The organism is Paraburkholderia mimosarum LMG 23256 = NBRC 106338, from assembly GCF_000739815.1.
Classification (GTDB): domain Bacteria; phylum Pseudomonadota; class Gammaproteobacteria; order Burkholderiales; family Burkholderiaceae; genus Paraburkholderia; species Paraburkholderia mimosarum.
This window is the reverse complement of the sequence record NZ_BBJJ01000042.1, coordinates 1-56,467: the sequence shown is the minus strand read 5'-3', so window position 1 is coordinate 56,467 and position 56,467 is coordinate 1. Positions and strand designations below refer to the sequence as shown.

Genomic DNA, 56,467 nt, shown 5'->3' with positions numbered 1-56,467 from the left:
AATCACGGCGAGATCGGCGGTTTCGACGGTCGGCATGGGCGGCTTGAGTTTCGCGCGCCGGAACTGCGCCTCCACGAGCCCGCGCGAGGGCGAATGGGTACGCGAAAGAATCCACTGCGTATCACGCAGATCGTTCAGCGTCAGCCCGTGCCGTTTCGCGAGCGGATGGTCGCGCCGCGCGAGCACCACCATATCCTCGGACATCAACCGCTCGTTGGAGAGGCCGCTTGCTGCATCGTTCTCGCGCAGCGCGCCGAGCACGAAGTCCACGTCGCCCGCGCGCAAGCCCGCCACCAGCAGTTCATAGGCGCTTTCGTCCGTGACCACGCGCACGCCCGGATGCTGCGCGCAAAGGCGCGCAATGGCGGCCGGCAGGATCAGCGTGCGGCCGAGCGGTAGTGCGCCTACCGTCACCGAGCCCTGGATATTGCCGTGGAGCGCGGCGATATCGTCGGGCACGTGGCGCAGTTCGTTGAGCGCGCGCCGTACGTGCAGCAGGAAGGTTTCGCCCTCGGCCGTGAGCAGCACACCGCGCGGCCCGCGATGGAACAGCGTGACGCCCGAGCCGCTTTCGAGCACGCGCATGGCGCTGCTCACCGCGGGCTGGCTTATGCCGAATGCATTGGCCGTGCTCGGCATGTGGCGGTGCCGCGCCAGCGCGACGAAAAGCTGCAGCCGGCGCGTATTGAGTAGATACGCGGGCAGCGTGCCCTCGCTCAACGCGCGGCGGCGCGCCTGGCGTGCCGCGCACCACTGCGCGAGCTCTTCGAGTTCGCCGAAAATGCGCGCGCAGCGCTCGAGCACGACGCGGCCTACGGCCGTCGGAAGCATGCCCGAAGGCTTGCGCTCGAAGAGCGGCGCGCCAAGCGCAGTCTCCAGCTCCTGCACCGAGCGCGTGACGGCCGACTGGGCGCGGTAGAGGGCCGAAGCGGCGCGCGTGGCGCTCCCGGTGTCGGCAACGAGGCGAAAGGCGCGCAGATGCGCGAGATTCAGGAGTTCGGGCTGGCTCACGTCTCGATCATGTCGTTTTGGGTGGGAAACGTGCCGTGTCTCATGCGTCAACCGCGGCCTTGACGGCGCTCAGGTGCAGGCGGTCGACCGGGAGATTCAGGCTCTCCTTCGAAAATGTGCGTGTGCTCTTTCATCAGCGCCTCGACGCGCACGCCTTCGCCATTCACGAGCGCGCCCACGATGGCGTGATGCTGGCGGTGGGCATACGAGAGCATCATGAACTGGCGCTCCTGCGCGGTCTTGTCGAACACCACCGTGCCCGGCGCGACGAACGGAAGCTTGTCGTTGAGCGCGAGCGCGGTGCTTACCGCGAGATTGTGCGCCGCTTCCACGATCATTGCGTGGAAACGGCCATTCGTCGCGGCGTAGCGCGTCTCCCCCCTCGCTGTCGAGCGGGCCGGCTGCGAAAATCGCATTGCCTTCGACCTTCGCGCAGCTGCGCCTCGACGAGCCGTTCCCCGGGTGCGAACTTGCCGGAAAGGATGCGCGTGCGTAGCGCCTGCAAAAAAGCTTTGCGGCGCGCGGGCTCGAGAGTTCGGCGATGGGGTGGCGAAGCACCTCGTTTCAGAAGCGCGCTGCGCAACGCAGTCGTTTGACGCGGCCCGACCGTTTGATCGGGTGCCCCCTGTTTCCATCTCCTGTCGCTCGGCCCCCGCTGCCTGACGACGCCCAGGAACCGGGTTATGCTGGCAACCGTCCGTAGTTCGCGGATGGCGAACGCGGCAATGGGCATACGTCGTCCCGGGTTGATCGAACGCCTGAACAGAACGGCATGCAGCAGCAAATCAACGTGAATCACAAGGAGAACAGGATGGTCTACGAGATGGCGCATATCACGGTGAGCGCCGGCAAGAACGCCGAATTCGAGGCAGGCGTGGCGCAGGCGCTGCCGCTGTTTCACCGCGCGCGCGGTTGCCGCGCCGTGGAACTGCAGCGCAGCGTCGAAGAGCCGAATCAGTATGTGCTCGTCGTGCAGTGGGATACCGTCGAGGACCACATGGTGCACTTTCGCGAGTCGGCGGACTTTCAGGCGTGGCGCAGCCTCGTCGGCCCGTACTTCGAAAAGCCGCCCGTGGTCGGGCATACGCAGGTCGTGGTGAAGTAACGCGCTGCGAGCGGCCGTCGTGTGCGTTCTACGACATCTGTACGGCGGTCGACGCGCTGACGCCCGCCGTGCGCGAACTGGCGCTGCCGCGATCACATGATCATGGAGCGGTGTTGCGCAACGCCGCTCCGGCTGACTTCTGTGGATCGCCGTTCTCGATCCCGATTTGCGCACTTTCCGTCGAAGGAAACGTCAGCACCACGGCAAACCCCCCATCGGCGGGAAACGCGAAACCCACGCGCCCGCCGTGCGCTTTCATCACCTCCTGCACGATCGCGAGCCCGAGTCCGGAACCGGTAGTGCGCTCCGCACCTTCCTGACCCAGACGTTCGAACGGGCGCAGCGCCGCTTCCCAATCTTCGCGCGCAATGCCGCGGCCGTTGTCGGTCACGGTCAGCGTGACGGCGTCGCGCAAGGCGCGGATGGTCACGACGATATCGTCGGCCTTGCCATGCAACAGCGCGTTGTGCAGCACGTTCGAGAGCGCTTCCTGCAAGCTCACCGGATCGCCGGCAATCCAGACCTGCGGCGCATTGCTTTCGAACGCCACTTTCACGTCGCGCTCGTCGGCGAGCGGAATCGTGCGGCCCAGCACTTCTCTCGCGAGCTTCGCCAGATCCACCCGCTGCAGCGGCACGACTTCCGTGCGATGGATCACCATCGCGTGATTGAGCAACTGGCCGGTGAGCCGGCCGACGTCCGAGCAAGTCGCGCGCAAGGCTTCGAGCCGCGCGGCCTGGCGCGTGGGATCGGATTCGGTGCTGAGCAACTCGATCTGTGCATCGAGCCGCGCAATCGGGGTGCGCATCTGATGCGCGGCATCGGCGATGAACCGCTGCATCGCAGTCATGCGCTCCGCGAGCCGGCCGATCAGCCCGTTGATGGCGCCTATCAGCGCGTTGATCTCGCTCGGCGTGTCGTGCGCCACGGGCCGCAGATCGGCCGGGTCGCGCGCTGCGATGATTTGCTCGATCTGCGCGAGCGGGCGCAAACCGCGCCGGATCGCAAGGCCGCTCGCGCCAATGGCGAGCACGCTCATCAGCACGATGAGTGTCCACACCTTGAGGCTCATGTCGTTCGTGAGCTGCTGCCGCGCGTGGGTGGTCTGGGCGACCGTCACGACCGCCCAGCCGGGCGGGTGGGCATCGGGCATGTAGCGCGCGATGGTCGCCGTGCGCACGCGCTCGCCCTGATAGTGCCCGTTCGCGAACGCGGGACCTTGCCGCGCGCTCAGGACGCTGGGCGGACCGGGCAGGTCGCCGTAGCCCGCCACCACGACACCGCGTGCGTCGACCACCCGGTAGTAGACGACGTCATAGCGCGAGAGCGAGGAGAGCGCGGCCACCGGCGGATTGAGCGCGAGCACGCCGCCCTGCACGTACAGGTTTTCGGCGACCTGGATCGTTGCGCCCGCAAGCAGTTGATCGTACGCGCGCTCGGATGCGACGCCCGCGTAGTACCGGGCGATGCCCGCGAGCGCCGCCGCGCCCGACGCCACGACCAGCGCGACGAAGAGGAGCGTGCGGCCGAGCAGCGTTTTCGGGAACCAGTCAAAGCGCGGCAATTTGATATCCCATGCCGCGCGCCGTGCGGATTTCCACCGAGCTGCCCTGCAGCTTCTTCCGTACGCGCGTGACGTATTGCTCGACGGCGTTCGCGCTCGGCTCGTTGCCATAGCTGAACAGCTGGTTCAGCAGTTCCTCTTTGGGGAAGATGCGCTGCGGGCGCGTGACCAGGATTTCGAGCAGCGCGAACTCCTGGCGCGAGAGCGAAAGCGGTTTGCCGTCGAGTTCGGCAAGGCGGCTGCTGCGGTCGATCGCAAGGCCGCCGAGCCGCACGACATCGTTCGCGTGCCCGCTGTTGCGGCGCAAGAGCGCCTGCACGCGCGCTTCGAGTTCGCGATAGTCGAACGGCTTGACGAGGTAGTCGTCGGCCCCGAGTCCGAGGCCGCTCACACGGTCGTCGATGGCCGAGCGCGCGGTAAGGAGCAGCACCGGAGTCGCGGAGCCCGCCGCGCGCAGATTGCGCAGGATCGCGAAACCGTCCATGCCGGGGAGCATGACGTCGAGCACGACGAGGTCGAAGCGCTCGATGCCCAGCAGGCTGTTCGCCGTGCCGCCGTGCGCTTCGAGGTCCACCGCGTGCCCGAGGCGCGTGAGGCGGCTCGCGATCGCCGCGCCGATTTCCGCGTCGTCCTCTACCACCAGAATGCGCATGATGCTGTTCCTGCCGAAATCTTCATGGGTCCGATTGCGGGTTTTCCCGAGGTCTGCACTCAACGTTTTCTCAGCATTTTCTCAGACTCGCCCGGTAACCTCGCGAACCATGGAAGATGCAGCGACATGATTACGACACGAACCAAAGGAGACGGCAACATGCGACCGAAGTCGCCACGGCGGCCTTCGCTGCGGCGGCGCGCCCTCGTCGCCGCAGGGCTTGGCGCGGCCGGCATGGGCGCCGCGCTCGCGCCTGTGTGGGTCAACGCTTCGACGCGCACGGTACGCATCTCGAAGGGCTACGGTCTGCTGTATTTGCCGCTGCTCGTCATGGAGAAGGCACGGCTTTTCGAGCGGCACGCCGCCCGCCAGGGGCTGGCGGGGGTGGGCGTGCAATGGGTGCTGCTCGACGGCGGCAATTCCGTCGACGACGCCATGATGGCCGGCACGCTCGACTTCGCGGCCGTGGGCGCGCCAGGCTTCATCGTGCTGTGGGCGCGGGCGCGGGGTATTCCGAACGTCGAGGTGATCGGCATCAGCGGTCTCTCGGCCACCTCGCTCTCGCTCAACACGAACCGGCCGCAGATCGACACGCTGCGCGACTTTACACCCGCCGACCGCATTGCCGTGCCCGGCATCCGCACCTCGCTCTCGGCCGTCGTGCTGCAGATGGTCGCGAGCAAGCTGCTTGGGCCGCAGCACTTCGCGCAACTCGATTCGATCACGGTCGGCATGCCGCATCCGCAGGCCATGCAGTCGCTGATCCGGCGCGAGGGCGGCATCACCGCGCACTTCGCGTCGCCGCCATTCTCGACGCTCGAATTGCAGCAGCGCGGTATTCGCCGCGTGGTCGATTCGGTCGACGTGCTCGGCCCGCTGACACTCGACGTGGTGTTCGCGCCCAAGCGCCTCGTCGACGCCGAGCCGGCGCTGGCGCGCGCGTTCCTTGGCGCGCTCGACGAAGCGAACCGCCTGATCGCGCAGAACCCGCAGGCCGCCGCGCAGATCTACGTCGCCTCATCGGGATTCGGCATCTCGCGCGAGCACGTGGTGCAGACGCTCGCCGCGCCGGAGTCGCGCTTTTCGGTCTGGCCCGAGCAACTGATGGAGTACGTGGACTTTCTTTACATGGTGGGCACGATCAAGGCCAAACCGCGCACGTGGAACGAGATGTTCGTGCCGATGCTCGGGGAGTTCCGCCCGTCGTAGCGAACCCCGCAACCATGGACAACATAACGAAAACCCGTAGGAGAACGTAGTGAACACTGATTCAATGCTTGACCAGCGGCCCGCCGAAGAGCGGCACGTGATGTCGAAGATCGCGCGCCGCCTGATGCCGATCCTCGTCGTGATGTTTCTCATCTCCTTCATCGACCGGCAAAATGTCGGCTTCGCGAAGCTGCAGATGGTGCATAGCCTCAACATGACCGAAGCGGCGTTCGGCCTCGCTTCCTCGCTGTTCTTCATCGGCTATCTGCTGTTCGAGGTGCCGAGCACGCTCGCGCTGCACCGCTACGGCGCGCGCGTCTGGCTCGCGCGCATCATGCTCACCTGGGGCGTGATCACGGTGCTGATGGGCTTCACGACGTCGATGAACGTGTTCTGCGGGCTGCGCTTCGCGCTGGGCGTGGCCGAGGCCGGCTTCTATCCGGGCGTCATTTATTACCTCACGCTGTGGTTTCCGCAAAGCTATCGAGCGCGCGTGCTCGGCATCTTCACGCTCGGCAGCGCGCTCGCGAACATGCTGGGCTCGCTCGTGGGCGGCTGGCTGCTGAGCCTCGATGGCCTGGGCGGCCTCGCGGGCTGGCAGTGGGTGTTCATCGCCACGGGCCTGCCGGCGGTGCTCGTTGGCATTGCCGTCTTCAGGCTGCTGCCTGCGTCCTACCAGGAGGCGCGTTTCCTGAACGAGCGCGAAAAGCAGATCGTGGCGGCCGCGCTCGAACGCGAAAAACCGCAGCACGCTGAGCACGCGCAGCCGTGGAAGGCGCTGCTCGACCCGCGCGTGATGCTTTTCGCCGCGACGTACATGCTGATGTCGACGTCGCTGTACGGCGTGACTTACTGGCTGCCTACGCTCGTGAAATCGTTTGGCGTGTCGAGCAGCACGAACGGTCTCTTGAGCATGCTGCCCTGGGCACTGGCGGTGTTGCTGCTGCTGTGGCTGCCCTCCAGGCTGCGCCGCGCCACGAGCGTGCTGCGCGCCATGGCGATCGTCGCGGCGCTCGGCACGGTGTGTTTCCTGCTGAGCCTTCTGCTGCCTTCCACGCCGCTGCGCTTCATCGCGCTCGTCATGGGCGGAGCCTGCATTCCACTTCTGTATCCGTGCTTCTGGTCGATGCCGCCGCGTTACTTCACCGGCGCGCGTGCAGCGGCGAGCGTCGCGGCGATCAACTCGATCGGCAATCTCGGCGGTTTCTTCGGACAGAACCTGATGCCGTTCGCGGGCAAAGTCACGGGCACGGCATTCGGTCCGATGATCGTGCCGATCGTCTGCCTCGCGGTCCTCGGCCTCGGCTCACTCGTTGCGTGGGGGCGTTCCGGGCGCGCGATGGCGGGCGTGCCCGCTTAGGGGCCGGAAGCGCTGCGATTGTCTGGATGGCGGTAACAGTGAATTCATTGCATGCGCATAGACTTTCGATAGCACGCCCCTAAACTGCTCCTCCATGTGAGCGCCAACGGCGCTCGATCATGAGAGGGATCGATGGAGGAAGTTTTCAAAGGGGCCGCAAATGCGCAGACCGAGGCGAGCTGCGCAGGCGAGCGCTCGCGGCCGTGGCCCCGTTTCGCGGAGCCGTTGCCCAAGGCACTCGTAGCCGTGGCCGCCGCTTGCACAGTCCTCGCCGGTTGTGCTTCGGCTGGCGATGTGGCCGCCGCCGACAAACAGGGTACGTATGTCGTCACGGCTTCTGCAACGGGCGGCCGTCTCGCGTGGGCGCGCGCGCACAAGCGCGCAGTGAGCGAGGCGACCCGTTACTGCGAGGGCCGCGGCATGCAGACGAGCCTCGGGCTGGAGCATACAGAGGGCCTCGAAGCGCTTAAGGAACAATCGTCCGTTATCAACTTCGAGTGCCAGCCGAAGCTTTGACGCGCATGACGCCAAGCCGGAAGGTGCGTCGAGCGTGCGGTGCGCCACTTCGCGTCCCACCGCCACGTCGGCCGCACCATCGCCACTAACTACGGCTGTACTTTCGAGTGGCTTCCGCCGTGACAGGCGTGAAGAGATTGACGAGGTTGCCGTCCGGATCGCGAACGAGCAGCGAGCGATTGCCCCAGGGCTGCGTTGTCGGGCGCTGCACAAGCTCGGTGACCATCGTTTCGAGCTTGCGACAAGCCTCATCGACATCCTTCACGCGAAACTCGACGATGACGGACTGGTTGCGCTCGGGAACGGCGGCGCCCGCACCGAACATGTCCATCGTGCGCCTGCTGCCAATGGCCAGCGTAGCGCTGGCCGTTGAAAGCTCCGCAAACTCATCCGTGTACCAGGTCGCCGTGAGTCCAATTGCTTCGTAAAACTGAACGAGTCGTTTGACGTCGTCAGTAATGATTCGGGTGGAAACGAAATCCATCTTGCCCTCCGTGGGTCATGGCGGTGTCGGTTAAACTGCGCTCGCATCCTACCGAAGGCCTGCTGCCACCGTTTTGTCAGCAGCGAATCCAGCGAGCCCAGCAAAATCCGCACGCCCATGCGCCGAACCGACCGACTATTCCAGATCATCCAGATTCTGCGGCGTTCGAAGCGCCCTGTCACCGCGAGCCGCCTGGCCGAGGAACTGGAGGTGTCCTTGCGGACGGTGTATCGCGACGTCGCTGATCTGATGGCCCAGCGGGTTCCGATTCGCGGCGAGGCGGGGCTGGGCTACGTGCTCGATCGCCAGTACGACATGCCCCCGCTCATGCTCACGCCCGACGAACTCGAAGCGACCGTGCTCGGTGCACAATGGGTTGCCGGGCGCGGCGATCCTGCGCTTTCGAGGGCCGCGCGAGACCTCGTGGCAAAGATCGCGACTGTCGTTCCGGAACAGCTGCGCCCCTTCGTTGCGGAGCCGACGGTGGGTGCGCCGCCGCCTCTCGCGTCCCCAGCCAGCGCGGGCGGGCTGGACTTCACGCAGCTGCGGGAGTGGATTCGCGCGGGCCGCAAGCTGCACATGCGCTACCGCGACGAGGGCGGACGCGTAAGCGAGCGCACGGTATGGCCCGTGCTAATTGGCTACGCCGATACGGTTCGGTTGCTGGCGGCCTGGTGCGAGCAGCGCCAGGCATTTCGTCACTTCAGGACGGACCGGATCATCGAGGCCAGTTTTCTGGACGAGCGGCACGGGCAGCGTCGCGGCGAACTCGTGGCGCGGTGGAAGCGGTACATGAAAAAAGAGCGCGGACTGGATCTGCTCTAGCGCACCGGCTACGGTGCGCTGGCTACGCACGAGCATTGGCTGTTGTTCAGCGCTTGCTGGCCGGGACTGTCCGGTTTGCATGCGGCCGCTCCAGCGCCCGCGCGGCGAGCGGTGTGGACATGACGACGGACGTGCGCGTCTCGCCGTAGAGATTGATCCGCTGGATCAGGCGCTCCAGGTCGGCCACGCTCGTCGCCACCAGGCGAATGACATAGGAGTCCGCGCCCGTGACGTGATGGCATTCGAGGACTTCGCCGATGGTGCCGAGCAGCTTGAGGAACTTCGCCTTCGCCGATTGCTGCACCGTAATGCCGAGCAGGGCCGAGATCGGGTAACCGGCGGCGGCCGGGTTCACACGCGCCGCGTAGCCTTCGATCACCCCGGCTTCTTCCAGACGCCGCACCCGCTCCGTGACTGCCGGCACGGACAGGTGCACCTGGCGCGCAAGCTCGGTGTAGGTCATGCGCCCGTTGTTTTGCAGGTGCATCAGTATTTTCCAGTCCAGATCGTCCGTCATGGCGAAGACTTTAAGGTAAAACGCCCATTCTCCCTTAAAAACCCGCTTTTGCGGCAAAGCCTCGCCGTCTACGATATTCGCCTATACGACAAGGATTGCGGGGAGAGCAACATGTTGTTCGTGAAAGCGGTGGCGATGGGCTTCTGTATCGCAGCGCCAGTCGGAGCCATCGGCATGCTGTGCATCCAGCGCAGCCTGAGCCGGGGCTTCTTCTCAGGGTTCGCTACGGGCATGGGCGCGGCATGCGCCGATGCCGTCTATGGCCTGCTCGGCGCGCTCGGGGTGGCGGGCATCGTGGCGGCCCTGCCGATGCTGACCGTCGTTCTGAAAGCGGCGGGCGGTACGTTTCTCGTGTGGATGGCGTGGACGATCGCACGCGAGGCGCCTGCCGCGCCAGCGGCCGGGCAGGACACGATACGTGTACCGGTCACGCGGGATTTCCTCACCACGTTTGCACTCACGCTCTCAAACCCGCTGACCATTTTCTCTTTCATCGCAGCCTTTGCGGCGCTTGGGCCGTTGAATCCCAGCCAGGGAGCGCCTGCCGCGATGAACTGGTTCACCGTGGTGCCGATGGTAACGGGCGTTTTCGCCGGTTCTGCCGTGTGGTGGCTCTTCCTCAGCGTCGTTACCTCCGCGCTGCGCACGAAGCTGCCTCTCGCGTTCACGCGCGGCATTTCCGTTTTCTCCGCCGTCGCGATTGCCGCGTTCGGTCTTGTTCAGGTGGCTACGGGTTTGAGTCGGCTCGTTTAGCCCTGCGTTTCGAAACGTCCGAGCGCTTGCGCCACTTCCTCGATATAGGCATCGGTCAGCGCGCGATCGGCGAGCGCCTGCCTGAGGCGCAAGACGTATTCGGCGTTGGTGCCGAGCGGGCCTTGTGCCTCGGCGATCTGGCGCGCGACCGTCGAGGGACTCGAATCGGCCTCGTATTGCCGCGGGCAGCCGTTCGCCACGAACGCGAGGGCGTGCTGCGTCTCGCCCGTGACGAGCGTCACCGTGGTCCAGGTGGGCTTGTAGGCGCCCGTGAGCATTTCGCGCGTCCAGAGAATGCGCAGCTCTTCGTCTCGCGCCGCGGCATCGAGTCGCAGCGCCACGCCTTGCGTATGACCGCCCGGCTCCAGCGCGAGCATGCGGCCCGGGCACTGCGGCGTGCCGCGCCCGGCCATCAGGCGGATGCAGAAGCTACGGTGCCAGCCGTGCAGCGTCGCGCTGACGCTCAGGTCGAAACGGGACAGCGGATTCCACATGAGCGAACCGTAGGCGAACACCCAGACGTCCTCGTCAGCGGGCCGCGCGGCCATCGTATCGGCGAGCGACTGGTCGATACGGGCTTGTGTCCACAGGATTTCCGGTGGAAGGAAATTGAAGCTCTCGAGAAATGCACCGGAGCGAATGGCGTCCCTGTTTAACATGGGTTCGGCGTGGTCGTGGAATCTACGAGAGGGAGTATGCCGTCGACGCACGCGTGGATAAAGCCCGCCGAACGAGACGCAGCGTTCGGCTGGGGACGACAATCGATGCGATGTGCCCGCTTCGCGGGCGCGTTGTTCGGCCCCTTTGTAAGTGGCTGACCGCCAGTTGAAAAGGTCGCCGTTGGAGAGCCAGGCGGCCGCGCATCCGTGGCGCGGCCGCGTCAACCCGCTATTCAGTGCCCCAGGCCGCTCGCTGCGATCTGCTGTTCGACGTACTGCGCAAAAAGCGCATGCGTGCGCGTGGTGGGGTGAAGATCGTCGGCGAACATATAGGTCTGGTCGGCGTTGGACGTGACGTAAGTGGCCCGCGAACAGAACAAGGAGGTGTTGTCCGGCGTTTTCGAAGGGTCGCAGGCCTGGGCCGTGTTAGATACAGCAAAGCCGTTTGCCTTGAAGTTCGCGACGAGCTGCGTCACCCACGTATAGGAATCGATCTGGATGACCTTGCCCTGCAGGCCATTCGCTTGCAGCGCGCCGTTCAACGTGCTGTTGAAGAGTTGCGACAGTTGGGTCAGGTTCGCGCCGCCGTCGGCCGAGGCGATCGCCTTGGGCGAGAGACCGACGTTCGGCACGTTGATCACCACGACATGCGTGGCGCCGGCCTGGACGATTTGCCCGACGATCTGCGCGAGCGTCGTCGCGGCGGCCTGGACGACGGTGTTGGCGCCCGGCGGATTGCCGGCGCGCAGCACGTCGTTCGAGCCCGCCCACACGAGCACCAACTGGCCCGAGTTGAAGCTGCCGTGAGCGGTGAGATAGCTCGAAACCTGTTGATTGACCGGCATTTCGATGTTGCCGATCACATCGGAGAGGAAATCGTACTGGTTGGCCGGCGTGGCGACTGTCGCGCCGCCCTCCGCGTAGCCTAAGCCGCCTTGCGCGCTCAGCTTGTGATCGAGGCCGACGGTGTACGCGGCGCCGAGCGTATTCCCATAGTATTGCGCGACATTCTGGGACCAGACCTGGCCAGGGTTGGTCGTGAACCGGCCGCCGCCTACGGCGCTCGCGAGGGGCGCATACGTGCCGACATCGGAAAGGCTGTCGCCGAACGAGACGACTTGCAGCGTGACACCGCCCGGCGGCCCGCTCGTGCTGCTGCCCGAGCTGCTCCCGCCGCCTCCGCCCCCACCACTGCCGCCGCATGCCGTCAGCACGCCGATCAGCGCGGCGAAAATTGCCGCCCGGATCCGGGAATCGATCGTTGCCATTGCGCCCCCTTACTCGCTCGATATGGTTGGCCCGCGCGACTGGATAGGGCGGGCGTAAGTGGGCTAGCAAGAACAATGCGCGCTGATTACAAATTGCTGACGAGGCTCACGGCGCCCCATCGTTCTCGCGTGCAACCAATCATGACCTGCACCGGGCGACCTCATTGGCGCCACGCTGCCTGGAACCGGCGATGCCGCGGCCGGAAAGCGCGGGCATGATGCCGTCGCGACGCACCTTATGCGTTCGACCGAGAGTACGCGCGCAACATCAGTTCGTTGTACGAAGGTTATAGATGTCGAATCGATACTTTCGTGGACGAAGCTCGCGCAGACGCGAGTCAAACGTAGCGCTCGGGAAAGTCCTGCATCGCGAGCCAATGACGGATCAGGCGCGCCTGATCCGCATCGAGCGACTTGAGCACCTGCTCGGCGGGCTCCCGGCGTAGCGCCTCTACCACAGGTGCGAGCGCAGCGTCGCACAGATGCCAGATGCCGAGCGGCTGGTCCGGGCTCGCGACCACGTCCGCTTCGGCAATCATGCCACCCTCGATCACGGGGGCGCGACCCACGTTCAGTTCGTTGAAGTCGGCGCTCACATGAGCGGGCCGGTCGTCGGGCCATGCGCTTCGCGTTTGCCAGAAGGGCTGCATGCTCCAGCGCTGTTCGAGCGCATAGACATCGCGGCTGGTGCGCGCAAAGCGCGTGAACAACTGCTCGATGCGCTGCTGGTGGAAGCGCAGCGCGAGCGGTGCGCGGTCGGGCCGCGCGAGCAGCGTGTGGATCACGGCGGGCGCCTGCAATGCCGACGTGAGCGACTGGAACACGCCATTGCCCGCGAGCGGATCGACAGCCATGGCGGCGTCGCCCACGCGCAGCCAGTTGTGGCCGCCCGTACGGCCGCACAGTGTGGCGGTGCTGCTGCGCGCATAGAGGCGCGCGTCTTTTGCGTCGTCGCCCGAAAAGAAGTCGACAGCAAGCGGCGAGTGGCGCATGCGCTCGCAAAACGCGAGCAATTCGTCGCGTTGCGGCAACTCGGGATTCGCGACGTCGAGTGTCAACTGCCAGTAGCAACGGCCGTCGTTCAATCGCGCCATCCACGCCCAGCCGGCCGGCAGGCTCTCTACCGCAGTGGCCGCCGCGCCGGGGCTGCCCGCCCATGCATTGAGCAGGCTCACGGTCTGCGGTCCGCGCGTGGCATCGCGCAACAAGGGGGCGAGACGGCCGCGTGCTTCGACGAGAAAATCCGCGCGCAGCGTGAGCGGTCCATCCGCACTTTCGATCATGAGGTCGTGACCCGCGGATGTGGACTGCAGCGAGCGCACATTCGCCTCGATGACGTCCACGCCCGCGCTGCAGAGGTCTTCGCGCAATGCCGCGTCGAACACTCTTCGATCTACGAGAAATTCGGCATCCAGGGTCCGCAGCGCGCCGTTCCATAGCGTGGTGCGCACGCACGGCCCTTCGCCGCAGCTGGCCGCGTAATGGAGACCCGCGCGGCGCAGTGCTTCGATTCCGCGCGCAGACAGCGTTTCCGCCGCGTCGAAGCGGCGCCAGTCGCTCACCACCTGCACGCGATAACCCATCCCGACGAGTGCGCGCGCGACGGCGGCACCCGCGGGGCCCGCACCGAGCACGACGATGCTGGCGGCATTCATGATGGGCGCGCTCGCGAACGGCCATCCGTGAGCATGCTCACGAACATGACGCGCGTGACAGCATGAAGGGGAGGAAAGGAATCGTGCAAGCCGTCCTCCTTGAAATCATGGCGCATCGCTTCGCGACCCCGGCGCTGCGCTTGGGATGAGTGAAATCTAATCTGGCATAGATGCCGCGATAAAGCTATCCGGTCAAAGGAGGATGTCTGAGTGGCTAGTGCTGCGTTTCAATGCGCGATGCGTATGAACGATGGTGTCCGGTAATTGCTTTGCGAATAGGCGATGCACGCCGGTCAGGATCATCGGTATTCCTCACAAGGATGATTGCCGCGGGACGCAAAGCGGGGACAGTGCACAAGCTGCCCTTTAGCCAGGCGATGCGCGCAAGGGCGCCGAAGCGCGGGAGCGAACGACCGTCTTGCCATTCGCTCCAATGCAGTTCGAATTGCGGGGCGAAAGGGAGGGTCTTGATGGAGGCGGCGTTCGCATGTTGCATGCCCGTGGTCACACGCATACGTCGATGGCATTGCCATCGTATGGAGAAATAGTCGGGCGAGAGGTCAGCAATCGTCACGGACTCCCAGGGACCACGGCGCGCGAGTTTCGCGAAGGCGCCGTGGCGCGTGCGCGTCGTACGAAGCGCATTTTCACGCCAAGGTTCCTATACTTTCTCTAGCGCGCGCCAGGAAACGCGCCCCCAAAGCGAAACGATAATCGCCGTGGCCGCTCGGGTTCGCTCGCGCGGCGTCAGGAGGGAGACATGGCACAATCCGCATCCGCTGCGCCGGGCCACGGGCACGTTGGCGACTCCGGTCCGCATCGCCCGGCTCTCCCTGCGCTCGCGCTGGCCGCGCTCGGCGTGGTTTATGGGGATATCGGCACCAGCCCGCTCTATACGCTCGCCACGGTATTCGATCCCGGCAACGGGCTTGCGCTCAATGCCTTCAATATCGTCGGCATCATCTCGCTGATCTTCTGGTCGCTAATGATCGTCGTCTCGCTAAAGTACGTCGCGCTCATCCTGCGGGCGAACAATCACGGCGAAGGCGGCATCATGGCGCTGCTCGCGCTCGCCGCTTCGTCGGTTTCCGGGCGGCCCCACCTGCATCGCGCGCTGCTCGTGATCGGCGTGATGGGTGCGGCGCTCTTCTTCGGCGACAGCGTGATCACGCCGGCGATCTCCGTGCTGAGCGCCGTGGAAGGCCTCGAAGTCGCGGAGCCCGCGCTCAAGACCTATGTGATTCCGGTCACGCTCACGGCGCTCATCGTTTTGTTCATCACACAGAAGCATGGCACGGGCGGCATCGGCGCCGTGTTCGGTCCGGTGATGGTGCTCTGGTTCGCCGTGATCGGCGTGGCGGGGGTCGTCAACATCGCCGCCGCGCCGGTCGTGCTGGTCGCACTCGATCCGCTGCAAGGCCTCGCATTCTGCATGCATCATCGCTGGCTCGCTTTCGTCGCGCTGGGCGCGGTCGTGCTTTCGCTCACGGGCGCCGAGGCGCTCTATGCCGACATGGGCCATTTCGGCAAGCGGCCGATACGCCTCACGTGGTTCGGCATCGTGTTTCCTGCGCTCGCGCTCAACTACCTCGGCCAGGGCGCGTTGCTGCTGGCGCATCCCGGCGCAGTGCAAAACCCGTTCTACCGGCTCTTCCCGCAATGGTCCATCCTGCCGATGATCGTGCTCGCGACGATCGCGACCGTCATCGCATCTCAAGCCGTCATTTCGGGCACCTATTCAATGGCCATGCAGGCCATGCAGCTTTCCTTCCTGCCACGCATGAATATCGTGCATACCTCGGAGCGCGAGATCGGGCAGATCTACGTGCCCGGCATCAACTGGATCCTGCTCATTGCCGTCGTCGCCGCGGTGCTCGGCTTCCGCTCTTCCACGGCGCTCGGGTCCGCTTATGGCATTGCCGTGACCGGCACCATGCTCATCACGACGTTTCTCACGTTCTTCGTGGTGCGCTACGCGTGGCATTACAACTGGGCGCTTTGCGTCTTCGCGACAGCGTTTTTCTTCGTGATCGACGCCATGTTTTTCTCGGCCAACATGCTAAAGATCGTGGACGGCGGCTGGTTCCCGCTCGTGATAGGCGCGCTCATGTTCACGGTCATGGCCACCTGGGGACGCGGGTGGGAAATGATGCTCGCCGAGGCGCGAGCGCGCGCCGACAAGAAGCCGCTCAAGCCCTACCTGACGGCGCTGCTCGAGCGTTCGCCCGTGCGCGTGGGCGGCACGGCGATCTTCCTCACGCCGAACGCCAACGCGGTACCGCATGCCCTTGCCAACAACCTGCGGCACAACCGTGTGCTGCACGAACGCGTAGTATTCCTGAGCGTGATGACGAAGGATGTGCCATGGGTAGCCGAGAGCGAGCGCGTGGTGGTCGAACTGCTCTGCCCGGGCTGCTACTACGTCGTCGTCAATTACGGATTCAAGGACGACGTCGACTTGCCGCGCACGCTGGCCGCATACAAGTCTGCGGAACTCGCGTTCGATCTCGACGAAACGTCGTGGTTCCTGAGCCGCGCCGTGGTGGTGCCCACGCGCGGCCATGGCATGTCGTTGTGGCGCGAGCGCCTGTTCGCGGTGATGCTGCACAACGTCGGGAATATCGCCGCATTCTTCAAGCTGCCCGCCAATCGCGTGATCGAGGTGGGCGCGCGCGTCGAGATCTAGCGGTGGCTCGGTGCGCGCCTTTGCCGACGGCCGGTGCGTGATTGCTCCAGTTCGATGTGCACAGCGCAGGATGGGCAATATCGCGGTCGGTCGGTGAGCTCGTTTGGGCTGCCGGCACGGCGTGCGGGTCATGCGGGAATGCGAAATCATATGAAGTGCGTGCGAATCTGGGATTGGCGTCCGCCTCGCGTGTCGCAGTGTCGGAGAGTTGACTCGGCAGCAACGGGTACGTCGGCGAAGCAGATTCCGGCTTGCGCGTTGCGGGGATGTCAGGCGTAGGATGACTGGAATCGAGCGGTAGCACGCGACCGCATCACCCAAGGAGGGCCATCATGAGACGCCTCTATTTCCTCGCTCCCGACACCACGACGGCGCAGGCAATCGTGGACGATCTGCTGCGCGCCCGCATCACCTGGCGCCATATCCACGTGCTCGCCAACCACAGCGTTGGGCTCGAACGCCTGCCCGAGGCGTCGCTCTTGCAGCGCAGCGACGTCGTGCATGCGCTGGAGCGCGGCGTGGCGTTCGGCGGCGCGACCGGTGCGATCGTCGGTCTGGTGGCGCTGATGTTTCCGCCCGCGAATCTCGAGATCGCGGGTGGTGCCGTCGTCGCGCTCACGCTCGCCGGCGCGGTGTTCGGCGCGTGGACGGCCGCCATGATCGGCGTGGACGAACCGAACACGCGGCTTGCGCGCTTTCGCGGGCCGATCGAGGACGGTCAGTTGCTCGTGATGGCCGACGTTCCCGGCTCGCGCGAAGCCGAGATCGAGCAGAACATTGCTCAGCACGTTCCGCGCGCCGACGTGGAAGGTGCGGAACCGACGACGCCGATCTTTCCCTGAATTCGCCCGGGTTTCGCTGGCATCGGCGCGGGGCTCACCGCCCACGCGCCGATGCGGCCGCGCGGGAATCGCGAAGTAATGCGAGTCGAATCTGCGGTGCACCCAATCTGAACCGCGCAGCAATCCGGCCCGTCCCTCTCTGCCCCGGCGCCACGCGCAGTTCGAACCGCCAACCCGCGCGCCCCCCAGCCGCGCTAAAGGCGCCAATTCCCCGCCAAATCCCGCATTTTGACCGGCTCACGCCCGCGACAAGGCAAAATACGGGTTTTGAGCCCGCGCCGGGCTCCAGTCCCCCTGCTGGCCGCCTCCTTCCAGGCATCGATCGGGCCTCGTCGCGAGCCCGGCAGGTCGGCTCGCGTTGCGAGCCCAGGCAAGATATTTGGAGTCGTCTCTATGCCCGAATCGAATCTGTCTTTCTTCGGCCGGCTTTCGGTCGCGCTGGGATCGTTCTTCGCGATCCTCGGCGATGCCGAGCTTGCCGCTAACGTGCGCCGTCTGCGTGAAGGCGGTCCTGCGTCGTTCGCCCCCGCCACGGTCACACCCGCGCCCGCCGCGGCGCCGGTGGCGAAGCCGCAGCCCGCCCCCGCGCCCGCCGTCATCAAGGAAGCGACTCCCGACGCCGCGCTTCAGCTGCTCGGGCTGCTCCAGCGCAACGCGCGTTTCGTCGATTTCGTCGAGGAAGACATCGCCGGTTACAGCGATGCCGATATCGGCGCCGCCGCGCGCATCGTCCACGAAGGCTGCCGCGCCACGCTGCGCGACCATTTCGCGCTCCGCCCGGTGCGCAGCGAGGCCGAAGGCGCGCGCGTGACGCTGCCCGCGGGCTTCGACGCCGCCGCCGTGCGCCTCACGGGCAATGTGGTCGGCGAGGCGCCCTTTAGCGGCAGCCTCACGCACCGCGGCTGGCGTGTCGAGGAAGTCAAGCTGCCCCAGCTCGTCAAGACGCACGACGCGAGCATCATCGCCCCCGCGGAGGTGGAACTGTGAGTGAATCGCGATATTCGATCGGCGTCGACCTCGGTACGACGCATTGCGCGCTGTCTTACGTGGACCTCCTGGCGAGCGACGGCGAAAAGACAGAGCAGGGCGTGCTGAACGTCACCCAGCTCACGGCGCCGGGCACGCTCGAGTCGCCCCACCTGCTGCCTTCGTTTCTCTACCTGCCGCACGCGGGCGAGATGACGCCGGGCGATCTCACGCTGCCGTGGACGTCCGAGCGCGACTACGCCGTCGGCGAACTCGCGCGCAGCCGGGGCGCGGGCACGCCCATACGCCTCGTTTCGAGCGCGAAGAGCTGGCTGTGCCACCCGGGCGTGGACCGCCGCGCGGCGATCCTGCCCAACGACGCGCCGCCAGAAGTGACGCGCGTCTCGCCGCTCGAAAGCTCGGTGCGCTATCTCACGCACCTGCGCGAGGCGTGGGATCACGCGCATCCCGAGGCGCCGTTCGCCGACCAGAACATCACCGTCACGATTCCGGCGTCGTTCGATCCGGCCGCGCGCGAGCTGACGGCCGAGGCGGCGCAGGCGGCCGGCTACGCCAACATGACGCTGCTGGAGGAGCCGCAGGCGGCGCTCTATAGCTGGATCCAGAAGAGCGGCGGCGCCTGGCGCAAGGAAGTGAAGGTCGGCGACATCATCCTCGTGGTCGACGTGGGCGGCGGCACGACCGACCTTTCGCTCATCGCCGTGATCGAGCGCGAAGGGAACCTCGAGCTGCACCGCGTAGCGGTGGGCGAGCACATCCTGCTCGGCGGCGACAACATGGACCTCGCGCTCGCGCACGTCGTCGCGCGCAAGCTCGCGGCCCAGGGCACGCAGGCCGATCCGTGGCAATTGCGCGCGCTGACCTACGCGTGCCGGTCGGCCAAGGAAGCGCTGCTGAGCGACGCGTCCGTCGATACGGTGCCGATCGTCGTGCCGAGCCGCGGCTCCAAGCTCATCGGCGGATCGATCCGCACGGAACTCACGCGAGCCGAGCTCACGCAGATCATCCTCGAAGGCTTCTTCCCGCAGGTGGACGCCACCGCGCGCCCCGCCGCGCGCACGCGCGCGGGCCTCACGCAGCTCGGCCTGCCCTATGCGCAGGATGCGGGCGTCACGCGCCATCTCGCCGCCTTCCTCGGGCGCCAGGTGCAAGCGCTTGCGGAACTCGAAGGCTTTGGCGCATTGCCCGAAGGCGCGACCTTCCTGCATCCCACGGCGATTCTGTTCAACGGCGGCGTGTTCAAGTCGCCGCTGCTTTCGCAACGCGTGCTCGACATCCTCAACGGCTGGCTCGCGGCCGAGGGCGCCGCGCCCGCACGCCTGCTGGGCGGCGCGGACCTCGACCTCGCCGTGGCGCGCGGCGCGGCCTATTACGGCTACGTAAAGCGCGGCAAGGGCGTGCGCATTCGCGGCGGCACGGCGCGCGCGTACTACGTGGCCGTGGAATCGGCCATGCCGGCAGTCCCGGGCATGGAGCCGCCCGTCTCGGCGCTTTGCGTCGCGCCGTTCGGCATGGAAGAGGGCACGGAAGTGCCGCTCCCGCCGCAGGAGTTCGGCCTCGTGGTGGGCGAGCCGGTGCATTTCCGCTTCTTCGGTTCGTCGGTGCGGCGTCAGGATCTGGTGGGCACGATGCTCGACTACTGGTCGCCCGACGAGCTGCAGGAGCTGGAGGAAATCCAGGCCACGCTGCCGACCGAAGGCCGCACCTCCGGCGAGGTCGTGCCGGTGCGGCTGCACGCGCGCGTGACGGAAGCCGGCACGCTCGAACTCGAAGCGATGCCGAGCGGTACGAGCGAGCGCTGGAAGGTCGAATTCGACGTGCGCGGCGGAGCAAGCGCCTGAGTCCGATGAAGCCATACGTCGTCGGCATCGACCTGGGGACGAGCAATACGGTCGTGGCGTACGTGGAGGCTGGCGGCGACGCCATCCGCGTGTTCGACATCGAGCAGCTCACCGGTCCCGGAGAAGTGGGGGCGGAAAAAATGCTGCCTTCCGCGCGCTATCACCCGGCGGCGGGCGAGCTGGCCGAGGGCGATCTGCGCCTGCCGTGGAGCGCGTCTTCCGAGAGCGCCAGCGGCGAGCTCGCGGGCGTCGTGGTCGGCCGCCTCGCGCGCACGCTCGGCGCGCAGGTGCCGGGCCGGCTCGTGGCGAGCGCGAAGAGCTGGCTCTCGCATGCCGCGGTCGATCGCCTCGCGCCGATCCTGCCGTGGGGCGCGCCCGACGACGTCGCCAAGGTGTCGCCGGTCGTCGCGAGCGCGAGCTATCTCGCGCACGTGCGCGCCGCCTGGAACCATCGTTTTCCGCCTGCGCCGCTCGAAGACCAGGACGTGGTGCTGACCGTGCCCGCGTCGTTCGACGACGGCGCGCGCGCGCTCACGCTCGAAGCGGCGCGGCTCGCGAAGCTGCCCGCGCTGCGGCTGCTGGAAGAGCCGCAGGCCGCGTTCTACGACTGGCTGTACCACCATCGCGCGACGCTCGACGCCGAACTGGGCGCGTCGCGCCTCGTGCTCGTGTGCGATGTGGGGGGCGGCACGACCGACCTCACGCTCATCAAGGTCCAGTTCGAGAACGGCGAGCCGCAGCTCACGCGCATAGGCGTGGGCAATCATCTGATGCTGGGCGGCGACAACATGGATCTTGCGCTTGCGCATCTGGCCGAGAGCCGGCTCGTGAATACGCAAAACGCGCAGAACGCGCAAGCACGCCTGAGCGCCGCGAGCCTTTCGCAGCTCGTCGAGCGCTGCCGTGTGGCGAAGGAACTGCTGCTCGACGCGAGCGCGCCGGAGTCCGTGCCCGTCACGCTGCTCGGCACGGGCGCTCGCCTCGTGGGCGGTGCGCGCACCACGCAGCTCGGCCGCGAGGAAGTCGCGCAGATCGTGCTGGACGGCTTTTTCCCGATGGGCGCCGCGAGCGACCTGCCGCGCCGCTCGCGCGCGGCGATCGTCGAGTTCGGCTTGCCCTATGCGGCCGATCCGGCCATCACGCGCCATATCGCGGCGTTCTTGCAGCGCTTTGCCGCGCAGTCGCGCGAGGCGCTGGGCGAGGTTGGCGCACAGGACGCCGCGCCGCCCGTGCCCGACGCGCTGCTGCTCAACGGCGGCGTGTTCCGCGCCCGCTCGCTCGCGCAGCGCCTCGCCGACACGCTCGGCGCCTGGCGCGGCGAGCCGCTCAACGTGCTGCAAAACGATCAACCCGACGTGGCCGTCGCGCGCGGCGCGGTCGCCTACGCGCTCGCGCGCGCGGGCCACGCGCCGCGCATCGGCGGCGGCTCGCCGCGCAGTTACTTTCTCGTCCTCGACGATGCCGCAAGCGACGAGGCGCGCACTACGCCGCGCGGCGTATGCGTCCTGCCGCGCGGCACCGAGGAAGGGCATGAACTGCATCTCGATGACCGCACCTTCGCGCTGCAGCTCGGCCAGCCCGTGCAGTTCCACCTGGCATCGACGGTTGCCGACACCGCGTGGCGGCCGGGTGAGATGGCCGACCTCGCGGCGGGCGACTTCGTGCGCCTGCCGCCGCTCGCGACGGTGGTGCCCGCGTCCGGAGATGCAAGGACGGCGCGCGAGCGCCCCGTCAAGCTCACGACCGCGTTGACCGAAGTCGGCACGCTGGAGATGCACTGCATTGCCACCGACGACGCCTCGCAGCGCTGGCTGCTCGAATTCGCGCTGCGCCGCGCCGAGCACGAAGGCGGCGCGTCGACAGCGGGCGGCGAGTCGCGCCACGCGGGCCTCGACGACGCCATCGAAGCGATCGAACGCGTGTTCGGCGCGCGCTCCGCGAAGGTCGATGCGAAAGAGGTGAAGCGTCTGCGCGCGCATCTCGAAGAGCGGCTCGGGCCGCGCCAGAACTGGGACGGCCCGCTCCTGCGCGAGCTGTTCGGCGCGCTGTGGGAGCGCGCCGGCAAGCGCCGGCGTTCGGCCGATCACGAACGTCTGTGGCTCAACCTGGCCGGGTTCAGCCTGCGCCCGGGGTTCGGCTATCCGCTGGACGAATGGCGCGTCGAACAGCTATGGACGCTCTTCGACGACGGCATCCAGTTCGTCAACGAAGGCCAGGTGTGGTCGGAGTGGTGGACGCTCTGGCGGCGCGCGGCGGGTGGGCTGAACGAAGCGCAGCAGAATGAGGTACTGGAGGCGATGACGTACCTCGAAGAGGCGGCCGGCTCGAAGCGCCACAAGCTGCCCTTCGACCCAGCGAAGCTCGGTTTTCCGGACATGATCCGGCTCTATGCCTCGCTCGAACAGATCGCTGCCGAGCGCAAGGTCGAGATCGGCGAGCGGCTGTTGCAGCGGCTCCAGAAGCCTTCGGAGAATCATCAGACCTGGTGGGCCGTGGGGCGCATCGGCGCGCGCCAGCCGTTCTACGGCAGCGCGCATGGCGTCGTGCCGCCGGAGACGGCCACGCGCTGGCTCGACGCGATACTCGCGCTCGACTGGAAGAAGATCGAACCGGCGATGTTCGCCGCCGCGCAGATCGCGCGCATGACGGGCGACCGCTCGCGCGACCTCGCGCCCGAAGTGCGCGACGCGGTGCTGCGGCGCCTCGAATCCGCGAACGCGCCGCCCACGTGGGTGACGATGGTGCGCGAAGTCGTCGCACTCGATACGGCCGACACGGGCCGCGTGTTCGGCGAAGCGCTGCCGGCGGGGCTGAAGCTGATCGCAGGTTGATCGCAGGCTGATCGCGGCGCGAGCGGCGCCCGACTTCTGCGGGAAGCGCGGCGCGCGTATGATCGAACGCCTGATTCCCATCTGTTTTTCAGCGAGCCCGATCCGCCCATGAATTCTCCTGCCGAAGCCTCCTCGCCGCGCGCGTTGCGCGCACTCTCGCCGATCGAGGCGCGTATCGTCGGCGTGCTGGTCGAAAAGCAGCACACCGTGCCGGACACCTATCCGCTGTCGCTCAACGCGCTCACGCTCGGCTGCAACCAGAAGACGGCGCGCACCCCCGTCATGAACGTGAGCGAAGCCGAGGTGCTGGCCGCGATCGAAGACCTCAAGCTGTTGAGCCTCGTGTTCGAAGGCAGCAGCAGCCGCGTGCCGCGCTTCGAACACAACCTGAACCGCGTGCTCGGCGTGCCGAGCCAGGCCGTGGCGCTCCTCACCGTGCTGTTGTTGCGCGGCGCGCAGACGGCCGCCGAACTGCGCCTGAACTCGTCGCGCCTGCATGGATTCGCCGATGTGTCGTCGGTCGAGGGCTTCCTCGAGGAGCTGGCGGAGCGCGAACCGCCGCTCGTCGTGAAGCTGCCGCGCGCGCCGGGCGAGCGCGAGAGCCGCTGGATGCATCTGCTGTGTGGCGAGGTGAGCGCGGCCAGTTTCGCGGGGGCAGGGGCAGCCGCGCCTGGCGCGCGCGATGAATCCGGCGAGAGCGTCTCGCTCGCGGATTTCGAGGCGGTGCGCGCGGAGCAGCAGCGTCTCGCCGATGAAGTCGCCCGCTTGCAGACGCTCGTCGCACGCATGGCAGCCGAACTCGGCATGTCGCTCGACTGAGCGTCGCGGCTCGTGCTCTCGTTGCCGACGAATCGCTTCAAGAGGACGCTTGCCCGATCCTGCGACGATCGAGGAAATCACGGCGTTCGCAATCGTCTGAAGCGCATGCCGGTGGCGTTGCGCGTGGCACACGTGGCATGAGTACGCTGCGCGCCCAATTCCGCAGCAAGAACGCGAATACCGGCATGCACGGCGCGCATGCGCCGCGTCGTCGTGCAAAGGCCCGACGGCGACGCCTCAGCCTTGCGTGATGAAGGTGTGCACGTGGGTGTTGAAGAGATCGGGGTGCGTGCCGTTCATGCCGTGCGTGGCGCCCTTGATCGTGACGCGCCGGGCAAACGCGATCCATTGTTCCAGCGCTTCGACGTTGTTGCGGAACATGAGCGGGCTGCGCTGACCGTCGATGAGCAGCGTGCGGCACTTGATCTCGCCGGCGGCGCGCGGCGCGTAAGGCGGCAGCGGATCCTGCAGCTGCTTGGGCAGCGTCGTCGCGTTGGCGATGGCCATCTGGCGAAAACCCGCTGAGCTTTTTTTCCAGGCGCCCGGCACGCTCACGGAGTCCACGAACAACTCGAGACCCGCTTCGACTTCGCCGCTGTGGATGAGGTCGGCGGCGCGCGTGCGCAGCGTATTGGTCGCGGGAGGCAGCGCGGCCTCGTCGTCGTCCACGCGCGAGAGCGGGCCGCCCGGGTCCGCGAGCACCAGCGAGCGCACGAGGCGCGGATAGCGCCGGGCGAGATGCCAGGCCACGCAGCCGCCGCGCGAATGACCGACGAGGTGCACCGATTCGAGGCCCAGCGCGGCAATGAAATCGGCCAGCTCGGTGACGTGGCTCTCCCAGCCGAAGTCGCCCTGGATGCAGGCGTCGGCAGCCGGCCAGTAGTGGCTCAGGCTCGGTGCGATGCAGCGGAAATGCTCCGAAAGGCCGTTCAGCTGCGGCATCCAGTAACGATAGTCGCAAAGCGAGCCGTGGACGAACAGCACCGGCTCGCCTTCGCCGCGTTCGAGAAACGGCAGGGCAATGCCCGAGTGAAGCGTGGCGTACGAGAGGTCGGGCGCGGCAAGTAGCGAGGGATCGATGCGTTGGTTCAAGGAGAGGCTCCTGACGTATGAGCGTCACTTTGCCGCAAGCGCACGATTAAGGGAAACTCAATAAACTGAAGGAATCGATAAGATTTTCTGATTCAAAAAGGGGCGTAACGCGGCGCGGCCGGTACGGTTGCGTTGCAAGCTTTCGGGGGTGAAGGCAATCGGGTGCGCGCGCGGTGCTGGCGGCGTTGCGCACGCGATCGAGAGGGTAGCCACGCGCTGCACGCGGCTTCGCTTGTCATCAATCGGCGTCTACGGCGCTTTGCTGCGCAATATGAGCGGGCTTTTTCATGGCCAGCTGCTTCGTGAGCCATTGCGCGAGCATGGCGAGCGCGGCGGCTTCCGCAAACGCTAGCGACGCGCGCTGCACGGGCAACGAGAACGCGAGGGAAAGGCAGAACGCGGCGAAAGAGAAACGCCCGAGCACCATGCCGCGCACGAGCGAGACGACGAAATCGGCGCCGTGCGCGCGCTGCGACGACACGCAAAGAATCGTGCCCAGCAGTGGGAACACGGCGAGCAGCCCGCTCCACGAAGCACCGACACGGCCCGAAGTCGACGTCACCACAAGGGTGAGTGCGGCGCCGGCGCCCATCCGCCCGAGCAGGTCGGCGCGCGTGAGCGGCGCGCCTGCTGCAACAGCCGTGCTGCGCGGGAGGAACGATTGGCCGAGGCACACCGCGGCGAGCGCAACGAAAGCGGATGCCGCGGGCGTTACCGGAAGATGCGCGAGGCCGAATGCGCTGACGAACCACGCGGCAAGGCCGGCCGCGAGCGCGGTGGGCCAGGCATGTGCGCGGCATGTCCACGCATAGGCGAAGTTATAGGCCTCCGAAGCGAGGATGGCCGAGAGCGAGAGGAGCGCGGCGTGCGCGCCGAAGGCGCTGCCGTGGGCGAGCACGAGCAGGAAGAGAATCGGACCCGCAACGACGGGCAGGCCTGCGAGCCATCCTGCAACGGCAGGCCCCCACCATTTGCCCGACATCGAAACGATCAACAGGAAAAGCGGAACGAGCGTGAGCTTGAGCGCAAGCATGGCGGCGGGCAATTTTAAAGGCGAATGGTAGCAGGCGTAATGCTTGAAGCGCTTGAAGCGCTTTAACCGCTTGAAAACATGCGCAAGCCTCAGGGTTCTCACGTCCACGTTAATCCGCATTGCGTCGCAGCAAGTTCGTTCTTAGACTGATTCTCATCCAGGCAATCGTCGGAGACGATATTCCCACCACGGGAGGCTTCACATGAACATATTGCAATCGCCGAGCCGGCCATCTGGTCCGCGGCTGCACGTATTCGAGCAGGAAGGCGGCTGGCACTGGGGTATCACCATCGAGCGGTCCGCTGGCGGCGGATTCAAGGTCATCGCTTACAGCGAGAAGACTTTCAACGCCGAAAACGAAGCACAATCCGACGGCGATCGCGCCCTCGTCAATCTCGCCGAAATGGTCTGAGCCGCGCCTCGCGCGCGACTCTTGAATCCCGGCATCTCGTTCTCGCATCTTTCGACGTTTCCTTTCGTCTGCTCGCTTGACGCGCTTTTTCCCTGCCCATGCGTTCGAGCGGGCAGAACGCGCCTTGCGTAAGGGGCGACCAACTGTCTCACCACCGATCACCGGTCGTTTGCCAAAAATCAGCGCGCAAAGGGAGGCGTCCCGCTATCCTGGAATTTTGTCCGCATGCGCCTTTCAGGCGCGCTTCGCATTTTCCTCATGACTTTATCCGCGTCGCACCGCTCGCCAACGCTCTCCCCCGAACTGCAACTGGGGGAGCCCATGACCGATACGATGCATGCCGGGTTCGTGGCGCTGCTCGACGCCGCGGCGTCCGCGCCGAACGAAGCCCTGGTCGCCGCGCTCGACGCCTGGGCGGCTCATACGAAGCAGCACTTCGCGCAGGAAGAAGCGTGGATGGAGACCATGAACTTCGGCCCGCGCCATTGCCATGCGGGGCAACACCGGCATGTCCTGAACGTGGTCGGCGAGGTGCGCAGACAGATCGTCGAGGAGGGACGCTTCGACACAGGACGGCAACTGGTGAACGAGCTGCGCGAATGGTTCGCGTGGCACGTGAAGACGATGGACTCGCTCATGGTCGAATCGCTGCTCGAGTGCGGCATCGCGCAAGCAGTTCCTCATCAAGCCGCTTGACGCCTGGCCGGAGCGTTGACTTATGAAAGCAGATATCGTCATCGTGGGCGCAGGGCCGGTGGGGTTGTGTCTCTCTCGCGCGCTCAGCGGCTCTGGCCTGAAGACCGTGCTGGTCGAACAGCAGCGCCTTGCCGACATCAGCGAGCCGCCGTTCGATGGGCGCGAAATCGCGCTGACACAGAAATCCGTCCGCTTGATGCGCACGTTCGGACTCTGGGATCTCATCGACCCGCACGCGCGCGCCCCGCTTTGCAGCGCCAAAGTGTTCAATGGGCCTTCCACGGGTGCGCTGGAGATCGGGCATGAGCTGAGCGGCCATGCGGAACTGGGCTGGCTCGTTTCCAATCACCTGATCCGCAAGGCGGCCTACGAGGCATTGCGGGAAAGCACCGCGCGGCACGGCGACGTGACGCTGCTGGCGGCGCAAAAGGTCAGCAGCGTGAAAGCCGGTGACGAGCTGGCGAGCGTGACACTGGAAAGCGGCGAGACGCTTTCGGCGAGACTCATCGTCGCGGCAGACAGCCGCTTCTCGTCCACGCGCAAGATGATGGGCATTGCGGCCTGCATGCACGATTTCGGCAAGGCCATGCTGGTTTGCCGCATGACGCATGAAGCGCCGCACGCGCACACCGCGTGGGAATGGTTCGGCTATGGTCAGACGCTCGCCCTGCTTCCCTTGAACGCGGATCGGGCGAGCCACGCACATCAGTCGTCGGTCGTGCTCACGCTGCCCGTAGGCGAAGTGAACGAGATCGCGGCGCTCGCGCCCGACGCATTCGCCGGACAAATCGAAGATCGCTTCATGCGGCGGCTAGGGGCGATGAAGCTGGCCAGCACCCGGCACGTTTATCCGCTCGTTTCGGTTTATGCGGATCGTTTCGTCGGGAAACGCTTTGCCGCCGTGGGCGACGCGGCTGTCGGCATGCACCCCGTGACCGCGCATGGGTTCAATTTCGGGCTGCTTGGCGTGGAAACATTAGGAAACCGAATTATCGAGGCGCACAGGAACGGCTTCGACATCGGCGCCGCCCCCGTATTGCAGCGATACGAAATCCAGCACCGCCACGCGACGAAGCCGCTCTTTCTCGCCACTCGGTTCATCACCGACATCTACACGAACAACACCATGCCCGCGCGACTGGCGCGCGATTTCATGTTGCGCGCGGCGTCACGTCTGATGCCGTTCAGGAAGGCGATTGCGGCTTCGTTGACCGGTTAGGCTCGAACGCCCTGAACGCCTCCGCCGCCTCCGTGTCCGTAATGGACCTGTTCCGTACGCAATCGCGCGTGCGGTCCGGCACAACGTTTGCGCTTCCATCGCCCGAGGCAGCAATCGCCCCATTTCTTCTTGGCCAGCCGCTCGTTTTCGCGCGTGTGCTTCGGGATTGAGCCGTGCTGAAAAAGCGCATCGGTGCGGCCACAGCAATCATGGGACTTGCCAAGCTGAACCGGGCCGCGGGATATCCCATAGAGGAAACCGCATCGTCATTAATGCGTGTGCGCCACGCCTCGCGAGCATCGTGAGAAACAGGAGAGACGGATGCGCTTCTCAGTCCTCGCTACCGACTACGACAACACGCTTGCAACGAATGGCGCGGTCAGCGCCGAGGCGTGGGAGGCGCTCACGAGGCTGCGCCGCTCGGGGCGCGAACTCGTGCTCGTGACAGGGCGCGAGCTCGACGATCTGCTCGCCATCTGCGCCCACCCCGAGTTGTTCAGCCGGATCGTCGCCGAGAATGGCGGCCTGCTTTACCGGCCCGATACCGGCGAGTTGCACACGCTCGCGCCCCCGCCGCCGGCGGGCTTTGCCGAGGCGCTGCGCGCACGCGGCGTCCTGCATCTGGGCGTGGGCAAGACGTTGATCGCGACGATGCACCCGTATGAGCGCATCGTGCTGGAAACGATTCGGGAAATGGGCCTGGACCAGCACATCGTCTTCAACGGCGACGCGGTGATGGTCGTCGCGCCGGGCGTGAACAAGGCGAGCGGACTGATGGCTGCGCTCGACGACCTGGGCCTCTCGGCACGCAACGCCGTGGCGGTGGGCGATGCGCAGAACGATCATCCGCTGCTCGCCGCCGCCGAGCTTGGCGTGGCCGTCGCCAACGCGGCGCCGCGGCTGTCGGAGCGCGCCGACTTCACGCTCGAGGTCGCGAACGGCGCAGGCGTCGCCGCACTCGTGGACGAACTCGTGCAAAGCGACCTTGCCGCGCGTATGACGAACAAGTGTCCGTTGCGGCTCGGGGAGCGCGCAGGCACCAACGAAACGACGGAACCCGAGCGCACCGGCGGCGAAGCCGCCGACCTCTTGCTCGAGCCGCCGGCTCAGTCGATGCTGATCGTGGGGGCGTCGTCGTCGGGCAAGTCCTTCTTCACGCGCGCCGTGCTCGAACAGCTCACGGCTCAGGGCTACCAGTTCTGCGTGATCGATCCAGAGGGCGATCACGACGAACTGCAGGGGGCGATCAGTCTGGGCGACGCGCGCGCCGCGCCGTCGCCGGAGGCGCTCGAAAGCGTGCTCGCGCATCCGTCGCTGAGCGTGTCGCTCAATCTCATGGCGCTGCCTTTTGCCGATCGGCCGGGCTTTTGCGCACAGATCAGTGCCTCGTTACATGCGCTGTACGCGCGCACGGGCAGGCCGCACTGGATCGTCTTCGAAGAAGCGCAGCATCTGTTCGTGCCCGACGCGGCGGGCGTGAGGATGCCTGCGGCACCTGCGGGACTGAGCACGCTTTACGTGGCCCCGCGCGCCGAGGCGCTGCCCGGCACGCTGCTGGGCACCGTGGACACCGTGGTGGCGGCGGGCGCCCAGGCGGGCGAGGCGCTGGCCGCGTTCGCAAGATGCAGGGGCATCGAAGCGCCCACGCTTGCGGCTGAGCCCGCTCAGGGAACCATGGTGCTCTGGCGCCCGGGCGGCGGGCATCGCCATGCCGCCGTGCCGTTCGTCCCGGCGCGCGCACGTCAGTCGCATCGACGCCATGTGCGCAAATACGCCCAAGGCATGCTGATTCCGGAGCGCAGCTTCTGGTTTCGCGGGCCGGATGGCGCGCTCAACCTGCGCGCCCACAACCTCACGCTGTTCGTGGAACTGGCGCAGGGCGTGGACGATGAAACGTGGGACTGGCATCTCCAGCGAGGCGATTACGCGCGCTGGTTCGGCGAGGTGATCGGCGACCGCGACCTCGAACGTGTTGCCCAGGCCGCGCTCGAAGCGCGGCGGCAAGGCGCTGACGCCGCCGCCACGCGCGATCGCATTTGCGGTGCCATTGCATGCCGCTACACGGTGCCGGAAATGCCGACGATGCCCAATCTCCTCGCCACGCCGCGAACGCCGTCGGGCGAGGCCTGAAGCGCAGGCGCACAAAGTGCGGTGATCATGCATGGAGGAGGAACCCGCGATGGTCATACACCACTTGAATTGCGTTTCGACTTGCCCACTCGGCGGGCGGCTCATGGACGGACACACGTCGTCCGTGGCCACGCGAGGCGAGCTTTGTTGCCACTGTTTGCTGATCGAGACCGAGCAGGGACTCGTTCTGGTGGACACCGGCTTCGGTCTCGAAGACGTGCGCCATCCGCGCTCGCGACTCAGCCGCTTTTTTCTGGCGCTGGTCAGCCCGGACTTTCGCGAAGAAATGACCGCGATTCGCCAAATTGAGCGGCTCGGGTACGATCCGCGCGATGTGCGCCACATCGTGCTCAGTCACCTGGATTTCGACCATGCCGGCGGCTTGTCGGATTTTCCGCAAGCGACCGTGCACATGTTCCATGTCGAATCGACGTACGCGCACGCGCAGCGAACCTGGCTCGATCGCCAACGTTTTCGACCGCAACAATGGCTATCCGCACAGCTTTGGCAGACCTATCCGTCCGACGACGGCGAACGCTGGCGCGGCTTCGAACACGTGCGTGAACTCGACGGGCTGCCGCCATCGATCCTGCTCGTGCCGCTGCGCGGGCATACGTTCGGTCACGCGGGAATTGCCGTCGAAGGGTCCGATGGCTGGCTGCTCGACGCCGCCGACGCCTACTTCTATCACGATGAAATGGCTGCGACGCCACACTGCACGCCGGGCCTGCGGTTCTATCAATGGCTGCTCGAGAAAGACCGTCGCGCGCGCCTCGCCAACCAGGCGCGCTTGCGCGAGCTGCGCCGCGAAGACAAGGACGTACGCATTTTCTGCAGCCACGACATGATGGAATTCGAGGCGCTCGCGGGGCGGCCCGGCGGCACGCTTCCGCGCGAGAACCCGCGCCGTGCGCCGCGCGGGTTCAGCGCCGCGGCGCGGCCGTCGCATTGGAACTATTTGACGCGCCATGTCCATACGCCGCTATGCGGTTGACCAGCCAGTGGCACGGGCCGTGCGAACACAGGAATACTAATCAATGCATGGAGCCAGCCATGAACGATCGAACCAAAGAGGACGCCGCCGACCCTGTCGAACGCGCTGGCGCCCGCAGGAAAGCTCAGCGCGACGGCGATGTCGATGTGCGGCCGGATGGCACCGTCGAACAGAAGCCGCATGGCAACATGGACAGCACGCTGGTTCCCAAGGGCCCGGACCATCCCGAGCAGGGACCGTACGAAGCCGAGCATGACAAGAAGGTTCCCGACGTGGATCCGGACGCCGAGCCCCACGGCAAGGGCGATCTCCCAGCCTGACCGCGCGCCGCGCACACGCGCCCGTGCGCGTTACCGCACGGGCGCATTCCGTGATCATCGCGCTGCGGTAAGCGCGCGCAGCTTCGCGCGCAGCGGGTCGATGGCAGACTGGCGCACCCTTCGAAATACGCGCCCAAACTGCTCCGCGGCAACGGGCAGCTCAGCGAGCCTGCCCCGCCATGTGAGTATGACGAGATGCGATTGGTACCAGCTCTTGTGATTCGACCAACGCTCCTTGTAGGGCGAGAAATATGGCCGGAAATCGAAATCACGGCCGTTCGCCTGCGCCCACCGAGCCATGCTGTCGACGAGCAGGTTGCCGACGGAACGCGCGGCATAGGCCTCGTCATAAGTGGTGATGAAATACTCCAGTTTGCGCGGCCCGACCAGATTGACGGCTGCTGCGATGGGAGCGCCGTCGAGTTTGACGAATGAGACCAATGGAGTCGTAGCGAGATCTGTCCGCTCGGCGAGTTCGACGAAGAAGTCGCGCACATCGTCATTCATCAGATAGGGGGCGTCGAGTCCGCGCGAGAGCACCCAGTTGCGCTTGTTCTCGAAGAGCCAGCTCAGTACCGCACGGGCATCGCTGGCGTCGTGACACCAGCCGTACTCGACCGCGCCATCCTCCGAAAGCCGCCGTGCGAGACGCCGCAAGGGGCGGCGTAGCGAGTCGGGCCTCGTGGTGATGAAAGCATCGAAGCTCGGGAAGCGCGACAGCTGCATGGAGTAACCGGACAGCAGACGCCAGCGCTCCGGAAGGGCCCGCAGAATCCACGACTGGGACGCGCGCGAGAGCGCCGCGTGGAGTGGGCTGTTGCACTCGACGAACCGTATTTCCAGCACGTCGGCGTCGACGCTGCGCAGCGCATCCACGGCGGCGTCATAGAAGCGCCTATCGTCGCGATTGGCCACGAGCGGGCCGCCGTATTCCTCATTGCTCCCGCAGCCTAGCGCACGTGCAACCCGGCATGCGCCTTCGCGCGCGATGCACAGCGGCCACAGCGCGACGAGCGTGCCTCCTTCGTAAACCAGCGCGATAACGACTGTCGCACCCCTGGCCGATGCTCTGGCCGCCGCGATTTCGCAATAGGTGAACTCGAGCGACGCAGGGCCCGCCGCGCAGAGCGCTTCCCAGGAGGGGCGCAGTTCCTGCAAGTCGGTGAGCGACCTGCATACCCGGATTTCATGACGAATACTTGCCGTGTTCTCCCGGGCGGCAATTTCGGGAAGGAAGACGGTCTCGGTCGGTGAGTTTCGCATTGTGTTTTCCCGGTAGTCCGATTCGGCGAGGTATCGAATTCGTACGTATTTCCCTTATCAATGTGTACTCCGAAAGAGAGGCGTATATCTATCGGAGGCATACCCATATCATCTATCCAAAAAAAGCCGTGCAGCGCACAAAAGTAATTCCGGTGCTTGAAATTGGCGGCGAACGACTAGTGAGTGGTAGATGGGTGGTAAGAGGAATATGGGCTTGCGGTAAAACGCACCGCACAATTGCCCGAGTGCGTTTACTTTCAGTACGTGTTGCCACTCGATAGATCTTTTGAATGATCCATTACGGGAAATCTGACATGGAGCTGTGGTGCAAGTGAGGAATCTACATGCTGCGATGCGAGCGGACACAATTGCCGGTCTTCTTCAGAAAATGGCGGACCCGAGCATGCCAAGAATCGCGACTACGTACGTGATTGCGGTGAGGGTTGCCGCGAGGCGCAGCGGGCGGCCGACTGTCGGATTGCTGGTGGCCGTGACGATGCTTATTCCGATACCGAGCAAGGCGAGCACGAAGAGTCGCGACAAAAGACTCCAGCCATCCAGTCCGACCTTGGAGATGGACCAGAAGAGGGCGGCGGCGAACACGCCGAAATACCACGCTAGCCCCGCTGCGCGGTTCCACAGCATGAGAATGCCAGCGCCGATCAGCGCAATGCCCGCAACGAAGTAATAAGGCGCGTGGCCCATCCAGGGAATCCATCCACCCAGCACCGCGAAAGCCGCGCCGACGAGGATGATCCATTCTGCAGTCTCGGCAGGAGACGACCAGCGGCGGTAGGACATGAAAGTTCCCCTGATGCGGACAAACGGGGCTTAGGATCGATCGATCTCATCGATGAAAAAACATGCGAATGCACGTTGATCGTAAGTAGCCGATGTCTCAAGGTCAAGGGTAATGACCCATGAAGTCATGAGTAGCTCGGAACGTGCTCCTGATTGATATTTCTGCCACGAGAGAATTGCCGGTCTACTAAATAGGCGAGAGTCGACATTACCGAATCAGATGATTTATCCGGAAAGACTTGCGACGCAAGTGGCATCACGGGAAGGAATGCGTCAAGGTTACTTGCGGGACCAAGGAGAAAGCGTGGGCACGCGCGATGCGCGCTCGATGAATTGCGCGCGAATTTCGGAGCCCTTAGCTTGCCGCAGGCGCACGCGATCGAGCGGTACGCAATCGAGTGCGAGTACGCGCCCGGTTACCTGACGCTCGCCCGAACGCCACGCAAGGCGCGCCACTCGATGCGTGGGTTCGCCACATGGCGGACTTTTATCGATATCCGCTGCAGTGGCGATCTGATGCTCGCGTTGCGAGGTATCTCAGAAGACGGTGTGGACGAGCGGGGCGATTTCTTTCTGCGCGATTCCCGCCGCGATGCAGAACGCGACGACGACCAGCGGCGGCATTCGCCAACGCGTCAACGAGACGAAGCCGATGACGGCGATGGCGAAGTCGGCCGAAGACTGGACCGCGCTCGTCGACACGGGCGAGTACAGCGCCGCGGCCAGCAGCCCGACCACGGCTGCATTGATGCCCGCAAGCGCCGAAGCCATGGCCGGGCGCGCGCGTAGTGCCTGCCACCACGGCAATGCGGCGATGACGAGCAGAAGCCCCGGCAGAAAGATGCCCGCGGTGGCGAGCAGCGCGCCGCTCCAGTGCCGGGGCGGTTCGGTCATCACCCAGCCAAGAAAGGCCGCGAACGTGAAGAGCGGCCCGGGCACCGCCTGCGCCGCGCCGTATCCGGCAAGAAAATCACCGGGCGCGACCCAGCCGGTGGCGACCGTTTCCCGCTGCAGCAAGGGCAGCACCACGTGTCCGCCACCGAACACCAGCGCGCCGGACCGGTAGAACGCCTCGAATACGCGCACGCCCTGCGCTGCGACGCTCGCACCGGAGACTGGAAGCCCGGCCAGCAGCACGCAGAATGCGATCAGCGCCGCGACGCCGGCCGCGCGGGACACGGGGAATTGCGCGGCGTAGGGCATCGCTGCGGGCGCGGTCTCGCTGGTGTTCGCGCGGCACAGCGCGAGACCGAGCAGCGCCCCGGCGGCGATCACGATGAGCTGGGCGAAAGCCGTCGTCAAAACGCTCAGGAGCGCGAGCGCGGCAAGCGCGATCGCCGCGCGCCGACGGTCGGGGCACAGACGGCGCGCCATGTCCCACACCGCTTGAGCGACCACGGCCACGGCCACGAGCTTGAGCCCGTGAATGACGCCCGCGCCGGCCGGTCCCGCGAGGTTCGGGGCAATGACCGCAAAGGCCAGCATCAGGAGCACGGATGGCAACGTGAAGCCGCACCAAGCCGCCAGTCCTCCGGCCCAGCCCGCACGCAGCCAGCCGATCGAGAAGCCCGTCTGGCTGCTGGCGGGCCCGGGCAGAAATTGACAAAGGCCGACCAGATCGGTGAAGGCCTTGTCGTCCAGCCAGCGGCGGCGCTCGACGAATTCGCGGCGAAAGTAGCCGATGTGCGCGATCGGGCCACCGAAGCTCGTCATGCCGAGCTTGAGGAACACGACGAGTACTTCGACGACGCGGCCAACGCGAGACGCGTGGACTGACGACATTTCAGAATTCATGGGTGAGCAGGTGGGGGAAGGGCTGCGGTTTCGGGAACGTCGCGATAGTAGCGCGAGAGGCGCCGCCGGGCCACCGTGGCGACTGCGGCAGCCGATGGCGCGGGGTCCTGGCAATGAGCGAGCAGCGCCGCGCTGCCTTCGCGCGAAAGGCGAAGGCCCAAATGGCGTTTACTGACGAAAAACGCGGGGACGCTTCGCTCGCGTCGCGGCCCGAGTGCCGCGACGGGCAACGATCAGTGATGCCAGAACAGAGGCCCCTGGTGAGAATGTGTGTCGCCTGCCTGCGCGTACTGGCTCTCCCTTGGCCAGTACCGGCCATGGCGCTTGCCCCCGCCCGATTCGTGCCCGGCGTCCGCGAGCATGAGCAGGCGTCTCGCTTCTCGGCTCGAGGTGTCCACGTTCACCGCGTGCCCCGCGTCCTGCCTCACGCAGGCCCACTGCCGCAGGTGCTCGCATTGCCGTGCGAGGCCGATCAGCATGTCGCGCTCCTGCTCGCGCGCGACGAGGTCGGCCTCGATTTGTTGCGCGTCGGTGTTGCCGGGCTCCGCGGCCAGCGCGCTCGTGATCGCCCTTCGAGCGGGCCACAGGTTATTCCTGTCGAGACTGGCGCGCGCACTGGCCAGGTTTCGGGCGGCGTCGGAATGGGCGTTCGCATAGCTCGGCGCGGCGGGCGCGAGTTTGAAGGCAGGCGCCTTCTGTAGCGCGACGCCCGGCTGCGCCATGTTCGCGCGGGTCGTGCCGGCTCGCGGGAGCGCGGCCATGACGTGCGCGCCGCGCGAGCGGGCCGCCGGCAACGCGAGTTTGTCCTTCGCGCCGGTCACGGAGCCCTCGACCACCTGGGCGCCGAGCTTCGGTTCCCAATCGCTGCGAAGGACCGCATAGGCGGTGAGCGCGATCGCGAGCGCGCCGAGACCCACCCATGCGTAAAGTGGCCGGCGCGGGCGGCGCGTGATGGTTTCCTCGTCGATCGAAGGGTAGTCGCCGTCGTAGACACGTTTGCCCCCGGCATTGCCCGGCGGGCCGCCTGGGTTCGTGAGCACGTTGTCGGCGACGCCGCCCGCGCGTTCGTCGGGCGCGCCGTCGCCCGTAGCGGCAAGGCGTGATGCAGCCGCCAATTGATTCGCGCCGCATTGGGGACAGAGGATAAGCGGCGCGTTGAGCCTCATCCCGCAGTAGGGGCACTCCCACGGGCCAGATTGCTCGTGACCGGGTTCGTCGAACATGGGAAAGCTAGCTTTGGCTTCGATTGACGAAGAGCAGCAAAATGGGTGCCGCAGTTCGCGCACCAAATCGAATATGGGCCACTTCGTCCCATAGATCAATCGGCCGATTCCGCCAACACCTGGCGGAATTGGACAGGGCGTGCGCCTTCCTCGCGCGCGAAGAAATTCGCGATATTCCGCGCACGTTTATTTATGCAGCCTGGGAGAGAAGGGCACTAGCCGGCGGGGCCGCCCTGGACCCGCCGGTAAATCAATTGCTCATCAACTGCCTGCAATGGTGTGGACGGGCTTGAAGTCGCCGTGCTGAACCTTGTAGATCGTCACCGGTGCGTCCTTGAGGTCGCCGGTCGAATCGTAGGAAATTGTCGCAGCGGATACGCCCTTGATCGACAGCTTGTCGAGATACGCGCCGTAGACCTTCGGATCGGTTGAGTTCGCGTTCTTCATGGCGGTGAGAAGCGCCATCGTGCCATCGTACGAGTACGGTGAATACGTGATGGGTTCCTCGCCAAAGCGCGCCTTGTAGCGCGTTGCATAGCTGGCGAAGCCGGGCATCTTGTCCTTCGGCAAACCGCCCATGTAGACGATCGCACCTTCCGCTGCGCTGCCGCCGATCTTGAGGAAGGTAGGCGAGCGCGACATTTCCCCGGTCACGAACGCCGCCTTGATGCCGAGCTGGCGCATCTTGCGAATCATCGGCGACGATTGCGCGTCGCCGCCGCCGTAGAACACCGCGTCCGGACCGAGGCCCTTGATATTCGTGAGGATTGCAGAGAAGTCGAGCGCCTTGTCGTTCGTGTAGTCACGCTTGATCACCGTGCCGCCGGCCGCCTCGACCGCCTTCGCGAATTCGTCTGCGATGCCCTGACCGTACGCCGTGCGGTCGTCGATGATCGCAATGCGCTTGAAGTGCAGCGACTTGACGACATAGGCGCCCACGATGCGGCCGGCCTGTGCGTCGCTCGTCAACAGACGATACGTCGTCTTGTAGCCGCGAGCCGTGTAGACCGGGGACGTTGCCATCGAAATCTGCGGCAGTCCGGCGCGATTGTACAGATCCGAGGCGGGAATGCTGGTGCCCGAGTTGAAGTGGCCGATGATTCCGCGTACGCCGTTGTCGATCAGGCGCTGCGCAACCACGGTACCCGTGTGCGGGTCGGCCTGGTCGTCCTGCGAATCGAGTTCGAACGATACCGGCTTGCCGCCGATCGTGGGGCGCGTGGCGTTGAAATCGTTGATGGCCAGCAGCACGCCTTTTTGCATGTCCGTGCCATAGTTCGACTGCGCGCCCGTGAGCGGCGCTGCAAAACCAATCTTGACGACATCGGCGGCGTGGGCGGCGGCGCATGAGCATGCCCCGGCGACTACGAGCGCGGAGCGCATTACCTTCAGTTTCACTTTTCACTTCCCCTCAGGTGCATGTTGGGCGATGCCGGACGCTCGGTGCTTCGGTGCCGGCGAGTGGTTTTCGCGTCGTCGCGCAACGTGGCGGGATCGGCCAATGCAGTCTAGGTAGCGAAAATGTGCGCGTCTTGGTCGTTTGGGGTGCGCGTCATGACGATTTCTGCACAGCATGCGGAAAGTGTAGAGGACTACCAGGGTGCGCACCGGTAGCGGCGGCGGGCAGAAGTCGTTATTTGAATTCGTTGTCGGCGGGCAAGCCCCGGCCGACGTTCTCCGGCGTCTCGTTGAAAACGAGGCGGACAGTCGACCCCGGGCCATCCCGGCTCTCGATCTGAAATTGCGCGCCAATCATTCGCGCGCGCTCGCGCATGCCTTGCAGACCATACGAATTGCCACGGACCGCTTTCGTGACGTCGAAGCCGCATCCGTCATCATGAACTTCGAGCTCGAAATGGTTGTGAACGCAACGGAGGACTACCTCCGCGTGCGAGGCATGAGCGTGCCGGCTAACGTTGGTGAGCGCCTCCTGGGCGATGCGGAAAACAGCTGTCGCGCGATCGTCGCTCAACGCGGGCTCGCGGCCTTCGAGCCGGAAACTGCAAGCTGTCGCGTTATGGCGCGTGAAGTCCTGGACGAGCCATTCGAGCGCGGAAAGCAGTCCGAAGTTCAGGGCGGCCGGGCGCAGGTGACTCGCGACGTTACGGACGATGTCGATGGTGCGTTCGGCCAGATGGCCGATGTCCGCCACCTTCTGCTTCCAGTCGGCGCCCTGGCTCAGAGCGAGCTTCAGCAAGGACACGTTGATCTTGATTGCGGTTAGCAACTGGCCCAGTTCGTCGTGGATCGTCATGGCGATCTGCCGCCGCTCCTCTTCGCGGATCGACTCCTGATGGGATGAGAGCTGCCGCAACTGTTCGCGCGAATGGCGAAGAAGCTGCTCGGTCCGCGTGCGTTCGCGCACTTCCTCCGCGAGTTGATCGCGATGACGTGTGAGCACTTCCATCGCCTGCTTGCGGTCGGTAATGTCGGTCAGTTGCCCTTCGAGGTATTGTGGGTCTGCGCCGTCGTAGCGTATCCCGCGGGCATTGAGTTGGCACCAGACCGCGCTGCCGTCGGCGCGAGTCAGCTGGATTTCCAGTCCCGCGATCTTTCCCGTGAGTGGGAGCATCGAGAACAGGTGAGCAGTCGTCGCGGCGGAGAAAGGCGGGCGTAGAACACGAACGGCGGGCACCTCATGCGCAAGCGCCGCCTTCATGCTCTCGATGTCGCGATAGCCGAGCAGTTGGACCATCGCGGGATTCGCTTCGCAGAGCTTGCCGTTTCGATCGAGCACGAAGAATCCTTCCAGCGAGTGCTCGATGATGCTGCGGTACTTGCGCTCGCTCTCCCTGAGCGACGCCGTGGACTCGCGTAGCCGGTCGGCCATGACGTTGACGCGCGAGGCGAGCCGGCCGAGTTCGACGCTGGATTCGATCGCGCATCGGCTGTCGAGATCGCCGGAGGCGATGCGATCGACCATGTCCTCGAGCCGTCGAATGGGTTCTCGTACCAGGTGCTTTGTAAGCAGGAACGTCGTGAGGTAGAGCACCGCGAGCACGAGCGCCAGGGTCGCGAGCACGGCGGCACGCGCGGTCTGGAACCCTCGTTCGGCCAGCGCTTTCGTCAATACCACGCTGACCTCGCCGATCTTTTCTGCAGGAACGTCGCCGGGCGGCGCGAATTCAATGGGGCGCACGCGCACGACCTGCCGGTCCGGGGCAGGCATCGGCGCGTTGCGCGCATCCGCGAGCACGCCATAATTCGTCGCGGTGACGGTGAGGCGAACCACCTCCGGGTTCGGTTGCAGGGCGTTCAGCTGGCGCGCGATCGCGTCGCGATCGACGTTCCATAGCGGTTGTGCGAGCGATTGACCCAGGAGGTCGGCAATGCGGTTCGCGCGTTCATCGAGTTCGGCGATCCGGCTTTCGCGCGCATGCTCGAGCAGGACGAAGGCTGACGTCCCCGCGACCAGCGTACACAGCACCAGCAGCGAAAGTATGAGTTGCGCATGCAGGCTGCGCGGGAAGCGTTGCCGTGGACGTGATGGCCACCGTGCCAGCCCCATCACGCGGCCTTCGAAGCAGAATTGAGCAGGGCATCGAGATCGAAGGTGTACGCGCCTGCGCGGTGGCTCAGAACACGCGAAAAGCCGCTGAAGTCGAGGGAAGCGCGGTCTTGAAAGGTCATTTCGTAGTAACGCTCGGCGTTGGCGCCATGGAGGACCTTCAGGTAGTCGAGCCGCTGACGCGGTCCGCCCACTTGCGCGAAATCCGCGCCGTGATGGTAGTCGTGGATCAGCACCATGGCGCATGCGCCGATGAACTGATCGCCCGCCACGATTGCGGCCAGCTCGCCGCGAATCACCGACGCAACAGCTTCGGACAGCGCGCCGACGCCCCCAACGGTGGTGGAGAGATGCCGCTCCCGTACCGCGCTCAACGCGCCAAGCGTCATCGAATCGTTGGCACCCCAGATGATGTTGGCATCCGGATAGCGTGACAGGAGCACACGTGCCTTGTCACGGCCGTCGGCAAAACTCCAGTCGCCGTAGACGAGCTGGTCGATATGGTCCTCCGGCCGGCGCGCGAGCGCGGCCTGTGCCCCGGCGGCGCGCTCCGCCGAAACCGGTGTGGCAGGGTCGCCGGTAATGCCGATCACGCTGGCCGGCGTGCTGCCGTTCACTCGCATCAGGTAATCCATGAGCCGGAAAGTCCCGCGCTCTGCGTTGGCGGTGATGGTGCCGATCCAGTTCGCGATCCGGCCGCGTTCGTTGCCCGTTCGCGCCCGCTGGGCTTCGGTCAGATCGTTGTGGATCAGCAGGATTCTGGCCGGGGAGCGCGCCAGCGTCTGCAGCATCTGGGGCGCCGCCAGTTTTTCGTTGACGATGACCACGTAGTCCGGTGCCTCTGACCGGGCCGCGACGGATTCGGCCTGGCGGAGCATCAGGAGATGATCGCGTTCGGCATACAGCACTTCGAGTTCCATGCCGAAACGCTTCGCCGTCGCCGCCATGAAGCGCGAGACGAGTTGCCAGTGCCGGCCGGTATCGTGCTCCACGCTTTCCCCCGGATTCAGGAACACGACTCGCGCCGGCGCGCGGCCGACCGGTAACGCAAGACTCGCCCGGGTCGTCGCAAGACTCGCGCCGATGCCAATGCATCGCGCGATCATCTGTCTTCTGTTCATACGAAATCAGCGTAAGCCACGCGGGGCGCTCTTTGGAACCGAAGGGTCAGTCGACAAGGCGACGGTGCAATGAGTATGGACGGGGCAATGTGTCGGGGCCGGTGCGAAGCCCCATACCTGTCCGTGCCTTAATGATTCGGCAGCATAGCGCGACGGAATCGTGCCGACAATCCGATGAACTGCGGGCTGAACCCAGCGCTGCAATTCAAGGGCGCAATCCACGGCGCGGCGGCCGATGTTCAGGATTTCCTGACGCGCGATTCAGGATTGCCCTTTCTCGTTTGCAGTCGAAGACGACTGCCAGCGGTCATTGGGCAGGTTCATGATGAAGCGGGTGTCAATCCGAAGCTGCAGAGGCAACGTGCAATGATTTCCGGGGTGGTGGGCCGCAACACGTGCGTTCAGGACGTCAACACGATCTGCATGCGCCTGTTCGACACATGGTGCGAGTCGCGCAATCTCACACCGCTGGCTTACCTGATGCACTGCTGGCCGCTATCGGACTGCCGCCCGCACACGATACGGCGTTTGCAGGAAACGATGAAGGATCTGCGCCGCAACCACGCGGACAAGCTCGATCCGTACGCGTTGTCGGTGCTCGGCGAACTCGCCAGCCATCTCGACGAATTGATCGACCGTGCGCAAACCACCGCGAGTCATTCGTTCGCTGATTCGCTGCCACGCTGGAGCGTGGGAGGGGAAGGCTAACGGGGCGAGCAAGTCCGCTGATAAACGTTGCCGAAGGGCCATGGCTTCGGCAGCAAGCAAAAACAATGGAACCAGGGCCGGAGCGACTGTGGACATGACGACTACCAGCGGGGCTTGTACGTGGTGCAGCGCGCGCAAAGGCATCCAGCGTGAGGGGTGGATGGGGGAGCGCGCGAAACGGAACGTTCCTGGGGGCGCGTCGCCATGAGCGCCCAGCCTGGGTTGCGCATCGCCACGGCGATGCCCGGCACGATCCTGGTGGCGGCCGGCACGCCGAACGAGACCAGCCTGATCGCGGATCACTTCGTATGGGAGGGGTTCCGGACGCTCGCCGCGAGCGACGGCCTCGATGTGCTGGAACGCGCGCGCCTTTCGCAGCCGGACTTGATTCTGCTCGATGGCGAGGCCGCCCGTGTGGACGGCCTCGCCACCTGTCTGCGCCTCAGACTGGACGAGCGCACACGCGATATTCCGGTCTTGCTCATGATGCCGGCGTGCAGCCATCGCGACCTCTCCGATGCGTTCAGGGCCGGCGCAGCCGACCACGTGTCGAAGCCTGTACGCGTCGAGGAACTGATGGCCAGGGTGCGCGCGCACGTCGCGTTGCGCACCGCTCAGCAGCGGATCGCCACGCAGCAGCGCGAACTGTTCGAAGCCGCCGGGAATCAGCGTCGAATGCAGGCGGCTTTCGCGCATGTGCGCGAGGAGCTCACGCAGCGCGTCGCGCGATGTGCCTCCGAACTCGCCCGCGTGAAGGTGGAACTGGCCGCCCAGGTCGCCGCGCGGCGCGATCTCGAAGGCCGCCTGAGCGCGTGCGAAACGAGGTTTCGCGCGATTGTCGAATCAGGTCCGGTTGCGATGGGCATTACGTCGATGCCGGACGGCAAACTTCTCTATGCCAACGCGCGGTTTCGCGAACTGTTTCGTCTCGAGGAGGCGGCGTGCGCTAACGTCGAGATTGCCGATTTTTACGTCGATCCGGCCGAGCGCGAGCGGCTGGTGCGCTGTCTTGCCGCTCAAGGCAGCTTCGACGATGCGGAGGTCGAACTGTGCCGGCCCGACGGGACGCAGTTCTGGGCCATGGCGACGGCGAGGGTGTCGACGTATGAGAGCGCGCCCGCCATTTACGTTGGGCTGCACGACATATCGGGGCGCAAGCGCGTCGAGGAAGAACTCGTTCGCTCGCGCGAGCAGCAGCGCGAACTGTCGGCCTATCTGGAAGGAATTCGCGAAGACGAGCGCAAGCGAAGCGCGCTGGAGATACAGGACGAACTGGGCCAGTTGCTCACCGTGCTGAAGATGGATGTCTCGCTGCTGAGGATGCGGCTCACCGACGATCCCGAGGCGATCGGGCGGGCAGACGACATGCGTGAACTGGTCGAAGGCACGATCTGGATGGTCCGCAACGTCGCCAGCCACCTGCGGCCCGCCGCGCTCAACTTTGGCCTCGTTTCGGCGCTCGAGTGGCTGACCGGTCAATGGAGCCGGCGCCACGCCATCCCGTGCGAGTTGCACATCGAAGCCCGCGAGCCCGCCTTGACGGACGCGCAGACGACGGCCCTCTTTCGTATCGTCGAGGCCGCGTTGACGAACGTCGCGCGCCACGCGGCGGCTACGCGCGTGCGCGTCATGCTCACCGCGGGGCCGGGCTCGCTCGATCTGCTCGTTCGCGATGACGGCCGCGGATTCGACGTGGCAGCGGCGCATGGAAAATACGCGTACGGCCTGCTTGGCATGGCCGAGCGCGCAAGGTTGATTGGTGGTACGTTGATCATCGAAAGCCGGGCCGGCAAGGAAGCCGCAACGGGCACCCTGATTTCGATCCATGTTCCGCTAGAAGGCAGTTCCAGCCCATGATCAGAATACTCATCGCCGATGACCATGCCATCGTGCGTGGCGGACTCAAGCAGATCCTCGCGACGACGGCCGACATCGCCGTGACGGCGGAAGCGGGGCAGGGTTCGGAGGTGATCGAAAAGCTGAGAAGCTGCGACTTCGATCTCTTGCTGCTGGACATGACGATGCCGGGCATCAGCGGCGTCGATCTCATCCGCCGCGTGCGCGCCGAGCAGCCTGCGTTGCCGGTGCTCGTGCTCAGCATCCACAACGAGGCGCAGGTCGCGTCCCGCGCGCTGCGCGCCGGCGCCACGGGGTATGTGACGAAGGACAGCGACCCGGACGTGCTCCTCGCCGCGATCCGCAAACTCGCGGACGGTGGCCGCTTTATCGACCCCAAACTTGTGGACGCGATGGTGTTCGAGAAGCATTCGGGCGATGTGCCGCCGCACGAGGTCCTCTCGGACCGCGAGTTCCAGGTGCTGCAGATGCTGGCGGCGGGCAGGAGCATCAACGACATCGCCGATACGTGCGCGCTCAGCGCCAAGACGATCAGCACGCACAAGATGCGGTTGATGCAAAAGCTCGGGCTCACCAACAACGCCGAGGTGATCCGCTACGCGATTCGCCATGGTCTGATCAGCGAATAGACGCGAGCCACGCGCGGCCGGAAGGAAATCCTGACAAACGAACCAGCCATTCCCGAAGGATCTATCTACCCGTCCCGATGGCGGCCGGTTTTACGGCTGCCTACGATGCTTTCGGGCGGAGTGTGGGGGAAAGGCGATGGCAGTGCGGCAGTCGTTGGGGGCAGCGGTCGTGAAGTGGCTGTGCCCCACCAGCAGGCAGACGGCGCGGGTGGTGACGGTGCATCGTTCTCCATCGGGACGGATCGTCAGCGTGTACGTCGAGGCGCAGACGGCGGACGGGCCGCGTGCGCTCTTTTTCTTCCGCCATGCCGATCGCGGCTGGCAGGTGTTTCCGCCCGAGACCATGCGTCCTTCGATGGGGTTGGGGCGCGTAGCGGCCTGAACTGAGCGGCAGGCATTGCGTCATGCCTGCCCGATGGAGAAATGGCGGACACGTCGCGTTCACGGGTGCGGCGGCCGCGTGGGAGATTGCGCATGGACGATATTGCGCCGGAGGATGGCTTGTCCCAGTACGAGACGAATCTGCGTCAATGGATGAGCCGGTGGTACGACCACGCCGTGGCCGAGGGACTCGTGCGTCCGCCGTTCTTGCTCGACGACGCCAAGGCCGAGCGGCTCGAAGGCTATTTCGCCGCAGGATTGACACCCTCGGAAGGCGCGCAGGCTTTTTTCGGCCGCGCGCATTGATGCTTGCCTCGGCGCCCAAACGTCGGTCGCAGACCGGCACTTCCAGGCACGCCTAGAATACCAATCCGAAGAGCCGTTTGATCAGATCTTCCAGCGACATCATCGTCAGTGCCAGCGGCAGGATCGGTATGAGCACCGCGGCCGCGAGGCGAATGACCGCATCCCTGGTAATCGGTGCGATGCGCATGGTTCGCACCACGTCGAAACTGTTGGCCAGATCGGCAAGCGACTGAATATCGCCGCTCCCCACCAACGGCTCGCCGTCAGGCGAGCCGCCCCGCAGCCACTTGGTGTCGAATTCCCGCACGTATCGTTCGGCCAGCATGCCATATTCGCTCAGGCCGGTCCGCTTCGCCTGGGCCAACTGCGGCGCGAAAACCAGTAACGGACCAAAGACGAGGCACAGCAGGAAGACAACCATTGCCCCCGTCTCGGCCTTGAACTCCGTGAGTGCCGCACCTGCGAAGAAAATCCGGTTGGCGAACTGGGCGGCGAGCATGGCGCCGTGCGCGGCGAGGAGTGTCATGAACGCATAGACAGTATTGGAAAGGAATCCGAGACCGCCGACGCGATCGGGATGCGTGGGAAGGAGGCTCAGTTCGATGCGCGACACCTGCCAGAGCAGCCTCGTCCAGATGAAGAGCCGGAAGTACCAACGGATCAACAGGAACTGGAATATTGGCACACTGATAAAGGCGTACCACAATCCCGCGTGCGAAAGAGTCAAGCCGCCGGAGGACGGTATCGCATACCAGGTCGACGTCGTTTGCAGTGCCATGTATTGGCGCCAGACAACGAGAACGCCCACGCCGTACACGAGAGCGATCATGATCAGCTCAGCGGCTACCGAATTGCGCAAGCGGAATGCCGATCGGACGGCTTCGTCGAACCGCGTCACGGACGCTTCCGGGATGATCTTCCGGTCGAGAAATGCCCGCGCGATCGGACGCAGGCGCCGATGCACGACCAGTTCGGCGATGATGAGCAGGGGCACCGCCACGAGGAAGCGGATGTGAACTTCCAGGTCCATCAGGAATGGCACGGTCACCTGGCTGCCCAGCAAGTGTCCGTCGAGAGCAGCGAGCGCGAGGAGGGGCAGCCACGCCACGAGCGAGATGACGATCACCCGCTGGCGTACCAGATCGAGCGCATCGTCGGCCATGTGCGTGCGGCGCAGAAGCTGGAAGAGCGGGCCGCCTAGCACCAGTGAGAAGTTTTGTGTGTCCTGCAGAATTTCTTCGGCAGTCGGGGCCGGGCGAATCCTGTGCTCCGGTCCGAAATGTAGGTAGCGGTTCATGATTTGGCGTGCCTCCCCCTCTTGATCGATTCCGTGGCCACGGCGGCGCAGGGGACCGCATTCGATGCGGATTGCGCGAGTCGTTCACGCATGCCGTTTGACGCACGACTGCCGGGCCAGTGGGCAGCCTCGGCCCAGGTCTCATCGTAAGAGGGGGGAGATCGCACCTTTTGATCCATGTCATGGTTGCGCGATCCTGGCTCATGCGTGCTGGACGCACTCCAGTTCATTGCTCAACACGGCAAACGAAAACGCAAATGATATGAAAATACAACGCGTTCGAGTTTCTATTGGCTCTCATGGCTCTCGAACGCGGCTGTGCGCGCCCAGGGACCTCGAAAAAGCGGCGCCGTGGCGACCCAGTGCTGGCTGATGCCGTGCACGAGTCGCCTCGACCTGCTCGGTCTCCTGGCACAGGGCATGAGCAGTCCCTGGGCGAGCGGCCTGTAGCGATACTATTCAGCGCAGTCAGAGTGGGAGCATCCCGGTTGCGCCCTCGTTCCTGCTTTCTGATTCGGACTCCTTGACTGTCTGGAACCGGAAGGCACCGAACAGATCGCCGATCGCAGGCGCATTCGTGGGCACGTATGGACTGGAGGGAAGTGACTGCCCCAAGGCTCGCGAGGCGTGCTACCTGACGCGATGGCCTCGGCTAACGCATGCTCAAGCCGTGGTCATCGGGTCGTGTGGCTTTTCACGACGTCATCCGCTGGATTTCCCGCCTTGCGCGAACGCCCGAATGCGCTCGGCCAGTGCGGGTATTCCGGCATTACGGGCCACGTAGTGGGAAAGCTGGCGGGTCGCCAGATCCACGGTCACCTGATCGTCGGGCGCCTTGGTATAGGGGCCGTCGACTGCGGCGTGATATTCGATCCGCAACTGGGTTGCGTCCGCCACGATGCGCAAATAGCCGTAATTCCGGTCGTCGTAGTTTTCGATGACAACGGCATCGGTGTTCTCCGTTGCGGCCTGGAGCAGTTGCGGCGCGCGAAGCGGCGGTTGCCCGTTGGTGGTCAGTCGCTGCACACCGTGCCCGCCGTTGCCGCACACGATGTATGGGATGTGGGTGCCGTCCGGCCGTGTGCGCGTAAAGCGCTGGTAGTTGTGCGCGTGACCCGCAAGATCGGCGTGAGGCCATACGCCGACCTCGTTGCAGATTGCATCGATCTGCCGCTGCATTTCGATACTCCAGCCATGACGTCCGCGCGCAACATACGGCGGGTGATGATGCGCGAACAGCAATGCCCCCTTGTAGCCTTCCTTCTTCACCCGCATCAGCGCGGCCTTGAGAAATTTCAGCTGACTGTTGCCGATGTCCCTATCGGCAATCACGCCAGGATCTTCTAGCGTATTGCTGTACAACGCGATGATGCGCACGAACGGAGCTTCGAATGTGAAGAAAACGCCCGGCTGAATCTGCGCAGTACGTGAAAGATGGCCCGCGTCGGGCGAGACCTCAAAGCAGTCTGAACAGAAGTTGCGCAGGAAAGCTTGCAGACTCTTTTCATGCTGTAGAGGCGAGATCATTCCATCATGATTGCCGGCTACTGCGAGGATCGGCGCATGATAGTCGCGATAAGGTTCGTAAAACTGATCGTAGTAGTACTGCGCTTCGCCGAAACTGTAGACGATGTCGCCGAGCAGAAAGTTGAATTGCGGGACTTCGGCAGGATCGGTTTCGTCGAAGTCGCTGACCATCTTTTCTGAGACTTCATTCTGCGTTTGCGGGCCTCTCGTATTGCCGCAATCGCCCGTGGAGTGAAATACGATTTGTCCATTCGCATTGATCTTGTCGAGAACGTTCCGATCGTTGTTGATCACGTCCGCGAGTGTCAGACGGGGCTCGACACCCCCGCGCGGCGCGGGAAACGGAAGCGCCTTGAGTTTGTGCTCCCGGTTGAGTTCATCGATCATCCGGTAAGCGGCCGCATCGGATGCGTGTCTGACGACGAAGGTTTGCGGATCGGGCGTGGGCTGCGGCTGCGAGAATACTGGGGCAGAGAGAACGCGTTTGTTCGCGTTGCTGGCTGACGTTCGAACTGATTGCTTCTTTGCCATGTTCTGTTTCCTCCATCGCGGTTAACAATCCGGGACAGCGTTTCAACATCGATATGGCCTGCTGAATGCGTCATGCATGGTTCCTTGCCGAATGCTTCCCGTGAGACGATGGCTCGCCGTGTAGGTTCAGTCGTCCATGGCTTCGCGCAGACCCAGCGGCCTGCGAAACGACAAGCAAAAAATCCGGGGCGACATTACACCGCACTCTCGGTTCTATCCCTCCATCGTCCACGCCCCGTGTCGGTTTCCCGGGCGTCTGGCTGGATTTTCGGCCGCTGCGGCGAGGGGGCCATCGATGTCGCAGCGGCATTTCTCTCGCAATCGATATAAGATGCATTCGAAATGAATATATTGGCGTGAGCGACCATGAACGTCTTTCGAATCGAAGAACCCAGCCGGCCGGCTCGCGGCGGTTTCGCGCTGTGGGCGCTCGGCTTCCGGCCGTTCTATCTCGGCGGAGCGCTCTTTGGTGCCGCAGCGCTGCTGGCCTGGATGGCAGCGTGGTCCGGCCACCCGTTGCCGGGTATTCGTTCGTATCTGCCGGGCATGTTCTGGCACGCGCACGAGATGATCTTCGGCTTTGGCGCCGCGATCGTCGCCGGTTTTTTGCTGACAGCCGTGCGCGCCTGGACCTCGGTGACGCCCGCGCAGGGCAAGTCCCTTGCCGCGTTGTGGCTGCTGTGGCTCGCGGGGCGCGTCGCGGTTGCCTACGCACCGCCCGCCATCGCCGCCGTGGTGGACAGCCTCTTTCTGCCGGCGTGTGCGCTCGTGCTGCTGCGCGTGCTGGTTCACGCGAAGAACAGCCACAACATTTTCCTGCCGGTTGCGCTCGGCATGCTGGCCGCGCTGAACGTGGCGTTCCAGGTTTCGATGCTGGCCCTGCGCGCGGACTGGGCGCTGCATAGTGCCTGGCTCGCCGTGGGCATGCTGGTGCTCTTCATCACGATTATCGGCGGACGCATCATTCCATCGTTCACGGCCAACGCCGTGCCCGGTCATACTGCGCGGCGCTGGAAAGCGGTCGAGCGCCTGGTGATGCCGCTCAGCCTCTTCGCGTTCGTGTTCGATGCCGCGTTCGGATCCGGCGTCCTCGTCGCGGTCGTTGCGGGCGCAGCGGCGTGCGTGCAAGGCGCGCGCATTTGGGGCTGGCGTTCGTGGCGTGTCGGCAACCGGCCGATCGTTGCCATCCTGCACGTCGCCTACGCATGGATACTCGTGGGGTTCGCGCTGCTGGCGCTCTCCGCGCTGGGCTTCGTTGCGCACACAATCGCTATTCACGCCTTCACGGTGGGGGCGATCGGTTGCGCGATCATGGCGATGATCACGCGCACGGCGCGCGGACACACAGGCCGCAAACTGGTGGCAGGCTATGTCGACGTCGCATGCTATGCGCTGCTCGTACTCGCCGCGCTGATTCGCGTGCTCGGGCCGTGGGTCGCGCCGCAATGGCTCGCGTTCTGGATCGAAGCCTCGGCAGCCTGCTGGGTCGTTGCATTTGCGGCGTATTGCTGCCGCTACGCCAGTTGGCTCATCGCAGCGCGCGTGGATGGAAAGGAGGGCTGACTTTGAGGTTCTGGGCGCGCAGAGCTTGCACGCGGCGTATCGCGCGAGTATGTTGATCGGCTTGGGCTCCATGCGCGCTGCGCTTCGGCCCGCCGATGAAGGAGTGTGCGATGCATCGCTCTGTTCAGATCGCAGGCGCGGCCTGCCTCGTCTTCGCAACCGCCTCGCAGGCTCAGACCTCGGCAGCGCCGCCCTCGGCGTCCGCTTCCTCTCAGTCCTCGGCTGGCGTGCCAGAACGCATGCCTCACGACATTCCTTACGGTCCGCCTGTCGCTCTCGATGTCGCGAAACATCTGCTTGCGCTCGCGGAAGCCGAGGCGCGCAGGCGCGACTGGAAAATGAACATTGCCGTGGTCGACCCGCATGGCGATCTCGTTGCGTTCGAGCGCATGGATGGTGCGCAATATGCATCGGTCGAGGTTTCGCAGCGCAAGGCGCGCACGTCCGCGCGCTTTCGGCGTGAGACGCGCGAGTTCTATACACAGTTCGAAAGCGGCCACGCCTACGTTGCCACGCTCGACCCAGATCTCGTGGCATCTCCGGGCGGCTTTCCGCTAATCGAGGACGGCAAGGTCATCGGTGCGATCGGTTGCGGTGGCGGCACGGGTGATCAGGATGCCGTAGTATGCAAGGCCGCCGCTTCCGCCGTAAAGTGAAGGCGCGAGGCCAGCTCGCGAGCGGACTCGCTGCAAAGCGCTTTCGTCATCCGCGATGAGTCGAAACGTTGGGTGCAGACGGCCTACGACAACACCGGCCTGAAGAAACTCCGCTCATAGCTCACGATGCAGCGTGTCTGTGCCGCGTAATGAAACGCTGCCTGGCATTCGCTGTCCTTCATGGAGTCCACACGGTACGTTTCATAGGCCGCGAAGCTCGGGAACGAAAACAGCGCAAGCGCGATGTTGTTGGCGCCTTCGGAAGGCAGGAAGTAGCCGTGGTGCTTGCCACCGAACTTTTCCACTAGCGGAATCCACATCCTCGCGTAGGTTTCGAATTCTTCGAGCCGGTACGGATCGATCACGTAACGCAGGTAGCAGGTAATCATGGTTTTTTCTTCGAGTTGTTCAAAAAAACGTCCTTTACGGTGTTGCCGCGTCGCGGCGCGAGCCGGGCGGTGCTCAAGCTTGCGCCATTTCCAGAAGCTTCGCCACCGTATTCATGTTGCGCGCCGTTCCCGCTTTGGCTGCAGCAATCCTGAGCTTGGACTGCCCAATGCCGTCTTTGTAATGCACATAGATCTCACGGACACCTAAAGCGATTTCCTCGGCCTTCTGGCCGCTCACCTGTTCGAGCGCGTCGACGGGCGGTGGCGCATCCAGGAAGATGGCGACGGTGCGATCGGGCGCGGCATCGGGAAACGGATTCGCACGTAGCACGGCAGCCAGTTCCGAAACCGAACGCACTACCGCGCCAATCGGCTTGCGCGCATATGCCTCCAGACGCTGCTCGAGCTTCTTTTTTACTGCGGCCTCTGCAAGGCCGCTCTCGAACATCACGTTGCCGCTAGCGATGTAGGTGCGTACGTGTGCAAAACCGAGCGCTTCACACATGGCGCGCAGTTCTGCCATGGGGAGTTTGCCGGTTCCACCGACGTTCACTGCGCGCAGAAGGGCGATATAAACAGGCATCGGAGTCAGAACGAAGTGGCGATAGCGCACAGCAGACCACGCGCGCTCGAATGTGCAATTGGAATCCTGTGCGCTTGCCAAGCCAGATTACGTGTGGGTAGAAACGTCGTGATGCTGGGCGCTGCTTCGCTGGAGCGAGGCGAGTGAGTCGGGGCGCCGCAAGTCCGTTCCGCCGAGCCCGTTGTTTGCCGCCACGGCAGCTCGCCTTCGCGCGTTGATCGTCATGAAGGACGCCATCAGCACCATGAAGGCGATGAGCAGCAAGGCACTGTTGACGAGCACGTGAGCATAGCCGAGCTGCCCCACGTCGATGAACGGATACGGGTAGAAGTCCGTCTCGCTGCCGCGCCAGAACGTAACGGCGAGATAGCCGAGGGGATAGGCGAGCCACGCGGGAAGTTCGCGAGCGGTGATGGCGAAGCGCGGCACGAATAGCAGCCAGTACGCCGCACACAGCAGCGGGATGAGGCTGTGCAGACTTTCGTTGAGCAAGGCGCGATACCCATGCGGTGTCCAGAGATGCCGCAGCAGCAGATTGTAAGCAATGCCAACGAAAACGATATACACCGTGACTGCACTGACTGTTGCCGGTGCGCTCAGGAATCGGCCCGGCCACGCGCGCACGCGCAGCGCAACGCAGGTGAACGTGAGCGCGACGAGGAGCACCGTGAGGTTGGTGAGGTACGCGGTGAGCCGGCCGATCGCCTCGAACGTATCGAAGCCGCGCAGCGCCATGCGGTGGATCGTCAGGTCGGTTTGCGCGGCGAGCGCACACCAGGCAAGCAGTGCAATCGCGCCCGCCATGGCGGTGGCATACGGGCTTTGCCGCAGCGCCGTCATCGTGAGGGGCGCGGCAGCTGCGGTTGCGGGCAGAGGGTGTTCGGACATTCGGCGATGGTAGCGCACAACGGGTTTGCGCGCCGGTGCCTTCCTGCCCGGCGGCAGGCGGGTTCTCGCCGCCAGCGCGTCCGGCCGCCGAAACGAGATGGAGCCGCGCGCAGCCATGGAGGTCGACCGGCAGCACAGCGCGCAGCGTGGGCGCTTCGTTCGCTACGCCTATCACGTCCATGCGCCTATGAATCGGGCCTGATGCAGAGGCGTGAAGAAAACAGTTGCGCGACTTAGGGGAAACCCCTATAATCTGTTTCGTCTCCTCCATGTCTCCGATATGGATTCAGCCCGCCCTCTCTGGCGGGCTTTTTCTTTTCCACGCGTCATTCGCGCGAACTGGCCGCAATTCCGACTGGTCATTCCTTGAAGAACACGGCGTCGCATTTGCGCGTGGTCGTGCGCGAGCCGCTGCCGGTAGTTGCGTCGAATTGAGCGCTGACCTCGTAGGTATACGGCGTCTGCCTGTCGGCCCGACCCGGCGGCGAACTCGTCAAACCTTGGGCGACGAGCGTGGCCGATCCGTCGGGTTCGAGCTTGCCGTCCAGCGTGAGCCAGCCGGCGGCGTCCCTCTTGCCATGTTCGCCGTGCAGGACGTTTTCCTGGATCTCGGCGGGAAACTGGTACCGGTAGCCGGAAGCCCCGCCGGCAACTTTGGGGCACGTGAGCGTCACGTTCCAGTCGCCGTCGAAAGTCCCCGCTGCGTGCGCTATCGGCGTCCCTGCAAGGCTCACCCAGAGAGCAACGCCCTGCGCGATCAACGTTAATTTGCCTGCCCCCATCACCGCTCCTGTCATCGATTCATCTGGCACCATTCTGGACGCAAGGCCTGTGCCGGTATGGACGCCGCCGCACAGACCGGTTTCGCTCTGGCAACGAGCGTGCCGTTCGACCCAGCGCGTGCCCGGCGACGGTTTTCCGTGCAACTAACTGTCAATCGCAGCCGGCGTCAGCGAGTCCGGTGTGGGCAGGGCAACCTGCTCGAGTCCCCAACGTTTAGCAAAGCCCGCTGTCGGTCGGACGTCCGCCCGAGGCGCACGCGGCAACGCCTGTCCCTGATGGGGAACGGCGCTCATCCGTGCTCGCCGAGGTTACGGCGGAGCGCCGCGCAGCCCGCGTCCATGAGCGGCTCGACCATCCCGGTCCGTTCGTCCGGCTTGAAGTCGCTGATCCAGACGAGGCGGCAGCGGCCGCGTGCAGCGGGCACTTCGGGCACGACCTGCATGGTCGCGTGATGATGCTCGAAACGTCCGCCACCCACCGTATAGGCGATGCGCATGCGCGCGTCATCGACGCTGATCACGCGTTCCTCGATCACGTCGCCATTGGCGAACCTGACCCATCGCACGTCGTTTTCCATGCGCGCATCGGTCAGCACGCCGGCAAACACTCGGGCAACGTTCGCGGGGTCGCGCAGCGCGGCCCAGACGTCTTCCGCAGCGGCTTCAATGGAGATGTCCCTGTAGATGGTCGCCATCGCACGTGTCTCCTGGTGTGGTTCGACGAGTGCATGTTGCGCGTCCAAGGCATGGCGCGCCTGGGAAATCTTGACGTCGTTTTCGGCCGATACCCGACGCTATGGCGGAACCGTTCCGGCGCCGCATCGGAAAGCGCGCCGGCTGCGGGGTCCAGCGCTCAATGCGCATGCCGATGGTGCACGTCGGGGTAATGCGCGTGGCTATGCGTGATCGGCGCGTGACGATGGGGGTGCGTGTGCGGTTCGGTGCCGTCCCAGGCGAAATCGTGCTCGTGCTGATGGTGCGCGTCGTGCCGATGCGCGTGCGTGTGTTCCAGCGGCTCGTGCGTGTGCGCGTGGTCATGTCGCTCGCGCACGTGCAGCCAGACGCCGAACGCCATCAGCGCGAGCGCGAGCCAGAAGGTGAGCGCGGGGCGCTCGGGCCATAGCAGCAGCGAAAGCGCCACGCCGAAGAGCGGCGCCACGGAAAAGTAGGCGCCGGTGCGCGCCGTGCCGAGATGGCGCAGCGCGACGACGAATAACACGAGACTCACGCCATAGCCCGCAAAACCCACGGCCATGGCGCCGCTGGCCACGTGCCACGCGGGCCAGTGCGCGCCCGCGGCGAGTGCAACACCGATGTTCACGGGACCGGCCACGAGCCCCTTGGTGCAGGCGATGACCATCGCGTCATTGGTCGAGACCTTGCGTGTGAGATTGTTGTCGATGGCCCAGCACAGGCACGCGCCGGCCACGAGCAGGGCGCCGGGTGCAACACCGGCATGCGCGCCGGGCCATGAAAGAAGCACGCCGCCCGCCACGATCGCCACCATGCCGAGCGCGATCTGCGCATCGAAGTTCTCGCGAAAGCAGAACCATGCAATGAGCGCCGTGAGCACGCCTTCGAGGTTGAGCAGCAGCGCGCTCGTGGCGGCGGGCGTGGTGCCGAGCCCGAGCATGAGCAGCGCGGGCGCCGCCACGCCGCCCGCGGCGATCGCGCCGGCAAGCCACGGCAGTTCGGCAATGCGCAAGGGGTTCTGCACGGGATGGTGCCCAGGGTCATGACTGGCTGAGGCGTCGTTGCGGCGCGCAGCGACGCGGCGCAGCAGCAGTACGATCGCCAGCCCTGAACCGCTGCCCAGATAGAACAGTCCGGCCAGCATGAATGGCGACACGCTGCCGAGCAGCGCCTTGGCGAGCGGCGTGGTGATGCCGAACAGGGCGGCGGCGAGCAACGCCGTGAAGATGGTGTGCCGGTGGGAGGTCATCGCAGATCCAGCGGAAACGACAAAAAAAGCGTAGAAGAAGCGCGGTTGGCGCGCAATGGTAGTCTGGATCTGACTTGAAGGCGTCATCACTTGCACCGGGGCGTGGCCGGGCAGCATCTGGGCCTGCCAGGACGGAAGCATCACAGACATCGTTGGTGTTGTGTTTACAACAGAAAGATTGCAGCCAGGACGACGATTTTTTCAGGAAATCCTGACTGGCCGTCTCATAGGTGGACGCATAGACTTGGGCTGCCGAACGACATTGTGAGAGGGCTCGTCAGGTCCGATATGTTGGACGCTTTCGTGCTGGTCGAAATCGGCGAGTATCCCCTTCGCGCGTCATGTCCACCCGCATGACGCGCATTTTCCATTTCGGATGTAGCTTTCTGAGCGCCCCGCGCGTTCTGCGCTTCAAATGCAGCCGGGCGGCGAGCAAAAGACACGCTGTCCGATGCAGGTGTGGTCGCGTAAGAGGTGACCGCGCTCCGCGGAGGACGTGACTTCGCGCGAATCGGTGCGAACGCTTGTCGAGGCGGCCAAAAGCCTTGGCCTTATCACTGGCTTGGTACACGTTGCCGGTATTTCTCGTTCCCAGGCCTCTATTTGTGGAAACACTGGCAACCGAAGCGGATTTGCCCGACCCCGAGGATACCGAGGCCATTTTCGCCTTCGCGCTGTCATTCAATGAATATGAGCGATACGGCTCATTCGAGAAATCCTCGGCTCTAGCAAAACGGAAGCCGCGACAAACGCTGGGGGAGTTGCGGGAACGGATTATCTTTGATTGCTCGTGCGTCCGGGGATGTCGGAGGCGATAGCCAGGTTCAACTGAATGCCAGGGAAGTCAGATACAACCGCCGTCCATGCGGGCAGCCGCGCCGCCATTGCCGAGTCGCGGCTTCGCCCGTCCTTTTCCCGGTCACTCAGCGGTCAGTCGAGGCCGATAGCGCTCTCCGCGCGCGCTGAACGCTGAGTGTGATGGCCGCGGCTCACTGTAATACCCGGCGTTGTTTTTCTAATGCGAACCTTTTCCGCCGTTTCCGCCGTTTCCGCCGTTCCCGCCGTTCCCGCCGTTCCCGCCGCCATGGCCGCCATTCGCCCCATTGCCGTGACCACTTTGACCCCCAGCGCCCTGGCCACCACTACCTTGGCCACCGTTTCCGTGGCCACTGCTGCCTGAGCTGCCGCTGCCCGAACTGCCGCTGCCCGAACTGCCGCTGGCTGAACCGTTGCTGCTC

At 65.0% G+C, this 56,467-nt stretch carries 52 protein-coding genes (1 of these 52 cut by a window edge); 25 read left to right on the top strand and 27 right to left on the bottom strand.

Annotated elements, in window-relative coordinates; all coding sequences use genetic code 11:
• Both BMI01S_RS25095 and BMI01S_RS43190 read right to left on the bottom strand, forming a co-directional pair.
• On the bottom strand, positions 1-1,011 hold the 5' portion of the coding sequence (locus BMI01S_RS25095; protein ID WP_042290916.1) for a LysR family transcriptional regulator. The gene continues 249 nt to the left of window position 1, outside the view; the window shows 1,011 of its 1,260 coding nt (coding positions 1-1,011); it begins with the start codon at positions 1,009-1,011; its stop codon lies off the left edge, out of view.
• Between the two features lie 47 nt (positions 1,012-1,058).
• Positions 1,059-1,427, bottom strand: a complete 369-nt coding sequence (locus BMI01S_RS43190; RefSeq protein WP_238328022.1) for an FCD domain-containing protein — start codon at positions 1,425-1,427, stop codon at positions 1,059-1,061.
• Positions 1,428-1,822: 395 nt separating this feature from the next.
• Between BMI01S_RS43190 and BMI01S_RS25085 the strand changes: the two genes are divergently transcribed.
• Positions 1,823-2,116, top strand: a complete 294-nt coding sequence (locus BMI01S_RS25085) for an antibiotic biosynthesis monooxygenase family protein (RefSeq protein WP_028213857.1) — start codon at positions 1,823-1,825, stop codon at positions 2,114-2,116.
• Between the two features lie 100 nt (positions 2,117-2,216).
• On the opposite strand, the gene BMI01S_RS25080 is transcribed toward BMI01S_RS25085, so the two are convergent.
• Both BMI01S_RS25080 and BMI01S_RS25075 read right to left on the bottom strand, forming a co-directional pair.
• Positions 2,217-3,680, bottom strand: coding sequence for a sensor histidine kinase (locus BMI01S_RS25080; protein ID WP_081723496.1), 1,464 nt, complete (start codon positions 3,678-3,680; stop codon positions 2,217-2,219).
• Complete coding sequence (locus BMI01S_RS25075; protein WP_028213858.1) at positions 3,667-4,332, bottom strand: response regulator transcription factor; 666 nt, start codon at positions 4,330-4,332, stop codon at positions 3,667-3,669. The genes BMI01S_RS25080 and BMI01S_RS25075 overlap by 14 nt, the downstream gene beginning before the upstream one ends.
• A gap of 159 nt (positions 4,333-4,491) precedes the next feature.
• Here BMI01S_RS25075 and BMI01S_RS25070 point away from each other — a divergent pair, with 159 nt between their 5' ends.
• The 3 genes from BMI01S_RS25070 to BMI01S_RS25060 all read left to right on the top strand — a co-directional run bounded on the left by BMI01S_RS25070 (position 4,492) and on the right by BMI01S_RS25060 (position 7,417).
• Positions 4,492-5,541, top strand: coding sequence for an ABC transporter substrate-binding protein (locus BMI01S_RS25070; protein ID WP_028231829.1), 1,050 nt, complete (start codon positions 4,492-4,494; stop codon positions 5,539-5,541).
• Between the two features lie 64 nt (positions 5,542-5,605).
• Positions 5,606-6,901: an MFS transporter gene (locus tag BMI01S_RS25065; protein ID WP_036045793.1), complete on the top strand. Its 1,296-nt coding sequence runs from the start codon at positions 5,606-5,608 to the stop codon at positions 6,899-6,901.
• Positions 6,902-7,033: 132 nt separating this feature from the next.
• Entirely contained in the window at positions 7,034-7,417 is a 384-nt protein-coding gene (locus BMI01S_RS25060) for a hypothetical protein (protein WP_244145391.1), read from the top strand.
• 85 nt (positions 7,418-7,502) lie between these two features.
• Here the strand turns inward: BMI01S_RS25060 and BMI01S_RS25055 are convergent, their stop codons facing one another.
• Positions 7,503-7,901: a VOC family protein gene (locus BMI01S_RS25055; protein ID WP_028231832.1), complete on the bottom strand. Its 399-nt coding sequence runs from the start codon at positions 7,899-7,901 to the stop codon at positions 7,503-7,505.
• Positions 7,902-8,018: 117 nt separating this feature from the next.
• Here BMI01S_RS25055 and BMI01S_RS25050 point away from each other — a divergent pair, with 117 nt between their 5' ends.
• Positions 8,019-8,726, top strand: coding sequence for a helix-turn-helix transcriptional regulator (locus BMI01S_RS25050; RefSeq protein ID WP_028231833.1), 708 nt, complete (start codon positions 8,019-8,021; stop codon positions 8,724-8,726).
• A gap of 46 nt (positions 8,727-8,772) precedes the next feature.
• Here BMI01S_RS25050 and BMI01S_RS25045 read toward each other — a convergent pair whose 3' ends face one another.
• On the bottom strand, positions 8,773-9,213 hold the full coding sequence (locus tag BMI01S_RS25045; protein WP_456088848.1) for an Lrp/AsnC family transcriptional regulator: 441 nt from the start codon (positions 9,211-9,213) through the stop codon (positions 8,773-8,775).
• 141 nt (positions 9,214-9,354) lie between these two features.
• Here BMI01S_RS25045 and BMI01S_RS25040 point away from each other — a divergent pair, with 141 nt between their 5' ends.
• Complete coding sequence (locus BMI01S_RS25040; protein ID WP_028231835.1) at positions 9,355-9,996, top strand: LysE family translocator; 642 nt, start codon at positions 9,355-9,357, stop codon at positions 9,994-9,996.
• On the opposite strand, the gene BMI01S_RS25035 is transcribed toward BMI01S_RS25040, so the two are convergent.
• From BMI01S_RS25035 to qhpG, 3 genes are all read right to left on the bottom strand, one after another.
• Positions 9,993-10,655: a gamma-glutamylcyclotransferase gene (locus BMI01S_RS25035; RefSeq protein ID WP_036020230.1), complete on the bottom strand. Its 663-nt coding sequence runs from the start codon at positions 10,653-10,655 to the stop codon at positions 9,993-9,995. The two genes, BMI01S_RS25040 and BMI01S_RS25035, sit on opposite strands and share 4 nt — an antisense overlap.
• 233 nt (positions 10,656-10,888) lie before the next feature.
• Positions 10,889-11,923 (bottom strand): SGNH/GDSL hydrolase family protein, encoded by a 1,035-nt coding sequence (locus tag BMI01S_RS25030; protein ID WP_028231836.1) that lies wholly within the window; start codon positions 11,921-11,923, stop codon positions 10,889-10,891.
• Between the two features lie 338 nt (positions 11,924-12,261).
• Positions 12,262-13,578, bottom strand: coding sequence for a flavin-dependent monooxygenase QhpG (gene qhpG / locus BMI01S_RS25025; RefSeq protein ID WP_028231837.1), 1,317 nt, complete (start codon positions 13,576-13,578; stop codon positions 12,262-12,264).
• An 844-nt stretch (positions 13,579-14,422) separates the two neighbouring features.
• Between qhpG and BMI01S_RS25015 the strand changes: the two genes are divergently transcribed.
• From BMI01S_RS25015 to BMI01S_RS24990, 6 genes are all read left to right on the top strand, one after another.
• A complete protein-coding gene (locus tag BMI01S_RS25015; protein ID WP_407669060.1) occupies positions 14,423-16,264 on the top strand; it encodes a potassium transporter Kup in 1,842 nt (613 codons plus the stop codon).
• A gap of 332 nt (positions 16,265-16,596) precedes the next feature.
• Positions 16,597-17,106: a hypothetical protein gene (locus tag BMI01S_RS25010; RefSeq protein WP_028213869.1), complete on the top strand. Its 510-nt coding sequence runs from the start codon at positions 16,597-16,599 to the stop codon at positions 17,104-17,106.
• Between the two features lie 393 nt (positions 17,107-17,499).
• Positions 17,500-18,093 carry a DUF2760 domain-containing protein gene (locus BMI01S_RS25005; protein ID WP_028231839.1) on the top strand — a complete coding sequence of 198 codons (594 nt, stop codon included), beginning with the start codon at positions 17,500-17,502 and terminating at the stop codon, positions 18,091-18,093.
• A complete protein-coding gene (locus BMI01S_RS25000) occupies positions 18,090-19,934 on the top strand; it encodes an Hsp70 family protein (protein WP_028231840.1) in 1,845 nt (614 codons plus the stop codon). Before BMI01S_RS25005 ends, BMI01S_RS25000 begins: the two co-directional genes overlap by 4 nt.
• Before the next feature lie 5 nt (positions 19,935-19,939).
• Positions 19,940-22,765, top strand: a complete 2,826-nt coding sequence (locus tag BMI01S_RS24995; protein ID WP_028231841.1) for an Hsp70 family protein — start codon at positions 19,940-19,942, stop codon at positions 22,763-22,765.
• A gap of 108 nt (positions 22,766-22,873) precedes the next feature.
• A complete protein-coding gene (locus tag BMI01S_RS24990) occupies positions 22,874-23,584 on the top strand; it encodes a YceH family protein (protein WP_028213873.1) in 711 nt (236 codons plus the stop codon).
• Between the two features lie 237 nt (positions 23,585-23,821).
• On the opposite strand, the gene BMI01S_RS24985 is transcribed toward BMI01S_RS24990, so the two are convergent.
• Together BMI01S_RS24985 and BMI01S_RS24980 are read right to left on the bottom strand one after the other, a co-directional pair.
• A complete protein-coding gene (locus BMI01S_RS24985) occupies positions 23,822-24,676 on the bottom strand; it encodes an alpha/beta fold hydrolase (protein ID WP_028213874.1) in 855 nt (284 codons plus the stop codon).
• Positions 24,677-24,914: 238 nt separating this feature from the next.
• Positions 24,915-25,709, bottom strand: a complete 795-nt coding sequence (locus BMI01S_RS24980) for a hypothetical protein (protein ID WP_028231842.1) — start codon at positions 25,707-25,709, stop codon at positions 24,915-24,917.
• Positions 25,710-25,911: 202 nt separating this feature from the next.
• On the opposite strand from BMI01S_RS24980, the gene BMI01S_RS24975 reads away from it, so the two are divergent.
• The 6 genes from BMI01S_RS24975 to BMI01S_RS24950 all read left to right on the top strand — a co-directional run bounded on the left by BMI01S_RS24975 (position 25,912) and on the right by BMI01S_RS24950 (position 31,480).
• Positions 25,912-26,121, top strand: a complete 210-nt coding sequence (locus BMI01S_RS24975; RefSeq protein ID WP_036045798.1) for a hypothetical protein — start codon at positions 25,912-25,914, stop codon at positions 26,119-26,121.
• Positions 26,122-26,379: 258 nt separating this feature from the next.
• Entirely contained in the window at positions 26,380-26,817 is a 438-nt protein-coding gene (locus BMI01S_RS24970) for a hemerythrin domain-containing protein (protein WP_036045812.1), read from the top strand.
• A gap of 22 nt (positions 26,818-26,839) precedes the next feature.
• Positions 26,840-28,036 (top strand): 5-demethoxyubiquinol-8 5-hydroxylase UbiM, encoded by a 1,197-nt coding sequence (gene ubiM, locus BMI01S_RS24965; protein WP_028231844.1) that lies wholly within the window; start codon positions 26,840-26,842, stop codon positions 28,034-28,036.
• 321 nt (positions 28,037-28,357) lie between these two features.
• On the top strand, positions 28,358-30,166 hold the full coding sequence (locus BMI01S_RS24960) for an HAD family hydrolase (protein ID WP_036045801.1): 1,809 nt from the start codon (positions 28,358-28,360) through the stop codon (positions 30,164-30,166).
• A 49-nt stretch (positions 30,167-30,215) separates the two neighbouring features.
• Entirely contained in the window at positions 30,216-31,160 is a 945-nt protein-coding gene (locus BMI01S_RS24955; RefSeq protein ID WP_042290910.1) for an MBL fold metallo-hydrolase, read from the top strand.
• Positions 31,161-31,219: 59 nt separating this feature from the next.
• On the top strand, positions 31,220-31,480 hold the full coding sequence (locus BMI01S_RS24950; protein WP_028231845.1) for a hypothetical protein: 261 nt from the start codon (positions 31,220-31,222) through the stop codon (positions 31,478-31,480).
• A gap of 54 nt (positions 31,481-31,534) precedes the next feature.
• Here the strand turns inward: BMI01S_RS24950 and BMI01S_RS24945 are convergent, their stop codons facing one another.
• The 7 genes from BMI01S_RS24945 to BMI01S_RS24915 all read right to left on the bottom strand — a co-directional run bounded on the left by BMI01S_RS24945 (position 31,535) and on the right by BMI01S_RS24915 (position 41,175).
• Entirely contained in the window at positions 31,535-32,743 is a 1,209-nt protein-coding gene (locus BMI01S_RS24945; RefSeq protein WP_081716162.1) for a GNAT family N-acetyltransferase, read from the bottom strand.
• Positions 32,744-33,124: 381 nt separating this feature from the next.
• On the bottom strand, positions 33,125-33,544 hold the full coding sequence (locus tag BMI01S_RS38200) for a hypothetical protein (protein WP_051391071.1): 420 nt from the start codon (positions 33,542-33,544) through the stop codon (positions 33,125-33,127).
• A 537-nt stretch (positions 33,545-34,081) separates the two neighbouring features.
• Positions 34,082-35,338, bottom strand: a complete 1,257-nt coding sequence (gene chrA, locus BMI01S_RS24935) for a chromate efflux transporter (RefSeq protein ID WP_028231846.1) — start codon at positions 35,336-35,338, stop codon at positions 34,082-34,084.
• A 233-nt stretch (positions 35,339-35,571) separates the two neighbouring features.
• Positions 35,572-36,453, bottom strand: coding sequence for a hypothetical protein (locus BMI01S_RS38195; RefSeq protein WP_154671341.1), 882 nt, complete (start codon positions 36,451-36,453; stop codon positions 35,572-35,574).
• A 369-nt stretch (positions 36,454-36,822) separates the two neighbouring features.
• Positions 36,823-37,944, bottom strand: a complete 1,122-nt coding sequence (locus tag BMI01S_RS24925; RefSeq protein WP_407669061.1) for a branched-chain amino acid ABC transporter substrate-binding protein — start codon at positions 37,942-37,944, stop codon at positions 36,823-36,825.
• A gap of 250 nt (positions 37,945-38,194) precedes the next feature.
• Positions 38,195-40,069 (bottom strand): PAS domain S-box protein, encoded by a 1,875-nt coding sequence (locus BMI01S_RS24920; protein ID WP_042290907.1) that lies wholly within the window; start codon positions 40,067-40,069, stop codon positions 38,195-38,197.
• A complete protein-coding gene (locus BMI01S_RS24915) occupies positions 40,069-41,175 on the bottom strand; it encodes an ABC transporter substrate-binding protein (protein WP_255217822.1) in 1,107 nt (368 codons plus the stop codon). Before BMI01S_RS24915 ends, BMI01S_RS24920 begins: the two co-directional genes overlap by 1 nt.
• Positions 41,176-41,556: 381 nt before the next feature.
• Between BMI01S_RS24915 and BMI01S_RS39330 the strand changes: the two genes are divergently transcribed.
• The 5 genes from BMI01S_RS39330 (at position 41,557) to BMI01S_RS24890 (ending at position 45,071) form a co-directional block, all read left to right on the top strand.
• On the top strand, positions 41,557-41,898 hold the full coding sequence (locus tag BMI01S_RS39330) for a hypothetical protein (RefSeq protein ID WP_081716167.1): 342 nt from the start codon (positions 41,557-41,559) through the stop codon (positions 41,896-41,898).
• A 204-nt stretch (positions 41,899-42,102) separates the two neighbouring features.
• Positions 42,103-43,755 (top strand): response regulator, encoded by a 1,653-nt coding sequence (locus tag BMI01S_RS24905; RefSeq protein WP_081723497.1) that lies wholly within the window; start codon positions 42,103-42,105, stop codon positions 43,753-43,755.
• Positions 43,752-44,384: a response regulator gene (locus BMI01S_RS24900; RefSeq protein WP_028213883.1), complete on the top strand. Its 633-nt coding sequence runs from the start codon at positions 43,752-43,754 to the stop codon at positions 44,382-44,384. Before BMI01S_RS24905 ends, BMI01S_RS24900 begins: the two co-directional genes overlap by 4 nt.
• A 136-nt stretch (positions 44,385-44,520) precedes the next feature.
• Positions 44,521-44,766: a hypothetical protein gene (locus BMI01S_RS24895; RefSeq protein WP_028213884.1), complete on the top strand. Its 246-nt coding sequence runs from the start codon at positions 44,521-44,523 to the stop codon at positions 44,764-44,766.
• A 92-nt stretch (positions 44,767-44,858) separates the two neighbouring features.
• Positions 44,859-45,071 (top strand): hypothetical protein, encoded by a 213-nt coding sequence (locus BMI01S_RS24890; protein WP_028213885.1) that lies wholly within the window; start codon positions 44,859-44,861, stop codon positions 45,069-45,071.
• Positions 45,072-45,123: 52 nt separating this feature from the next.
• Here the strand turns inward: BMI01S_RS24890 and BMI01S_RS24885 are convergent, their stop codons facing one another.
• The gene (locus tag BMI01S_RS24885; protein ID WP_244145393.1) at positions 45,124-46,233 is read right to left on the bottom strand and encodes a hypothetical protein; all 1,110 of its coding nucleotides are present in this window, start codon (positions 46,231-46,233) and stop codon (positions 45,124-45,126) included.
• Positions 46,234-47,070: 837 nt separating this feature from the next.
• Entirely contained in the window at positions 47,071-48,282 is a 1,212-nt protein-coding gene (locus BMI01S_RS24880) for a metallophosphoesterase family protein (RefSeq protein ID WP_244145394.1), read from the bottom strand.
• Positions 48,283-48,792: 510 nt separating this feature from the next.
• Between BMI01S_RS24880 and BMI01S_RS24875 the strand changes: the two genes are divergently transcribed.
• The gene (locus tag BMI01S_RS24875; RefSeq protein WP_028231853.1) at positions 48,793-49,989 is read left to right on the top strand and encodes an NnrS family protein; all 1,197 of its coding nucleotides are present in this window, start codon (positions 48,793-48,795) and stop codon (positions 49,987-49,989) included.
• Between the two features lie 110 nt (positions 49,990-50,099).
• On the top strand, positions 50,100-50,645 hold the full coding sequence (locus tag BMI01S_RS24870) for a GlcG/HbpS family heme-binding protein (RefSeq protein WP_154671342.1): 546 nt from the start codon (positions 50,100-50,102) through the stop codon (positions 50,643-50,645).
• Positions 50,646-50,728: 83 nt separating this feature from the next.
• On the opposite strand, the gene BMI01S_RS24865 is transcribed toward BMI01S_RS24870, so the two are convergent.
• The 7 genes from BMI01S_RS24865 to BMI01S_RS24835 form a co-directional block, all read right to left on the bottom strand.
• Complete coding sequence (locus BMI01S_RS24865; RefSeq protein WP_028213891.1) at positions 50,729-51,034, bottom strand: NIPSNAP family protein; 306 nt, start codon at positions 51,032-51,034, stop codon at positions 50,729-50,731.
• A 73-nt stretch (positions 51,035-51,107) separates the two neighbouring features.
• On the bottom strand, positions 51,108-51,617 hold the full coding sequence (locus BMI01S_RS24860; RefSeq protein WP_028231855.1) for a DUF1697 domain-containing protein: 510 nt from the start codon (positions 51,615-51,617) through the stop codon (positions 51,108-51,110).
• 87 nt (positions 51,618-51,704) lie between these two features.
• Positions 51,705-52,505: a Pr6Pr family membrane protein gene (locus BMI01S_RS24855; RefSeq protein ID WP_167334432.1), complete on the bottom strand. Its 801-nt coding sequence runs from the start codon at positions 52,503-52,505 to the stop codon at positions 51,705-51,707.
• 359 nt (positions 52,506-52,864) lie between these two features.
• Positions 52,865-53,287 carry a hypothetical protein gene (locus BMI01S_RS24850; protein WP_042290904.1) on the bottom strand — a complete coding sequence of 141 codons (423 nt, stop codon included), beginning with the start codon at positions 53,285-53,287 and terminating at the stop codon, positions 52,865-52,867.
• Between the two features lie 290 nt (positions 53,288-53,577).
• Positions 53,578-53,982 (bottom strand): SRPBCC family protein, encoded by a 405-nt coding sequence (locus BMI01S_RS24845; RefSeq protein ID WP_028231857.1) that lies wholly within the window; start codon positions 53,980-53,982, stop codon positions 53,578-53,580.
• Positions 53,983-54,140: 158 nt separating this feature from the next.
• On the bottom strand, positions 54,141-55,229 hold the full coding sequence (locus BMI01S_RS24840; RefSeq protein ID WP_028213895.1) for a DMT family transporter: 1,089 nt from the start codon (positions 55,227-55,229) through the stop codon (positions 54,141-54,143).
• A gap of 930 nt (positions 55,230-56,159) precedes the next feature.
• Positions 56,160-56,467: hypothetical protein (locus BMI01S_RS24835; protein WP_218002757.1), on the bottom strand; the 308-nt coding region annotated here is incomplete at its 5' end.

What these genes read in the sequence shown, in the direction of transcription:
- BMI01S_RS24895 (WP_028213884.1), top strand. Translation starts at nt 44,521, where the DNA reads ATGGCAGTGCGGCAGTCGTTGGGGGCAGCGGTCGTGAAGTGGCTGTGC.
- BMI01S_RS24980 (WP_028231842.1), bottom strand. Translation starts at nt 25,709, where the DNA reads ATGCTTGCGCTCAAGCTCACGCTCGTTCCGCTTTTCCTGTTGATCGTT.
- BMI01S_RS24945 (WP_081716162.1), bottom strand. Translation starts at nt 32,743, where the DNA reads ATGCGAAACTCACCGACCGAGACCGTCTTCCTTCCCGAAATTGCCGCC.
- BMI01S_RS24905 (WP_081723497.1), top strand. Translation starts at nt 42,103, where the DNA reads ATGAGCGCCCAGCCTGGGTTGCGCATCGCCACGGCGATGCCCGGCACG.
- BMI01S_RS25075 (WP_028213858.1), bottom strand. Translation starts at nt 4,332, where the DNA reads ATGCGCATTCTGGTGGTAGAGGACGACGCGGAAATCGGCGCGGCGATC.
- BMI01S_RS25070 (WP_028231829.1), top strand. Translation starts at nt 4,492, where the DNA reads ATGCGACCGAAGTCGCCACGGCGGCCTTCGCTGCGGCGGCGCGCCCTC.
- BMI01S_RS24900 (WP_028213883.1), top strand. Translation starts at nt 43,752, where the DNA reads ATGATCAGAATACTCATCGCCGATGACCATGCCATCGTGCGTGGCGGA.
- BMI01S_RS24890 (WP_028213885.1), top strand. Translation starts at nt 44,859, where the DNA reads ATGGACGATATTGCGCCGGAGGATGGCTTGTCCCAGTACGAGACGAAT.
- BMI01S_RS25050 (WP_028231833.1), top strand. Translation starts at nt 8,019, where the DNA reads ATGCGCCGAACCGACCGACTATTCCAGATCATCCAGATTCTGCGGCGT.
- qhpG (WP_028231837.1), bottom strand. Translation starts at nt 13,578, where the DNA reads ATGAATGCCGCCAGCATCGTCGTGCTCGGTGCGGGCCCCGCGGGTGCC.
- BMI01S_RS25055 (WP_028231832.1), bottom strand. Translation starts at nt 7,901, where the DNA reads ATGGATTTCGTTTCCACCCGAATCATTACTGACGACGTCAAACGACTC.
- BMI01S_RS25085 (WP_028213857.1), top strand. Translation starts at nt 1,823, where the DNA reads ATGGTCTACGAGATGGCGCATATCACGGTGAGCGCCGGCAAGAACGCC.
- BMI01S_RS24960 (WP_036045801.1), top strand. Translation starts at nt 28,358, where the DNA reads ATGCGCTTCTCAGTCCTCGCTACCGACTACGACAACACGCTTGCAACG.
- BMI01S_RS24885 (WP_244145393.1), bottom strand. Translation starts at nt 46,233, where the DNA reads ATGGCCGACGATGCGCTCGATCTGGTACGCCAGCGGGTGATCGTCATC.
- BMI01S_RS24875 (WP_028231853.1), top strand. Translation starts at nt 48,793, where the DNA reads ATGAACGTCTTTCGAATCGAAGAACCCAGCCGGCCGGCTCGCGGCGGT.
- BMI01S_RS24970 (WP_036045812.1), top strand. Translation starts at nt 26,380, where the DNA reads ATGACTTTATCCGCGTCGCACCGCTCGCCAACGCTCTCCCCCGAACTG.
- BMI01S_RS25030 (WP_028231836.1), bottom strand. Translation starts at nt 11,923, where the DNA reads ATGGCAACGATCGATTCCCGGATCCGGGCGGCAATTTTCGCCGCGCTG.
- BMI01S_RS24990 (WP_028213873.1), top strand. Translation starts at nt 22,874, where the DNA reads ATGAATTCTCCTGCCGAAGCCTCCTCGCCGCGCGCGTTGCGCGCACTC.
- BMI01S_RS25010 (WP_028213869.1), top strand. Translation starts at nt 16,597, where the DNA reads ATGAGACGCCTCTATTTCCTCGCTCCCGACACCACGACGGCGCAGGCA.
- BMI01S_RS38200 (WP_051391071.1), bottom strand. Translation starts at nt 33,544, where the DNA reads ATGTCCTACCGCCGCTGGTCGTCTCCTGCCGAGACTGCAGAATGGATC.
- BMI01S_RS24870 (WP_154671342.1), top strand. Translation starts at nt 50,100, where the DNA reads ATGCATCGCTCTGTTCAGATCGCAGGCGCGGCCTGCCTCGTCTTCGCA.
- BMI01S_RS24850 (WP_042290904.1), bottom strand. Translation starts at nt 53,287, where the DNA reads ATGGGGGCAGGCAAATTAACGTTGATCGCGCAGGGCGTTGCTCTCTGG.
- BMI01S_RS24955 (WP_042290910.1), top strand. Translation starts at nt 30,216, where the DNA reads ATGGTCATACACCACTTGAATTGCGTTTCGACTTGCCCACTCGGCGGG.
- BMI01S_RS43190 (WP_238328022.1), bottom strand. Translation starts at nt 1,427, where the DNA reads ATGCGATTTTCGCAGCCGGCCCGCTCGACAGCGAGGGGGGAGACGCGC.
- BMI01S_RS24880 (WP_244145394.1), bottom strand. Translation starts at nt 48,282, where the DNA reads ATGATCGATGAACTCAACCGGGAGCACAAACTCAAGGCGCTTCCGTTT.
- BMI01S_RS24950 (WP_028231845.1), top strand. Translation starts at nt 31,220, where the DNA reads ATGAACGATCGAACCAAAGAGGACGCCGCCGACCCTGTCGAACGCGCT.
- BMI01S_RS24860 (WP_028231855.1), bottom strand. Translation starts at nt 51,617, where the DNA reads ATGCCTGTTTATATCGCCCTTCTGCGCGCAGTGAACGTCGGTGGAACC.
- BMI01S_RS24915 (WP_255217822.1), bottom strand. Translation starts at nt 41,175, where the DNA reads ATGATCGCGCGATGCATTGGCATCGGCGCGAGTCTTGCGACGACCCGG.
- BMI01S_RS24855 (WP_167334432.1), bottom strand. Translation starts at nt 52,505, where the DNA reads ATGTCCGAACACCCTCTGCCCGCAACCGCAGCTGCCGCGCCCCTCACG.
- BMI01S_RS24995 (WP_028231841.1), top strand. Translation starts at nt 19,940, where the DNA reads ATGAAGCCATACGTCGTCGGCATCGACCTGGGGACGAGCAATACGGTC.
- BMI01S_RS25005 (WP_028231839.1), top strand. Translation starts at nt 17,500, where the DNA reads ATGCCCGAATCGAATCTGTCTTTCTTCGGCCGGCTTTCGGTCGCGCTG.
- BMI01S_RS25045 (WP_456088848.1), bottom strand. Translation starts at nt 9,213, where the DNA reads ATGCACCTGCAAAACAACGGGCGCATGACCTACACCGAGCTTGCGCGC.
- chrA (WP_028231846.1), bottom strand. Translation starts at nt 35,338, where the DNA reads ATGAATTCTGAAATGTCGTCAGTCCACGCGTCTCGCGTTGGCCGCGTC.
- BMI01S_RS24865 (WP_028213891.1), bottom strand. Translation starts at nt 51,034, where the DNA reads ATGATTACCTGCTACCTGCGTTACGTGATCGATCCGTACCGGCTCGAA.
- BMI01S_RS25035 (WP_036020230.1), bottom strand. Translation starts at nt 10,655, where the DNA reads ATGTTAAACAGGGACGCCATTCGCTCCGGTGCATTTCTCGAGAGCTTC.
- BMI01S_RS24920 (WP_042290907.1), bottom strand. Translation starts at nt 40,069, where the DNA reads ATGGGGCTGGCACGGTGGCCATCACGTCCACGGCAACGCTTCCCGCGC.
- BMI01S_RS24975 (WP_036045798.1), top strand. Translation starts at nt 25,912, where the DNA reads ATGAACATATTGCAATCGCCGAGCCGGCCATCTGGTCCGCGGCTGCAC.
- BMI01S_RS25040 (WP_028231835.1), top strand. Translation starts at nt 9,355, where the DNA reads ATGTTGTTCGTGAAAGCGGTGGCGATGGGCTTCTGTATCGCAGCGCCA.
- BMI01S_RS39330 (WP_081716167.1), top strand. Translation starts at nt 41,557, where the DNA reads ATGATTTCCGGGGTGGTGGGCCGCAACACGTGCGTTCAGGACGTCAAC.
- BMI01S_RS24840 (WP_028213895.1), bottom strand. Translation starts at nt 55,229, where the DNA reads ATGACCTCCCACCGGCACACCATCTTCACGGCGTTGCTCGCCGCCGCC.
- ubiM (WP_028231844.1), top strand. Translation starts at nt 26,840, where the DNA reads ATGAAAGCAGATATCGTCATCGTGGGCGCAGGGCCGGTGGGGTTGTGT.
- BMI01S_RS25060 (WP_244145391.1), top strand. Translation starts at nt 7,034, where the DNA reads ATGGAGGAAGTTTTCAAAGGGGCCGCAAATGCGCAGACCGAGGCGAGC.
- BMI01S_RS24845 (WP_028231857.1), bottom strand. Translation starts at nt 53,982, where the DNA reads ATGGCGACCATCTACAGGGACATCTCCATTGAAGCCGCTGCGGAAGAC.
- BMI01S_RS24925 (WP_407669061.1), bottom strand. Translation starts at nt 37,944, where the DNA reads ATGCGCTCCGCGCTCGTAGTCGCCGGGGCATGCTCATGCGCCGCCGCC.
- BMI01S_RS25065 (WP_036045793.1), top strand. Translation starts at nt 5,606, where the DNA reads ATGCTTGACCAGCGGCCCGCCGAAGAGCGGCACGTGATGTCGAAGATC.